This window comes from Nocardiopsis sp. N85, assembly GCF_028882275.1.
In the GTDB taxonomy this organism is placed as follows: Bacteria; Actinomycetota; Actinomycetes; order Streptosporangiales; family Streptosporangiaceae; genus Nocardiopsis; species Nocardiopsis lambiniae.
In genome coordinates, this window is the sequence record NZ_JARBUT010000001.1 from 860,554 (window position 1) to 918,224 (window position 57,671).

The following is a 57,671-nucleotide window of genomic DNA, read 5'->3' on the forward strand; positions in this document are numbered from 1 at the left end:
CCAGGAGCGTTCGATCATCAGCTCCGTCGCCGACACCCGCACGCCGGTGAAGTCGCGCAACCGCTTGGCGGTCTGCACCTCCCCGCCGTGCAGGTCCTCATAGCGCAACGTCAACAGCCGGTCGGTGTCGATGCCGCGCCGCAGCGTCGCCGACATGCGCACCGCGCCCCGCCACCGCATCGCGCACTTGGCCTCGATCGACCCGTCCCGGAACTCCTCCAGGTCCGAGCCGTCCTCCAACCCGAAGAAGTGGTTGGGGAACTCGTGGTCCACGTTCATGAAGCTGGGGCGCGCCCACGCCAACGACCGCTCATCGTCCACCATCTCCGCGACGACGTCCCGCCCGTCCCGGATGACCTGCACGAACAGGGCGTCGGGGAAGGCGAGCCCGAGGGCCTTGGCGCTGAACAGCAGATCGGGGCTGGCGTCCCCGTACCGGCGCACGTCGGCGCTGTGCTCGCACGGTTCGGCGGAGTCCTTCGCGGGCACCCGCACCCACGGTCCGGGACAGCGCGGGCAGGTGAGCGGCGTCAACTGCCAGGCCTCGGCGTAGGCCTCGCGCAACAGGCTGGCCGTGCCCGCGGCCTTCTCCAACGCCAGGGAGGGCTTGCGGGCGACGGCGTACACGGCGTTGAGCACGCCCGAGGAACCCGCGCTCAGGTGGAAGCCGGGTGCGCGCGACAGGGCGCGGGAGATCTCGGAGACACCGGAGTGCGGCGCGCCCAACAGGAACACGGGCCGCTGCACCTTGGTCCCGTTGACCACGAGGATGTAGGAGGGCTGCTTCATGATTGCGTTGATTTTCGCACCCTTTGCCCTTCTCGTGTGCATCGGACGGATGTCGTTCCGGCACACCTTCGTGCGTTTTCCGAGGTTAAGGTGTGTGCAGGGGCGCGCGGGGGCGCCCACGACCAAGCCGAGGGAAAGCCGGTCCCACGTCGCTGCAAGAATGGGGTATGGCCGCGATGACCACAGACTCCACGCCCTTCTCCGATCCCGAGGCGTTCGAGCGGGCAGCCCAACTCCTGGAGTCGGCCGGGCGCATCACCGTCCTGACCGGTGCGGGCGTGTCCACCGACTCCGGGATCCCCGACTTCCGCGGCCCCAACGGGGTGTGGACCACCGACCCCGACGCCCAGGCGCGGTCCGACATCGGCATCTACATGGGAGACGTGAACGTCCGCCGGCAGGTGTGGTCACAGCGCCGCGCCCACCAGGTGTGGGAGGCCGGGCCCAACGCCGCCCACCGGGCCCTGGCCGCACTCGACCGCACCGGTCGGTTGCGCGCGCTCATCACCCAGAACATCGACGGCCTGCACCAGCTCGGCGGGGTGCCCGACGAGCGGATGATCGAGGTGCACGGGACGATGCTGTGGGTCCGGTGCACGGCGTGCGGGCTGCGCACCCCGACCCCCGAGGTGCTGGCCCGCCTGGACGAGGAGTCCGACCCCCGGTGCGTGGAGTGCGGCGGGATCCAGAAGTCGGACACGATCTCGTTCGGCCAGAACCTGGACCCCGACGTCATCCTGGCGGCCACGCACGCCACCCGCGACTGCGACGTGTTCCTGGCGGTCGGCACGTCGCTGACGGTGCACCCGGTGGCGGGGCTGTGCGACATGGCGATGATGGCGGGCGCGGCGCTGGTCATCGTCAACGGCGAGCCCACGCCCTACGACGACTTCGCGTCGGCGGTCGTGCACGACCCCATCGGCGCGACGCTCCCCGCCCTGGTGGAACGGGTCGGCGCGAGCGCCGCCCACTGATCCGCCCGACCCCGCTCCTCCGCCCACCGAGGAGAACCCGGAGGGGCGTGCCGCCGCCCCCGCTCTCCTCCGAGGGGCGGCGCTCGGCCGCCCTCGACCACGCGGTCGTGGAGTGGGCGCGCACGTTCGGCCCGGTGTCCGTGGGGCCCGAGGACACCGGGGCCGTCCGCGCACGAGGGCACCACCGCCCGGGGTCGGCCCGGACGGTGACGCACGGCGACGTGTGAGCGGGGTCCCGGTCTCCTCGCGCACCCAACCTCTCAGGGCAGTACGCCTAGCGCAGGCGGGCGTGTACGCGCTCGCGCCTCCCGCGCCTGGGGTTCTCCTGGTCGACGACGGCGATGATCCGGTCCACCATCTCGTCCGGGAGGAAACCCGGGGGGAACATGTCCAGCACGGGGGCGACGTTCTCCTTCGACAGGCTGTTGCCCGAGACGACGGACCGGATCCCGGACAGGTACTCCCAGATCATGCGCCGCAACGGGGAGACGCCCGTGTCCGCTTCGTCCCTCGGCCAGCGCAGGTCCTCCGCCGCCTGCCGCAGCACCAGCAGTTCCATACGGCCCAGCTGGGTCGACGTGAGCAGCCTGCGGTAGGAGTTCATGCGCCCCTCGGGATCGCGGTGCGGCGGTTCCATGCGCAACCGCATCACCTCGTGCGGTTCCAACCAGGCGCTCTCGCCATTCGGATCCAGGAACCAGGCGCCCAGATCGCCGGAGACCTGCCTCAGGTAGGGGAGGAAGCCCAGGATCACCCGGGCTCCGCTGCCGTTGACGCGCATGGAGATGGAGCGCAGCATGCGGGAGATCGCCCGGTCGAACGGGACCGTCACCCCGTAGGGGTCCACCACGTCGGGGCGCACCTCGACGTCCGTGTGCAGCTCGAACCCGATGCACTCACCGACGTCGACCGGATCGCCGGTCTCCCGGGAGAGCCTGCTGTGGCTGTCCTTCCGCGTCCACGACTCCAGGTGTCTCAGACGCACCGTGTTCAGCACGCTGAACCACTCCGGGCTGTCCAGAGAACGCCACACCCCCACCAGGTTGCGCCATTCCTGGAGCGACTCGGCCGGGGGCGGGAACAGCTCACCCAGATCCACCTCGTCCTCGCGCACCAGGATCAGCAGCACGACGAGGTTGGCCGTGTAGTTGCCCTGCCGGAGCGTGACCGGCAGGCGCGCGGGCTCGAACTCCCCGTAGGACCGGTTGGCCGCCGGGAACGGCGCCTCCCGGAAGAGCTCGACGAGCAGGTCCGCGTAGTCCTCGCGCAGCCCCGGGTCCTCGGCGAAGCGCCGCTCCAGGGCCTCCTCCAGGAAGTCCACGACCTTCTCCCGGCCGGGCAGGCACGCGAACGACAACAGCGCGTACAGTTCACCGTCGTCGATGCGCTGGGCCCGCCCGCGCCGCCGCGAGACCCGGGACCGGGAGGCGTCCAGCTCCTCCAGGGCGGCCACCACCGTCCGCGCCACCAGGTACTCGCCGAAGGTCGCGTGCAGGAACTCGAAGACGCTCGCCGTCCCGGTCCCCGTCCGCGCTCGCGCCTCGTGGACGAAGAAGAACCGGCCCAGCACCTGGTGGGCCGGGGCGATCCGGCCGTGCAGGTCGGTGTCGGCCGGGTCGAGGGCCGCGTCGGGCATCAGCACGCCGAGGTCGCGCTCCAGCTCCTCGGCGCTCACGTTCTGCTTACGCCGGGTGAACATCGCCAGCGCCGCCACCTCCAGCCGGCGCAGCTCGCCCTCCACGGCCTCCGCGACATCCTCCCGGCCCAGGCCCGAACGGTGCTTGTCCACCTCCCGCCGGGCGAACATGGTGAGCAGCCGTTCGTACAGCTCCCCGTGGGTGAGCCGCTGGTCGGCACGGCGCAGCGCGCCGTCCGCGGCGTCGTAGATGAGCAGCATCATCAGCAACAGCGGCTGTTCGGCCAGGTCGCGGTAGCGGAGCACGGCCTCGGTGGTCAGCGCCCCCTCCGGGCGGGCGTTCGCCCGGTTCCACACCGCCACCAGGCGGGAGATCCGTCCCTCGTCGAAGGGGTCGAGCTTGATGACGGTCGTCCCCTGCGGGAACCGGGCCCGGTCGGCGACCACGGTGCGGCTGGTGACGATGACGACGACCGGCAGCCCCATGGCCTCCTGCTGCTGCTGGAACTCCTGGATCCGCTCCAGGTAGTCGGAGCGGTCGACCCCGGTGGCCTGGAGGAGTTCGTCGAACCCGTCCAGGATGATCACCGGCAGCGCCCCGTCGGCCGAGTCCGCCAGTTCCCGCCAGGACACCCGTGTGTGCAGGGCGGCGGCCAGGCCCTCCTCGATCTGCACGTGGATGGGGGAGTTGGGGCTCACCGAACGCAGCTCCACCCGTACCGGCAGGAAGTCGGCGGCGGGCAGCCGGGCCGCGAGCACCTCCGTGAACTTGGACTTGCCCGCGCCGGGGTGTCCCAGCAGGACGGTGGGGTGATCGGTCGCGTCGGGGTGGGTCAGGTGGGCGGCGATGAACGCGGCGAGGTCGTCGACGGGCGTGTGCGTCCCCCACCATTCCTCGGAGGAGGGGACGGCGTTCGCGGTGACGATCGCGATGCGTCCGCGCGGGGGGACGTAGGCCTCCGCCAGCGACGGCAGCACCAGGCCGGTCGGGACGTCGGAGGCGCGCAGCACGGGGCGGTCCAGCACGGCCCGATGGGCGGCGAACAGTTCCTCCCGGCGCCGGTCCACCGTGCGGCCCGAACCCACCGTCGCCAACAGCCGGCGCAGTTCCCCCAGCCCCTCGTCGACGGCCGCCCTCGTACGCGCGTGCTCGCCCTCGTGCGCCCACAGCCCGAACTCGGGCACCTCGACGGCGAGCCTGCGGTGGTGCTCGGCGTACCGCTCCGTCGCCCTGACGGCCAGCTCGGTGCCCACCGTCGTCAGCAGCGGGTGATCGGGGCCCTCGATCCCGTGCTCGCGCGCCGTCGCCACCCGGGGCACGGCGTTCCGGAAGGCCTCGACCAGGCCGTGGAAGTACTCCTGCCGGGTCAGTTCCTCCGCCCGGTCGAAACGCGCGTGCGTCCACGGGGTCTCGGGCGCGTTCGTTCCGGCGGCCGGGTCCGCGGGATCGAGGGCCTGGTGGGAGGCGTCGATGTTCCAGCGGTAGGGCAGGGCGACCCGCTCGGGCTGGCCGGGCGACAGCAGCGGCTCGAACAGGACGGCCCGGTCCTCGGCCGAGAACCCCAGCTCGTCCAGGGTCAGCGGGGCGTCCGCCGCCTCCCACACCTCGTCCAGTGCCTCCAGGAAGGCGACCGCGGCCAGGATCCGCTCGGCGGCCAGGATGCGCTCGGTCCGCGTCAGCCGGCCCTCACCGTTGAGCCGATCGCGGATGCCCTCCACCGCCTCCCGGCCCTTGCTCACCAGCAGGCTCCGCAACCCGAACAGGTCCGGGACGCCCACCAGTCCGAGTCCGCCGTCCGCCAGCCGTTCGGCGAGGTCCCAGGCGTCGGAGTCCTTCTTGCCGAGGATCTTCAGGGCGTCCGCGTAGGAGAGCTTCTTCGCCACGTTCGGGGGGCCTTTCGTCGGGGGCGGGGTGTCGAGGTCCTTCACGAAGGATCCCGGACCTTCCGGTGGGATCGGACGGTGGGGTCCGCGGTTCGGGGGTGCCTCTATGTCTTTCGTCAAGGCGTCCATGTTGGTTCGGGGCGATTCGGGGGCCTGTCGCGCTCGGTGGTGAAGTGTTCAGTGGCGGGGCAGCGCCTCGGCCACGGCGGTCTGGGACGGGTCGACGGTGGTCCGCCCGTCCTCGATGTCCCACAGCGTGTTCTGTAGCAGCCGGGCCAGGGTCCAGCCGGCCGCGCGCCGGCGGTCCAGTCCGAGCGCCTCGGTCAGCAGGTCGAAGCGGCGCCGCACCACCCGGGGAGCGTCCCCGGTAGCGTGGAGCTTCTCCCAGCCGGTGTCCACCGCCGGCCACAGGTCGAAGCCCGGGTCGCCGACGAGGGGTTCGGGGTCGATGGCCAGCCACGGCTCGCGCTCGGCGGCGAGCACGTTGTCGTAGTGCAGGTCCCAGTGCAGCATCCGGTCGCCGGGCTCGACGACCAGCTCGGTGACCGCCGACGCCCAGGCGTGCAGCCGCCGCTGGTCGTCGGGGTCCGGCAGGGCGGCGACCGCCGCAGGCACGGACGCCGGCATGTCGCGCGCGACGTCACCGAGGCCGCGCAGGCCCTCGGGCGCCGGGATGGAGTGCAGCCGGGCCATAAGTCCGGCCAAGGCGCTCATGGCCACGTCGTCGTCCTCGACGGAAGCCAGGGTGCGTGAGCCGTCCAGGCGTTCCAGCAGCACGGCGCTGCTCTCCGGGTCGTGGTCGAGCAGTCGCACGATGCCGTCGCCGTTCCACGCCCGCAGCCCGATCAGCGCGGCGGTCGTCTCCTCGCGGGGCATCTGGAGTTCGAGCGCGGCGCGGGTGTCGTCCGTGCGGCGCACCGGCACCACCAGTGAGGCCTCGCCGGACCCGATGCCGCCGTCGCGCTTCAGTTCCCATCGGTCGAGCAGCTCCGCCACCAGCGCGGGCAGCCGGGTGATCCAGGTCCGTTCCGCTTCACCACCGTTCCTCGTGTACGACGCGACCAGGGCGTCAGGGACTTCGATACCCTGCGGCGAACTCATGGGGGTCGTCCTTCGGAGGAGTGGGCTTCCCACCGCGACCACAGGTAGGGCCGAGGGTCATGCGACGGCTGCTTCGGGGATGCGGGTCTCGTAGAAGGTTCCGTCGCGGAGCATGGCGAACAGGACGCTGATGCGTTGGCGGGCGAGGCGGAGGAGGGCTGCTTCGTCACGTGCGAGGGACCTTTCCGGCGTCGGGGGGCGGAACACAGGGAGGACCCGGCACCGGGGTCGGTGCCGAGTCCGCAGGTCGACAGGGGTGGGGAGCTCCGGGGGCTAGACGAGGCTCCAGTCCACCGGATCCGCGCCCTGCTCCTTCAACAGCGCGTCGGTCTTGCTGAACGGCTTGGAGCCGAAGAACCCGCTGCGCGCGGACAGGGGACTCGGGTGCGCCGACTCCACGCACGGGACGCCCGGCATCATCGGACGCAGGTTGCGGGCCTGGCGCCCCCACAGGATCGCCACCATCGGCTTGTCCCGCTCGGCCAGGGCCCGGATGGCCTGCTCGGTGACGGCCTCCCAGCCCTTGCCCTGGTGGGAACCGGACTTGCCGGGCTCCACCGTCAGCACCCTGTTGAGCAGGAGCACGCCCTGTTCCGTCCACGGGGTGAGGTCACCGGTGTCGGGGATCGGCAGGCCGAGGTCGTCCTGCATCTCCTTGTAGATGTTCTTCAGACTCGCGGGCGGCCGCACACCGGGGGCGACGGAGAAGCTCAACCCCACCGGGTTGCCGGGGGTGGGGTAGGGGTCCTGGCCCACGATGAGCACGCGCACGTCGTCGAACGGCTGCTGGAACGCGCGCAGGACATGTTCGCCGGCGGGCAGGTAGGTGCGCCCGTCGGCGACCTCCTGCCGGAGGAAGTCGCCCATCGCGGCGATCTGCGGGGCGACCGGCTCCAGGGCCTTCGCCCACCCGGCTTCCATGATTTCGTTGAGGTCCTTGGGCATGGCCAGAACATTAGCGTCCGGCGGCGACACCCACGGCCGTTCCGGTCGATCGGCCCTCGAACGGACACCCGCCATCCCAGCGCGCGGCTCCGCGTCGACCTCCGGGCCGTCTTCGCGGAGCGCCCTCGACACGGCTTCGACGTCGAGGGGGCGTCGGAGCGTGAGCACTTCGACGCCGACCGGGCGCCCGTCGAAGGCACGGTAGACGAGGAAACCGCCGTGGTCCGTGGTCCTCTCCACCGGTGCGTCGTCGAGGAGCGGGTATCCGGCGTCGGCCTCCCGGTCGATGGTGATGTTCCGGGCCGTGCCCTCCGCCTCGGGGGTCACGATGACGTCACCCCCGAGGAGCGGCACGAGAACCGATGCCGGGGCGGGGGCGGTCGTGTCACGTTCCATGTGAGACGACGATGGGGAGGCGGAGCGTCGCTCGGGGGCGGAACGGCGTGATCGCCGGGCGACCGTCGCGGCCGGTTCACGCCTTGGGACGGTCCTTTTTCGCCAGGCCGTGCCAGCGGCGCAGGTGGGCGGCGGCGCGGACGGTCTCCGGCGCCTCCTCTCCGTACAGCCGCACGTGCCGGGCGACCAGGTCCCGGTAGCGGCGGGCCGCCTCGGACGGATCGCCCGCGTGTCCCAGGTAGGCGGCCTGGTAGTGGCGGGCCCGCAGCGTCGTCGGGTGGTCGTCGCCCAGCGCCCGCTCCAGGTCCGGGATCAGCTCGTCGAGGATCCCGACCGCCTTGCCCGGATCCCCCGCCTCCCCGGTCTCGAAGGCCAGGTACAGGTGGGTGGTGAGCACCCGTTCGGTGTCCGGTCCGTACACGGCCGCCAGATCGGGCAGCAGTTCGGCGTGCACCCGGGCCGCCCTGGCGTGCTCCCCCGCCCGGCCCGCGTTGGTCGCCAGGTAGTAGCGCACCGTCAGGGTCTCCGGGTGACGGGGGCCGTGAACCCGCAGCATGTCCGGCAGCAGTGCCTCCATCGACTCCGCCGCCCGCGCGTGGGCGCCGCTCTTACCGGTCAGGTACGCCTCCCGGCGGCGGGCCCGCAGCGTCTCGGGGTCGTCGGGGCCGAACGCGGCGCGCAGCCGGGGCAGCAGCGGACGCAACCGCTCCGCCGCCTCGGCGTAGCGTCCCTCGCCCGCCAGTTCCTGGGCCGCCTCCACCATGGACCGCAGCCGGAACCGGTCCTCGCTCTCGGCGCCGGGCGTGCGCGTCGTGGCGACCTGCGTGTACGGGCGGGTGCGGGGGACCGGCGGGGAGGCCCCGGTGTCCGACGCCGACACCGGGCGGGAGGGCCGCGCCACCGTGAACGGGGCCAGGCGTTCGCGCACCTCCTCGGCCGAGGCGGGCCGCTCCTGCGCCCGTTTGGCGAGCAGCGAGTCGACCAGTTCGGCCAGCGGCTCCGGCAGTTCCGGGCGCAGCGACGCCACCGGGCGGGGCTTCTCCCGCAGGTGTCCGCGCAGGATCGCCAGCGGTTCGTCGCCGGGGAACGGGGGTTCGCCGGTGAGCATCTGGTACAGGATCGCGCCCACGGAGTACAGGTCGCCGGCCTGCCCCACCCGCTCTCCGCGCACCTGCTCGGGCGCCATGTACAGGGGCGTGCCCAGCACCCGGCCGGTCTGGGTGAGCCGACGGCTCTGGGCGGCCGCGGTGAACGCCGCGATCCCGAAGTCGAGGACCTTCAGGGTGCCGCCGTGGGGTTCGGAGCCCTCCGCGAGCACCATCAGGTTCCCGGGCTTGACGTCGCGGTGCACGATCCCCGCCGTGTGCGCCGCACCCAGCCCGGCGGCGGCCTGGGACATCAGGTCGGTGGCGCGGGCGACCGGCATCGGGTCGGCGTTGCGCAGCACGTCCGAGAGCGGGCGGCCGGCGACCAGCTCCATCACCGCGTACACCGAACCGTCGGCCTCCTGGCCGAAGTCGTGCAGGATGACGATGTTGGGGTGACCGGCCAACCGCGCGGTCACCCGGGCCTCGCGACGGAACCGCGTCACGGCCTCATCGGAGTCGCCCCGTTCGGCGCGCACCAGCTTGACCGCGACGGGGCGGTCCAGAAGCCCGTCGACCGCTCGCCACACCTCGCCCATGCCGCCGCGACCCAGGCGGGAGAGCAGGCGGTAGCGGCCGCCCAGCACCCGTTCGTCGGCCATCCCCGTCCCCCACCGTCTCCCGTGCCTCGCCCACGGCCCCACGGTCCCACGGCCGTTCCCGGCCATTGGGGCCGTACAGGGCGTAAGGGTACAGTCGTCCGCGTTAATGTGGTCCCCTGTGCCCACAGCCCGAACCCCCGACCTCGTGGGCGATGCCCGAGCCCCCACCGTGAAATCGAGTGCCACAGCCGTGAGCCTGAGTCTCTACGTCGGTCCGGACTCCCAACCGGACAAGTACCGTCTGGTCCGTTCCGTGGGACGCGGCGGCGAGGCCACCCTCTACCTGGCCGAGGTGACCCTGGCCGGGCAGACCGAACCGGTCGTGGTCAAGGCCCTGGACGCCGACGTCACCACCGATCCGGCCCAATTCGCCGAGTTGAGCTCGCGCTGGGCCGAGCAGGCGGAGCTGTTGCGCTTCATCAACCGGCTGGGCGTGGTGGGTGTCCGCGAACACTTCGAGGGTGCCCCCGAACACCCCGAGGGGCGGTCCGGGGAGTACACCGAACGCTGCCTGTACCTGGTGATGAACCACATCGACGGCCTGGACCTGCGCGACTGGCGGGCCGAGCACGCCGAGGAGGGCCCGCGCGGACAGCGCGAGGCGCTGCGCCACCTGGAGCAGGTCGCGCAGGTGCTGGACATGCTGCACTCGGGTCGGGCCACCCCCTCCCGGCGCCCGGTGGTGCACGGTGACCTCTCCCCGGGCAACGTCATGATCGACGCGGACGGTCAGGCCACCCTGGTGGACTTCGGGCTCAGCCGCATCGCGGCCCGGCACATGACGGCCCGCCCGTGGTTCACCCCGGGGTACGCGGCTCCGGAGATCTTCGGCGGCGAGTACTCCCCGGCCACCGACCGCTACGCCTTCGGCGCCGTGGCGTTCTACGCCCTGACCGGTGAGGACCCGCCGCCCGCCCCCGAGCAGCTGCGCGAACGCTTCGCGGCCCTGCCGCTGGTCGCCGACGCCGGGGAGCGCACGCGCGCCCTGATCGTGTCGATGTTCTCGGCCGAACCCGGCGAGCGCCCGGGGGCCTCGGACTGGGTCCGGGCGCTGCGGACCCTGGCCACCTCGGTGCCGTGGACCGGCCCGGGGCACGAACCCGGCGGCCCGGTGGCCGACGGTGACCCCGGTGCCTCCGCCGTGTTCGCGGCGTCGCTGTTCAGCGCCGTCGCGGACGGGGCGGACGTCCCGGACGAGCCGGGCGGGTCCGACGAGGACACCCTGGCGACCGCGAAGATCGACCCCTCCGCGCTGCCGGGCGGCGCTCCGAAGGGCTCGGCGCCGCCCCAGGGCGCGCCGTTCGCCGGTCCTCCACCCGCCAGCCCGCCCGTCCCCGGCGCCCCGCCCGCCCCGGGCACCCCGTCCGACACCGCCGACACGGTGATCATCCCCGGTGGCCGGGGCCCGGACGCCCCCCGGGCCCCTGCCGACCCTCGGACCCCGCCGTCCGGCACGGACGCGACCGTCGTCCTGTCGTCGAACCCGACGCCCGCCCCCGGTGGAGGTCCGGCGGCCTCCGATTCCGAGGCGACCGTCGTCCCGCCCTCCGGGACGGGGGATTCCCGGATCGAGGAGATGCCGCACCGCCCGGTCGGCGGGATGCGCGGACGCCCCGTCCAGCAGCGTCCCGGCCCCGGTCCCTCGCCCGCGCCGCGCGCCCCCGCCGGGCCGCCGCCGGGGAGAGCCGGCGGCCCCACCCCGCCGGGCGGCACGGCACGCCCGCCGATGCCCCCGCCCCGCTCCGGTCCGACACGTTCGGGCCCGATGAACCCCGGTCCCGCCTACGGTCCCCCGCCCGCGTACTCCCGGCCCGCCTGGGGACCGCCCGCCGGGGCGGCCACCGGGGCCTTCCCGGCCCACGGCGCTCCGCCCGCGCCGGAAGCCCCCGGGAAGAAGTCGCGCAAGCCCCTGATCATCGGCCTCGCGGTCGTCACCGTGCTCGGCATGTTCGGCGGTGCCGCCCTGACCTACGTGGTCATGGACCGGGGCCTGCCCTTCCTGGGGGGCGACTCCCGGCAGGTCGCCGCCGACGCCCCCGGCGAACCGTCCGCCTCCGAGGAGGCCCCGTCCGCGGCGGACCTTCCCACGGAGGAGGAATCGGCGTCCGCGGCCGACACGGACGGCTCCGCCGGCGACCCGGCGCCGGGCGACAGCACCCTGCTCACCCAGTTGGAGATCGTCGACGACGACGGCTACTGGCGCCCGGAGACCGGTAGGGCGGAGGTCGACGGGCAGGCCTACACCCGGGCGATCGTCCCTGGTTTCTGCATGCAGCACAGCTCGTCCTGCGACGGGTGGGCCGACTACAACCTGGGCCGCAAGTGGTCGACCTTCACGGCCACCATCGGTGTCGACGACAACTCCAGCGCCTCGGCGACCACCACGTTCACCGTCTACACCGACGGTGAGCCCGAAGTGACCGAGACCCTGAAGCTGGGGGAGACCCTGGACATCGAGGTCGACGTGCGCGACGCCCTGCGTCTGCGCATCGAGGTGGACAGCGATCAGAACGGCGTCTACCCGGTCTGGGCCGACCCCACCCTCACCTCCTGAGGGCGAGCGGCCGGGACGTGGACGCCCGGTGCCGTGACCACCGGAGGACGGGACCGTCCATCACCCGGTGCGCGCGACGCTTTCGATCTCGTCGAGCAGGGCAAGGACATGCTCGCGCTTTTCCGCGAACGACACGGTGGTCGCAACCTCCCCGAACACGGGGTGTTGCGACCACCGCTGGAACCCACGGGTCGGCCACCGGGCACCGTCGGCGGCCGGGGCCGCGCTCCTCCCGTGCTACTCGGCGCGCCACCCGCCCTGCCGGTCGGCCAGGTTGAGCGCCGTCGTCACCAGCGGCACGTGGCTGAACGCCTGCGGGAAGTTGCCCACCTGGCGGCCGATCCGCGGGTCCCACTCCTCGGCGAGCAGTCCCACGTCGTTGCGCAGGGCCAGCAGCCGCTCGAACAGCTCCTTGGCCTCCTCCTGCCGTCCGATGGACAGCAGCGCGTTGGCCATCCAGAAGCTGCACGCCAGGAACGCGCCCTCGTCGCCGGGCAGCTGGTCGGCGGAGTTCTCCAGGTCGGTCCGGTAACGCAGCACGAACCCGTCCACCATCAGGTCCTTGCGCACCGCCTCGATGGTCCCGATGACCCGCGGGTCGTCGTAGGGCAGGAACCCCACCTCGGGGATGAGCAGCAGCGCGGCGTCCAGTTCCTTGCTGCCGTAGTACTGGGTGAACGTGTTGCGTTGCGGGTCGTACCCGTACTCGCACACCTCGGAGTGGATGGTGTCGCGCAGGGCCCGCCACCGTTCGATGGGTCCCTCCTTGCCGAACTCCTCGATGCTGCGCACCGCCCGGTCGGCCGCCACCCAGGCCATCACCTTGGAGTGCACGAAGTGCTGCCGGGGTCCGCGCACCTCCCACAGGCCCTCGTCGGGTTCGTCCCAGCACCATTCCAGGTAGTTGACCAGGGAGCGCTGCAACCCCCACAGGTAGTCGCCGCCCCGGATGCCCGAGCGCCGGGCCAGGTGCAGGACGTCCATGACCTCGCCGTACACGTCCAGCTGGTACTGGCCCACGGCGGCGTTGCCGATGCGCACCGGCCGGGACGCCTCGTACCCGGGCAGCCAGTCGGCCTCCCACTCGGTGAGCCGTCGTTCGCCCCGGATGCCGTACATGATCTGCATCAGCTGGGGTTCGCCGGCCACGGCCCGGACCAGCCATTCGCGCCAGGCCAGCGCCTCGTCCTTGTACCCGGAGCGGATGAGCGCCTCCAGGGTGATGGTGGCGTCGCGCAGCCAGCAGTAGCGGTAGTCCCAGTTGCGGACGCCGCCGATCTCCTCGGGCAGCGAGGTGGTGGGGGCGGCGACGATCCCGCCGGTGGGCCGGTAGGTGAGCGCCTTCAACACGATGAGGGAGCGGATGACGGCCTCGCGGTAGGGGCCCTCGTAGGTGCACTGGGACACCCACTTCTCCCAGAACCGCTCGGTGCGCGACAGCGCCTTCTCGGCGTCGAGGTGGTCGGACTCCTCCACCTGGGAGGGGTGCCAGGTCATGACGAAGGACACCCGTTGGCCCGCGGTGACGGTGAAGGTGGCGTCGTGGGTGAAGTTGTGCCCTTGGAGGTGGACGGGGGTGCTGAGCCAGACGGCGTCGGGTCCGGCGACCGCCACCAGTTCGGTGCCGGCCCGATGCACCCACGGCACCACGTGGCCGTAGTCGAAGCGCAGGCGCAACACGGTCTCCATGGTGACGCTGCCGCTGAGCCCCTCCACGAGGCGGACGATGTGCGGGGCCCCGCCGCGCGGGGGCATGAAGTCGATGACCCGGACCGAGCCGGTGTCGGTGTCCCACTCCGATTCCAGGATGAGGGTGTTTCCCCGGTAGCGCCGCCGGGCGGCGCGGGGATCGCCGTCGGCGGGGCGCAGGGTCCAGCAGCCGTTCTGTTCGTCGCCGAGCAGGGCCGCGAAGCAGGCCGAGGAGTCGAAGTCGGGCAGACAGGCCCAGTCGATGGAACCGTCGCGACCGACCAGAGCGGCGGTCTGCATGTCGCCGATCATTGCGTAGTCTTCAATCCAGCCGGGCACGCGGCTCACCCCCATCACATCGTTGAGTCCTTGCGGTCGGCGCGGCACTCTCGCCTCCGGACGGGATCGCGGCGCTCCATTGCGGACCACATCGCGCACGCCCGTGTGCACGCCCCGTCGGGGTGCTTCTCCCGGCCCGTTCCGGCGGAGCGGCGTCCGCCGCGGACCGGGGCGCCGCTCGGATCACGGCCTCTCCCCTCGGACCACCTGCCGCATGCCCCTGTACCCGGTTATGTTCCCAGGTGAGGGCAGGCGAAAAGGTCGGTCCCCGGGAGCCGCTCCAAGACGGTCCTTCCGTTCACCGCGATTCCCCATCTTCCCCCCTGCGCCGGGCACGCGCCACCCGCAATTGCACGTGCATTGGAGAGTGCAGCCGGATATGTGGTCGATTGGGGTTTTTGTCGGTTCAGAAGTTACGTCGTGGTGATCAACAAACGATGACGAGGTCACCGATGGCCCGATCTGATCGGGGTTTCGGGGAGGTTCTCGGACATCCGGAACAAGGGGAGGAAGATCTGGGCGAGCGGGCCGATCGTCACGGCGAACAACAGGGTGCCCACCCCCACCGTGCCGCCCAGCAGGAACCCGGTGACGACCACGAGCGCCTCGATCCCGGTGCGGGCCAGCCGCACCGAGATCCCCAGGGCCGCCAGTCCCGTCATGAGCCCGTCGCGCGGGCCCGGGCCCAGACCGGCCCCGATGTAGCAACCGGTGGCCATCGCGCACGCCAGGATCCCGACGAGTAGTTCGCCGACGCGGATCCACGGCACCCCGGTCTCCGGCAGCAGCCACAGGAACAGGTCCGCGGTCACGCCCACCACGATCACGTTGCTCAGCGTGCCCAGGCCCGGCTTCTGCCTCAGGGGGATCCACAGCAGCATCAGGAGCGCCCCGACGATGACGGTCCAGGTGCCGACGGACAGCCCGGTGCGCAGGGCCAGGCCCTGGTCCAGCACGGCCCAGGGCATCGCTCCCAGGCCGGACTCGATCAGCAGGGCGACGCTGAGCCCGTACAGGGTCAGGCCGACGTACAGCCGGACCAGGCGGCGCAGTCGCGGCCGGGGGAGCACGGGGGTGATCATCACCCGGCTCAGGAGGGAGGGGCGGGGGCCGCGCCGTTCGTTCACGGGACGTCCTTTCAAGGAAAAGAGGGGATCATCGGATGAGATGCGGGCGCGGGCTCCGGGCGTCTTCGGGCACCCGCGATGATCCCCCGTTCCGCAGAGGTGCCACTTCGGTATCCTGGCCGATGTGGCACCACGTTCACAGTGCCAATTCCAACAAGTGGCCCTGGGCGGGCGCGGAAAGGCGCGGTGTCATGGCGCGACAGGGCGGCGGGGTCCGCACATCGGAGCGCTCCACCGCGGGCGGCGGGTCCCGGCGGATCAACGGCCGCCTGCTGGCCCGCCTCATCGGCGAGGCCCCCGTGGAACGCCCCTACTACCTGGCCATCGCCCGCGCCGTCAGCGGCCTGGTGCTGGACGGGCGGGTCCCCACCAACACCCGCCTGCCCGCCGAGCGCGACCTGGCCACCGCACTGGGGGTCAGCCGCAACACCGTCACCGCCGCCTACGCCTGGCTGCGCGACAACCGGTTCCTGGACAGCCGCCAGGGGGCCGGCAGCTGGACCGTCCTGCCCGACGCCGGCGCCGGGGAGTCCTCCCCGTCACCGTTCCTGTCCGGTGCCGAGCAGATCGACCTGGGAGTGGCCGGCCCTCCGGCCGTGGAGGGGTTGCGCGACGCCGGGTTCCGGGCCGCCGAACAGCTGGCCGCGCACGTCGGCGGGCTCGGCTACCACCCCTACGGCCTGCCCGAACTGCGCCACGCCATCGCCCGCCGCTACGTCGAGCGCGGCCTGCCCACCACCCCCGGACAGATCTTCGTCACCAACGGCGCCCAGCAGGGGGTGGCCCTGGTCCTGGACCTGCTCGTGCAGGCCGGGGACGAGGTCCTGGTGGAGTCGCCCACCTATCCGCACGCCGTGGACGCGGTCCGCCGCACCGGCGCCCGGGTGCGCACCGTCGGGGTGACCCCGCAGGGCTGGGACATGGAGTACCTGGTGGACGCGTTCCGCCAGTGGAAACCGGAGCTGGCCTACCTCATCCCCGACTTCCAGAACCCCACCGGCGCCCTCATGGACGACGACGAACGCCGGGTCCTGGTGCGCGAGGCGCGCCGGGCCGGCACCCAGCTGGTCATCGACGAGTCCGTGGCCGAGCTGGCCATCGACTCCGGCGACCTGCCCACCCCGGTGGCCGCCCACGACACCGACGGCCGGGTCATCTCGATCGGCTCGGTGGGCAAACTGCTGTGGGGCGGGCTGCGGGTGGGCTGGGTGCGCACCACACCGCCGATGGTGGCCCGGCTCATGGCGGTCCGCCAGCGCTTCGACCTGGCGGGGTCGGTCCTGGACCAGCTCACCACCACCCACCTGCTCGCCGACGTCATGCGCATCCGCGCCGAGCGCAGCCGCTGGCTCCGCCGCAACCGGGACGCCCTGCTGACGGCGCTGCGCGACCGGCTGCCCGACTGGCGGCCCAACGTGCCGGGCGGCGGCCTGGTGCTGTGGGCGGCGCTGCCGCACCCGGTGGCGAGCGCCCTGTCCGCGGCCGCGGTCCGCCACGGCGTCCACCCGGCGGCGGGGCCGGTGTTCGGCACGGACGGGACGCTGGAGCGTTATCTGCGCCTGTCCTACACCCGGCCGCCGGACGTGCTCGCCGACGCCGTGGACCGCCTCTCCGCCGCCTACGCCGAGACGCTGGCCCACCCGGCCCAGCCCCACGGGCGGCTCTACGTCTGAGTCCGCGCGGGGCCGGGCACCGGGCCGGGGGTGAGCGGGCTCAGGAGACGAACCGGTGGGCGAAGCGCACGACCTCGCCGATCACCTCGTCCCGGTTCGTCTCGTTGAACACCTCGTGGCGGGCGCCGGGGAAGATCCGCGCCGTGAAGTCCTCGCCCCTGATCGCCTCGATGCCCCTCGCGGTGCCGGAGATCGGCACCAGCCGGTCGTCGGAGCCGTGCACCCACAGCAGGGGCGGCCCGACCAGGGGTCCGGCCTCCACGCCCCGCTCGACCTCCGTCAGCATCGCGTTCACCGTCGTGCGCTTGAACGGGCCGTGCCAGACCAGTTCGTCGGCCACGTAGGCCTCGCCCACCGCCGGGTCGCGGGACAGGGTGGCGGGGTCGATGGGCACGTCGGGGATCTCCTCGGCGGCGGCCAGCGCCTCCAGGGCCTCCCACCGGCCCAGGACCGGTCCGGACAGCACCAGGGCGGTGGGCGCCTCGGGGTGGGTCTGGGCGTAACGGGAGGCGATGAGTCCGCCCATGGAGTGACCGATGAGGATCAGGGGCAGGGTGCGGTAGGCGGTGCGGGCCTGCGTGACGACCCGGTGCACGTCCTCCACGACACCCGCGAAGTCGTCGATGAGGACGCGCTCGCCGGAGGAGCCCCCGTGCCCCCGGTGGTCGGCGCCGTAGACCACCGCGCCGGCGGCCACCAGGTCGGCGGCGACCTGCTCGTAGCGTCCGAGGTGTTCGCCGTAGCCGTGTACCAGCACGGCCAGCCAGGTCGGTTCGCCCCCGGTGGGGGCCCACGCCCGGGCCGCCAGCCTCCCGGACCCGTTCGGACCGCCCGCCAGTCCCCAAGCGCGTGTGGTGATCACCGTGTCCTGCCTCCTCGTCGGGTGCGCCCCTGCGGCGGTCGCGGAGACGATCGCCCGTGGCGAGGGACACCTTAGGGCATGCCCCGTGGGCGCTCACCCCGCCGCCCGCCGCCCCGGACGTCGCCGGGGCGGCGGGCGGCACGGGGTCCGGATGATGCTCCGGAAACACGGGGGTTCTCTCGTGTGCGCCGACGAAATCCGTCAAACGGGTTGATAAGGGCTACTCATTCCGAAAGTTGATCTTCTACGCTGATGGGTGGGTATCCCGCAAGTGGGTACGAGTGGCGTTCTGCTCGACGATTTCAACTGGAGAGGGTGACGCCCGTGCTGGCCGACTCTTACGGGCGCGTGTCCACGGACCTGCGCGTCTCGCTCACCGACCGCTGCAACCTCCGGTGCACCTACTGCATGCCTCCCGAAGGCCTGGAGTGGCTGCCCAAGCCCGAGCTCCTCACCGACGACGAACTCCTGCGCCTCATCGACATCGGGGTCACCCGCCTGGGCATCACCGAGGTGCGCTTCACCGGCGGCGAACCCCTGCTCCGTCGCGGCCTGCCCGGCATCATCGCCGGCACCACCGCCCTGGGCCCCCGCCCCCACACCGCCCTCACCACCAACGGCATCGGCCTGGCCCGCATGGCCCCCGCCCTGGCCGAGGCCGGCCTGGACCGCGTCAACGTCTCCCTCGACACCCTGCGCCACGACGTGTTCGAGACCCTCGCCCGCCGCCGCCGACTCGACGACGTCCTCGAAGGCCTGACCGGCGCCACCCGCGCCGGGCTCACCCCCGTGAAGGTCAACACGGTCCTCATGCGCGGCGTCAACGACGGCGAGGCCGCCGACCTGCTGCGCTTCTGCATCGAGCACGGCTACGAGCTGCGCTTCATCGAGCAGATGCCGCTCGACGCCCAGCACGGGTGGCGCCGCGACGACATGATCACCGCCGACGAGATCCTGGCCCGCCTGGAGGCCGTCTTCGACCTCGCCGACGCCGACCCGGCCGCGCGCGGCAGCGCGCCCGCCGAACTCTTCCGGGTCCTCGGGCACACCTTCCCGAACGGGCACGAGGCCACCGTCGGCGTCATCGGCTCGGTCACCCGGCCCTTCTGCGGCACCTGCGACCGGGTGCGGCTCACCGCCGACGGACAGATCCGCAACTGCCTGTTCGCCCGCGAGGAGTCCGACCTGCGCACCCCGTTGCGCGAGGGCGCCTCCGACGCGGAGATCGCCGAACGCTGGACGGCGGCGGTCGCCCGCAAGCTCCCCGGCCACGGCATCGACGACCCGGGCTTCCTCCAGCCGGCCCGGCCGATGTCCGCGATCGGAGGGTGATCGCAGGTCCCGCGGCGGAAAATCGGTGGACGAAAAGTACCTTTTGCGGCTGAATGTCTCGGGGTGCGCTCGCGTCCGTCCCGAAGCACAGGCCGTTCGCGGAAAGGGAGGTGGCCTGTCATGACCTATACCGAGATCCCCGGCGACCGGGTCCCGATCCGCATGTGGGCCCGCCCGGACGAGGTCGAGGACGCCGCCATGCGGCAGCTCCACAACGTCACCGCCATGCCCTGGATCCACGGCCTGGCCGTGATGCCCGACGTCCACTACGGCAAGGGCGCCACCGTGGGCTCCGTGATCGCCATGCGCGACGCGGTCAGCCCCGCCGCCGTGGGCGTCGACATCGGCTGCGGCATGACGGCGGTGCGCACCGACCTGACCGCCGAACGGCTCCCGGACGACCTGGGCCGACTGCGCTCGGCGCTGGAGGCGGCGATCCCGGTCGGGTTCCACTTCCACGACGAGGCCGTCGATCCCGCCACGATCCCGGGACTGCGCAGCCGGGCGTGGGACGCGTTCTGGAAGGGGTTCGACGACCTCGCCGACGCCGTCCACCCGCGCCGCGAGCGGGCCCTGCGCCAGCTGGGCACCCTCGGCGGGGGCAACCACTTCCTGGAGGTGTGCCTGGACGACGAGGGCGCGGTGTGGCTGGTGCTGCACTCGGGGTCGCGCAACATCGGCAAGGAACTGGCCGACCACCACATCGGCGAGGCCCGCGACCTGCCGCACAACCAGGACCTGCCCGACCGCGACCTGGCGGTGTTCCTCACCGGGACCCCGGAGATGGACGCCTACCGCCGGGACCTGTTCTGGGCGCAGGACTACGCCCGCCGCAACCGCGACGTCATGATGGGGCTGGCCTGCGAGGTCCTGGCCCGGCAGGTGCCGGGCACCGGGTTCGGGCAGTGGATCTCCTGCCACCACAACTACGTGGCGGAGGAGACCTACGACGGGGTGGACGTCCTGGTGACCCGCAAGGGCGCGATCCGCGCAGGTGCGGGGGAGTACGGGATCATCCCCGGCAGCATGGCGACGGGGACGTACATCGTCAAGGGCCTGGGCAACGAGGACTCGTTCAACTCGGCGTCGCACGGGGCCGGACGCCGGATGAGCCGGACCAAGGCCCGTAAGACGTTCACCGCCGCCGACCTGGTCGAGCAGACCAGGGGCGTGGAATGCCGCAAGGACGCCGGTGTGGTCGATGAGATCCCGGCGGCGTACAAGGACCTGGAGTCGGTCATCGAGGCCCAGACCGACCTGGTGCGCGTGGTCGCGCGCCTGCGTCAGGTGATCTGCGTCAAGGGGTGAGGGTGCGGGCGGCCCGGCCGGTTCCGGCCGGGCCGCCTTCCGTGCCGCTCGCCATCGCCGGGAGCGGCCCTGTGACGGGTTCGGCCAGGGGGCCCGTCGGTGGGTTCCGCCCTTCCCCCGGTGCCCGTGTCCGGCTCCCGCGGAAGGCGGTGCCCCGGTGGCCCTCGTGTGCCCCGGAACACCGCGTCGGGGAGTCCCCCGGGAGAGGCGTCGCCGCGTTCCGGCGACGACCGTGGAAGAGCCCCTCGCGCGGTGCGGGCGCGAGGGGCCGTGTTCCTCGGGTGCGTCGTCAGTAGACCAGCGGGGTGAACTGCGGGGAGGCGAAGGTCCCACCGGTGTGGAAGTCGATGCTGCGACCGGCGGGGATGCTGTACAGGTGGGTCCTCTTGGAGGCCGCGTTGGCCCACGTCCCGCGGATCGTCACGTAGTAGGAGGGGGTGCTGGAGGAGATGCCGACCGACGTGCACTGGCCGGGGCCGACCACCCGGGTGGAGAAACCCCCGCTGTTGGAGAAGGTGGCGTGGGCCGTGTAGTTGGAGGCCACGTTGCACAGACGGAAGGTACCGGCGGCGGCGGCGGGGGCCGCGGTGCCGATGGTGATGCCGAAGGACAGCAGCAGGCCCAAGGCCATGGCCAGGGCGATCGTCTTGCCTCGGGAGAGCGCGGCGGTCATGGGACTCCTCGTCATGGCGGTGAGTGAGGGGCCGGGGCAGGGGCCGCCCCGCATCTGGGGGCGATGCGTACTCAACCACACTCGAAGAGTGACTTCTAGGTGTTTGTGTGGTTTTTTTCTTGCTTTGTATGTGTTTCCAGGCCTTTTCTGTGGTGTTCATGGTGGGGTGTCCTCCGCGTTCACCTCGAACGTGTGAGCCCTCGCCCGGTCCGGACCCTGATCGGTCCGGGGTCCCGGGCAGGGATCACTCCCACCCCTTGAAGTGCCAGACGTTCCGGTTGCCGCCGGGAAGGGGCTCGTACACGGCCCGCACCTCGTGCGCGCCCTTCGCCTGCGGCGGCCGTGGTGCGGACGGAGCCCTCAGCAGGGCGCCGAGATCCCCCACGGGCACCTCGTAGATCTCCTCGTGGTCGTACACCCCCTCGATCGCGAGCCCGTCCCAGCACGGCGGGCCTCCGACGAGGTGTACGGTCACGTGGTCGTCCAACGATGTCTCTCTCACCCTTCCATGATGTGACGGAGCGGGACGGGGGACGCCGCGACGCGCCCAAGCGAAGGAGGGCTTCTCCCGTGGACGGGGGAACCCCGAGACCCCTCACCCCTCTCTGACCGCCCTGCGCGGCACGGGGAGGGTGCATGCTGGGGGAGTGAGCACTCTGGACGCGGTGATCCTCGCGGGCGGGGCGGGCACCCGCATGGGCGGCGTCGACAAGCCGGGACTGGCGGTCGCCGGACACACCCTCGTGGAGCGCGTCGCGGCGGCGGTCCGCGCCCACGCGCCCGACGGCCGGATCATCGTGGTGGGCCCCGAGAGGGATTCGCCGCCCGCCCTGTACGTGCGCGAGGACCCGCCGGGCTCGGGGCCGGTCCCCGCCCTGCGCGCGGGGCTGCCGCACGTCACCGCCGAGCGGTTCGCCCTGCTCGCCGCCGACCTGCCCCACCTGACCGGAGGGCACCTGGCGACCCTGGAGGGTGCCGTCGAGGACGTCGGCGCGGTGTTCGTCGACGGCGGAGGACGGGAGCAGTGGCTCACCGGTGTCTGGGACACCGGTGCCGTTCGCGCGGCCCTGGCGGCGTACACCGGTCGGTCCCTGTACGGGCTCCTCGGTCCGCTGGGGCCCCGGTTCGTCCAAGCCCCCGATCCGGACGCCGTCGCCGACTGCGACACCCCCGAGGACCTCGCCCGCGCCGCCCGGCGCCTCGACGGCTGACGCCGGGGAGCCTCCCCGCGGTGACTCCACGGCCGGTGCCCCGGTGCCGTGCGCCGTGGACGTGCCGGTCGGGCGTGCGTCCCGCGTCGCCCGTGCGGGAGCCCGACCGGCCTGCGGTGACCACCCGGATCCCGGGTCAGCGGCGGGCGTCGCGCCAGGGGTGGGGGAGGGCGCCGCCTGCGCGGAGGTGGCGGTGGAGGGAGTCGAAGGCCCTGTCGGCCCGGCGCAGGACGGCGGCCGGGTCGACGGTGGGGTCCGACGCCTCGCGGAGGAGCGAGGAGAGGCGGTCGAAGAGCGCGTCGGCGCGTTCCCGTTGGCCGGGCGTGGCGGGCCGGTCGCGCCGGTCGGCGGCGGTCTTCCGGTCGGGCATGGTGGTTTCCTTTCTCGCGGTCGGTGCGGTCGGTGCGGTCGGTGCGGTCGGTGCGGACGCGCGGGTTCCGGGGTTTCGTCGGGGCAGAGGCCCGGCCGGGTGGTGCGCGATCGTGGCGGGCCGGGCTCGGGGCCGGATGAGTCGGGCGAACTCGTCGAAGGTCAGGGGTTTCACAGCCGCCCCAGGAGTTCGGAGACCAGGTCGCGGGCGAGGTGGTCTTCGCCGCCTTCGTGCGCGACCGGGACGGTGACGTGGGGTTCGCCCCACATCGGTCGCCACCACCGGTGGTCGACGTAGCGGACGGTCACGTGGCGTCCGGCGTACTCGGCGCGCACCGATCCAGGGAGGTCGCCGTCCCTCGCGGCGATCCCCCGACGGCGCAACGCGGAGTGCAGAGCGAGGACCGCCGCCTCGGCTTCAGGAGCGAACGGGGTTCGTGGAGCATCGTTCATGGCACCCATGGTGAGCGATCACCTCCGGCTTTCCGTAGTGATCAGAAGACACTGAGAAAACCGGTGCGTTCCCGGAAAATTATTGGCATGCTTTGAGCATGCCTTTGAACCCCTTCGCTGAGGCTCTCACTGAGTTCCGGGAACTCGCAGGGCTTACGCAAACCCAGCTAGCCCAAAGGGCACAGGTTTCCGTGTCTTCCGTGAACAGGTGGGAGCATGGGCACTCGCCACCAAAGCGCGATAATGCGGAAAAGTTGGACACGGCATGCGAAGCCGATGGAAAACTGTTAGTCGTGTGGCACGCGCAGACTTCGCGTTCAGGGCTGCCGGAATGGGCGAGGGACCTTGCTGCGATTGAGCCCGCCGCTCGACACGCGACCCTGATCACGTCATCAGGGGTGCCAGGGATGTTGCAGGCCCCCGAGTACGCCCGCGCCGTATTTCTCGCGGGCAGCCCCACGTCCAGTGAGGACGACCTCGCACGTCTGGTCGCCCTACGGTGCGACCGCCTTGCGGAACTGCCCGACTTGCGAATCGCCGCTACATTTCCCGCGACGGCCGTCGGAGGACTGTCCGCAGACCTCCGAGGGGCACAGGCGAAGCACTTGCTCTCATGGGCGGAAACCGGACGGGTCACACTCACTCTGGCCCCACCCGGAGCTGCGATGCCACTGCCTGTCGCTCCACTCATGGTCTACCGGTTGCGATCCGGCGAGAGGATCATCGCTAGTGATCACGCAGACGGTACCGTAGTACTAAACGCCGATTCGACGGAGCGCGTAGACGCCGTGGTCACGGCAGCCTTGACCAACGCAATGCCCGTCGCGTCCTCCCTGGAATACCTGGAGAGCCTCACATGAGCACCCCCACCGAGTGGCACAAGTCCAGCTACAGCGCCAACGGGAACAACTGCGTGGAAGCGCGTGAGGGTGTCCACGGTGCGGATGTCCGCGACACCCAGAACCGGGAGGCCGGGCACCTGGCCTTCGACCGCGTCGAGTGGTCCGCGCTGCTCGCCGGGGTGCGCGCCGGCCGCTGACCCCGAAGCGCGGTGAGAACCCCCGGACCGGACCGCCCGGGGGTTCTCACATGTCGCGAACCCGGTGTACTCTCGCGCCATGACGATCAGGAAGGGCGGTCTCCGCCCGGGCCGTTGAGCCCCACCGAGCCGACGCAGGCGTCGGCCCCCTCACTTCTCTCCACCGTCGAACCCCTCTCCGCGACCGCGCGGACGCGCGCCCTGTCGGACTTCGCCCGCCGCCGCGCGGGAACCCCGGAACTCACCGCGATCATCCGCGACCTTGAGGCCCACACTCGGGGAACCGGGTTCGCCCCGCACGCCCAACGTGCGTTCGCCTCCCAGCTGGCCCTGGTCTCCCGCGACCTCGACGCGGTCGTCCGCCACCTCGCCTCGCCCCACCACGATCTGCGCCGGGCCGCCCTGCGCGCGGTCCGCGCGCTCCCCGTCCCCGACGAGGCCGTGATCCCCGCCCTGCGCGACGCCCCCACCGAGCTGCGCCGCGCCCTCTACCGCACCCTGCTCCACGCCCGCCGCACGGCCCTCGCGGACCGACTCCTGTCCCGCGTCCACCACGATCACGGCGCACCCGAGGCCGCCGCCCTCCTGCCCGCCTGCTCCTCGCGGGTCGTCGCCGCGCGCCTGCCCGACCTCGCCCACGCGGTCCTGTCCTGGCGGCGGCTCGCCCGCCGCCACCCGGACACCCTCGTCGCCTACCTGCACGCCCTGCGCGAGGCGGGCCGCGACGACGAACCCGCCGACCGCACCCGCCTCCTGCGCGCCCTGGACCCGCTCCGCCCCGAGGCGGTCGCCGACCTGGCGACCGGGCACCCGGGGCGGCGGTACCACGCCTACCCGCACGCCGCCCGCGTCCACGACCGAACGCACGGAGACGACGAGCGCTTCTACCCGACCCGCTACCCGGCGACGGTCTACGGGGACCGCAGCGTCCGCTCCCTGATGCGCGCCATGCGCGGTTCCCCCGAAGCGGCCCGCCCCGTACTCCGCGCCATGGAACCCGAGGTCCGCGCCCGCTACCTGGAGGCCTTTCTGGAGCGCCGCGACACCCTGCGGATCCCGTCGCTCACGGCCAACCTCGACCTCCTCGCCCCACGACGGGCCGAACAGGAGGCACGGTCCGCTCTGGAACGCCTCCGCCGTTCACGGCGCAACGGACGCCGCGACGACCCGAACCTCGACCTGGACGTCCTCGCGTTCCTGCCCCACGCCGAGGTGGCCGGGACGCTCACCGAAGCCGCCGGCTCAGGTGACGTCGACCGACGCGCCCGCGGCCTGGCCGCCCTGCTCAAGGCGACCGTGCGCACGGGTGATCCGGCGCTGATCGCCGACGTCCTCCTCACCCGTGCCGAACGGGCCCGCGCCGAACGCGACCCGGTGCGCCGCGTCCTGCTGAGCGCCGTCGCCGACACACCCCCGCCCCTGCTCGAAGCGTCGCTCCCGGCCCTGGAACGGTTGCTCGCCGACACCGTCCAGGCCCGCGACACGAGTGCCGACACCCGCCGGGCCCTGCGCGACATCGCCGCCCGCCTGCTCCGCCACCCCGGCACCGGCACCGCGCTCACCGCGTGGGCGCTGGAGGTCTACACGCGCCTGGTGGAGCGCTTCGGCGGCGAGGGCCTGGGGGAGCCCGGCCGCCCTCGCGCGAACCCTCCCTGGTGGACGTCGCGGAGGCGGGGGCGCGGCGTCGACCTGGAACCCCACCTGGACCAGGTACTGCCCCGAGGAACGGAACACGAGCTGTACCGGCGCCTGACCCCCGTGCTGGCCGCCGCCCGCGAACGCGGCGATCACCTGCCCACCGTCCTGGTGGTCCGCGAACTGGGCCGCCGGGCCCGGAACCTCCCGGAACTGCGCGCGCACCTGCGTGCGGCCGTATCGGAGACCGGGGATCCGGCCGTGGCCGGCCCGGCGGCCCGGCTCCACCTGTCCGGACCGGACGCGGCGCGGGAGGCGCTCCGCCTGACCGGGACCGACCCCGACACCGTGCGGATCCCCCGGGTCTGGCGTCTCCTCGCCCGAGAGCACGGCACCGACGCCGTCCTCACGGCCGTGACGACGGCGACCCGGGTCCGTGACGGGCGCGCCTGGATTCCGGACGTCGACCGGCGGGCGGCCCGGCTCTGGCCGCTCCGCCTGACCAGTGCCGTCGCCGAACACCTGAGCGTCATCGCCGCCGATCCCGCGCTGAGCGTCGACGACCGGGAACGGGCCCTGCTCCGCCTGGGCGACCTGCCCCGGACGACGCACCGGTTGTGGCCCTACCGGACCACCGAGGACATCGTGCTGCGGGAGGCCGCCCTGCGCGCCCTCGGCCGGAACCACGACCGCGACCTGGAATCCCTCCTGGACGCCATGGACGGTCCCCAGTCCCGGGCCGCCGCGCCGGCGCTGTCCCTCAGGGCCCTGGCCACACCGCCTTCGGAGCTGGGTCCGGCCCTGGCCCGGGCCCTGGACGGCCCGGCCAAGGTCACCGTCCGCAAGACCGCCGCCCGCCTCCTGGCACACCATCGCCCGCCCGGCGCCGTGGAACACCTGGCCCGGATCCTGGCCGCCGACGGGCCGCACCGCGACGTGCGCGCCGCCGTGATCGGTGCCCTCGCCCGGTGCCTGGACGACCCTGCGGCGCTGCCCGCACTGGCCGAGCACGCCCCGGGGTTCGCGGACACCGAGACCCGGCTCGCCCTCCTGGGCCCCGGGCCCCTGCGCTGCCCGCCGGAGCACCGGGCGGCGATGGCCGCGCTGGTGGCCTCGTTGCCCGAGGCGGAGGAGACCCACTGGCGGTTCGGGTACTGGACCTCCCGCTGGGCCTCCTGGGGTGGTGCGCCCGACGTCGACGCCCTCAACGACGCCGCGTGCGACATGGGACGGCCCTTCGGCCGGACCCGTGTCGGGCTCCACGCCCTGTGGCGTGGGGGGATCGCCCTCGACCGGGCGCACGAGGTGGTGGACCGCCTGCTCGATCTCGTTCCGGGACCGTCGGCGGGGCCACTCGTCCGCGTTCGGGAGGGAGCGGACACACCGCATCGCCGGCTGACCGTGCTGCTGGGGGAATTCGCTTCGGCGGTGTACACGGGGGAGCGGGACGACCCCGGCCGGTTCGACGGTCGTGTGCGGTCGGTCGTGCGCTCCCTGGAACGCCGGGACGAGTATCTGCCCGAGGCGATGGACCTCGTCATCGGACGCGTGGAGTCGCGGATCGGCCGCGACGGGGGTCGGGTACGGCCCGCGGAGATCACGGGACTCCTCCTGTGGTACCTGCGCCTGGGCTCGCGCACGGCCCACTTCGGCGACGACGTCCCCCTCCGTCCGGTGAAGGCGCTGTGCGACCGCTGGGGGCGCGACGAGATCCCCTGGGACGTCCGGGCCGAGATCGTCCGGGGCCTCCTGCGGGCCGCGACGGAGGAGGAGCGGATCCGCCCTGCGGCGGGAGTGCTCGCCCTGGCGCTCGTCCGACGCGCCCTGACCGAGTGCGGACCGGCCGACCCCTGGCCCGAGCTGCTCACCCGCATCGCGGATCCGGGCGACCCCGCCCTGCGCGCCGCCGCCTGGCGGGTGGCCGCCGACTGATCCGCCCGGCACGGGACGTTCCGGGACCGTCGCGTACGGCGGCCCGTACACCGCCGTCGGCCCGGAGCGCCACCCGTCCGGCCGCCACCCGTCCGGCCCGCCCCGGGGCGGGCCGGACGGGCGAGGACCCCTGGCACGGGCGTCGTCCACAGGCGGGGAAAACGGGTGGCGGACCGTGGCGGCGGGGACGGAGAATGGATTCAGGGGCTCCGCACCGATGGCGGAGCACGACGCCCCGAATCGACGCCGTCCCGCCCCGCTCCCCCCGCCACCCTGCCTCCACGCTCCGTGGACGACGCCCGCCGCCCCGGCCTCCGCCTCCGCACAGAGAGTGCTTCGTGACCGACCTCCCCTCCGTCGAGGACCTGCTCGCCGCCACCGCCGACCTGTCCCACCGCGACCGGATGGCTCGCACCGCCGCCCTGGCCCGGGAGCACGCGGGCACCCCGGAACTGTCCGACCTCCTGGAACGGCTGCGCACCGGCCGCCACGGCCCCCTCGCACTGCACATGGCGATCGCCGCCCGCGACACCGCCGCCTTCGCCGCCGTCCTGTCCGGCCCCGACCAGGAGTCGCGCCGCCGCGCCCTGCTCCGGACCTGGCCCGGGGTCGGCGACGACGCCCTCGCCGCCGCTGTGGACGACGCCGCCTCGGCGGTGCGCCGCGAGCTCTACCTCACCCTGTTCCACACCCGGCGCGAAGCCCTCGCCGACCGGCTGCTGCCCGCCGTCCGTCGCGACCACGGCGACTTCGAGGCCGCCGCCCTGCTCCCCGCCTGTTCCGCGCGCACCGTCGCCGCCCGCCTGCCCGACCTCGCCTACGCCGTGCGCGCCCGGGGGCGGCTGGCCCGACGTCATCCCGGCATCCTCCTCGACCACATGCGCGCCTTCCGCGACGCCCCGCCCCCGGGCCTGGTCTGGCCCCGCGACGTGCTCCCGCTCCTGGCCGCCCTGGACCCGATCGCCCCCGGCGCGCTCCTGGACCTCCTCGGTCCCCTCCGGGATCCGGAACTCCTCGCGGAACTGCCTCGGGTCCGCGACCTGGGGGAGGAGTCCTCGGCGGTGCCCCGCTACCCCGAGGCCTTCCCCCGCCTTTTCGACCACACCCGCGCCGAGAGGGAACTCTTGGACGCGATCGCCCACGACCCGACCGAGGCGCTGCGGGTGCTCACCGCCATGCCCCGCCCCCTGGCCGCGACCTACCTGAAGCGTCTCACCGGACACGGCACCGCGCTCCTGCCGTTCCTGGACCTGCTGCCCCCCGCCCGTGCCGAGGCCGAGGCCGAGCGGATCCTCGCCGTCCTGGCCGACCGACGCGAGCGGGGGACCACGGCCGGCGACCCCCACGCCGACCTCGACGCCGCCGCCTTCCTGCCCCGGGCACGGGCCCGGGAGATCTTGGACCGGGCGGCCGACGCCGGCGATCCCGAGCGCCGTGCCCGGGCGCTGACCCGCCTCATGGAGGCCGCCGCCCGCACCGGGGATCCGGCCCTGCTCGCGGAGGTCGCCTCCGCCCGGACGAACCGGGCCCGCGCGGAACGGGATCAGGTCCGCGCCGCCCTCCTGGCCGGGCTGACCCGTGTTCCGGTCCCCCTCCTGGCCGCGGCCGCCGGGTTCGACGCCGTCGGCCCCGACGCCGGAACCTCGTTCCCGCACGCCCTGCTCGACGACACCGCCACCACACCCGACACCTCCACGGCGACCCGGGTGGCGTTGCGGGTCCTCGCCGCACGCCTCCTCACCCACCCGGACACCCGCGACCTCCCCCGGGCGCGGGCCTGGGCGGTGGAGGTGCAGGCCCGCCTCATCGAGGTCTTCGGGGAACGCGGCCTCCAAGTGCATGTCCACAAGGAACTCCGGGGGCTGGCCGCCGGTCGGCTCCGCGAACCCGACACCCTCCTGCCTCCTCTGGAGCGGATCCTCCCCCCGGGGCTCGAACACGCCCTGTACGCCCGGATCGCCCCGCACACGGCCGCCGCCGGGGCCCGCCGCGATACCGCGCCCGCCCTGCTCCTGGCCCGGCAACTCGGTGCCCGGGCCCACGACCTCCCCCGCCTCCAGGACGCCCTGCGCGCGATCATCCTCGCCGACCCCCGCTCCTCCGACGCCGGACGCGCGGCCCGTCTGCACCTCAACGGCGTCCCCGCCCGACGGACCCCCTCCGGGCCCGGGGACGAGGGCACCGCAGCCGATCCCACCGACGGACGAGACGAGGTCCTGCGCCGCGCCCTGGCGTTGTTCGCCGCGGACCCCGCCACCGTCCTGACCGAACCGGTGTGGGCGGTCCTGGCGGACCGTGCCGCCCCCGGCGTGGTGAGCGGCGCCCTGGACGTCATCGTTCGGGCGGCGGCCGAGGACGGGCACCGGTGGGCGGAGTTCCCTCGGTGGACCACCCGCACCTGGCCCGGACACCTGGTGGACCGCCTCGCCGACCGGCTGACGGTTCTGGCCTCCGACCCCGACCGGCCGGTCTACGAGCGCGCCGACCTCGTCCACCGACTCGCCCGCCTCCCCGGTACGGCCGACCGCCTGGCCGCCCTCTCGGAACGCGAGACCTCGACCGAACTCCGCCCGTACCTCGTGGGCGCTCTGGGCCGCGTGGACACGCCCGAGCGCGCCGTGACCGCCCTGGAGGGCCTCCTCCACGGGCCCCACGCCCACCTCGCCGTCCGGGCGCTGACCCGGCACGCCGCGTACCTGCCCCCGTCCCGGTCGCGTCCGCTGATCGCACGTCTGCTGACCGGACCCGGCGCGATCATCGCCCGTAAGGAGGCGGCCCGGCTGGCGGTGGCGCACCGGCCACCGGGCGTCGTCGACGACCTTCTCCGCGCACTCGCCGACACCGACCTCCACCGTGACGCCAGGGCGGCCGTGGTCGGCGCACTGACCCGCTTGACGGACGGCGCGCCCGACGTCGTGGAACGCTTGGCCGCACGGGTCCCCGAGTTCGACGCCCCCGAGATCCGACGCGAGGCGCTCGCCGTGGAGCCCCTCGACCTGCCGCCCGCCCATCGCACCGCCTTCGCGCGTTTCGTGATCGCGCTGCCCGACCTCGCCGACGCCGATCCGGCGCTCATGACGGCACGCGCCCGCTGGTACCCGTGGTGCCCGGACCTCGTCGACGACACGGTGGCGGCGGTGACCGATCTCGCCCGGCCCTTCGGCCGGACCCTGCCGGTGCTGTCGGCCCTGCTGGACTCCGGCTCGATCGACGGCCGTCTCCCGGCCCTCCTCATCGCCCTGGCGGACGCCGACGCGGCCGACGCCACCAGCCGCCCGATCCCGGTGCGGCCGCGGGTCCGTGAACCCCACGAGACGTTCCAGAGAAGGATCTCCACCCTCGCCTGGAGCGTCCACCGGCGTCTGGAGCGGTCCACCGGTGCGCGCCGGTCGTCCCTGGCCAGGGGGATCGCGCCGGTGATCGACCGTCTGGGCGATCGTCCCGAACACCTGGAGCACGTCGTCCGGCTCACCGAGGCCTCCCTCGTGGAGGACGATCCGGATGGCGCCCTCGCGTCCGCCGAGGCCCTCATCGGGATCCTGGCCCGGCACCCCCTGTACACGATGGTCCACCTGGACCCGGTGACCCGGACGGTACTGCGGGCCTGGGCCCCGGAACCGGCGTCCGCGCCGATCGAGGCGCGGGTACGCGACCTCGTGGCGCGCTCCCGGCAACGGGGCGACCACCGGGGAGTCCTCGACGGGCTGGTCGCGGTCGGGGCCGTCGGTATGCGCGGCTGGCTGGAAGGATGGGTCGAGCCCTGGCCGGGCCTGTTGGTGGAGGCGGGGGAGTCACCGCACGCGGCGGTACGGGAGCGGGCACGGCTGACGGCGGTCTCCTGAGGGGCCGGACCGGCCCTACCGCTCCTTCAGCTCGTCCACGGAGACGGTCTCGCGCAGGAAGCCCCGCAGCTCCAGGAAGTTCGTCAGGTAGGCGCGGTGCTCGTCGCAGGCCGTCCACACCTTGCGCCGGTCCGGGGTGTGCACCTTCGGGTTGTTCCAGACCAGGGCCCACACCGCCGCCTCGCGGCAGTCGCGCCGCGAGCAGATCGCGGTCTCGGCCCGTTCCTCATCGCCCAATGCCGACCCCCTCGGAGAAAAACCTCCCGCCCGGTCAAAGGGCGGTAACGGCAGGGTAGGGGGCCCGGCCCCGAAAAGACAAAGGCGACGCCGGGTGGTTACGGGGGCAAACCACCCGGCGTCGCACACGATGTTCCGACGGGGGCTCGAAACATCGTTCCGCGCTTCGACGGGGGACCGAAGCGCCAAGACCCAATGTACACCGACCCCCCCGGGGGTACGTCAAGAGTCGGTTACGAGGTTGTCTCGGGAGAGTCCCGCCCTCTCTGGGGCTTTAGTCCCAGGTCAGTACGTATACCGCCATTCCAGGGGCCTTTCGGGGACGTGACGGAAGAGACGTCCATGCCCTCGTGGTCATCGGAATCCCAAGAGGGTCCAAAGTCCTTATCCATGCCCGGTCACGTGTCTCCTCCGCTCCCTTTCCCGGTCGGAGCGGCCGGGACGTCGCCTTCGTGCGACGGAACGTGTGACGGAGGGGGATAACGGGGAGGCAGATGAGCGGAGGTCGGCCCGTCGGGCCGCGCGCAACCGATCAGCAGGGGGTACACATGTCCCACCACACCTATCGGGTCACGGAGATCGTCGGTACCTCGCCGGAGGGCATCACCCAGGCGATCCACAACGGCATCGACCGGGCGTCGAGCACGCTTCGCGGGCTCGACTGGTTCGAGGTCACCGAGGTCCGCGGGCACATCGAGGACGGCCGCGTCGCGCACTTCCAGGTGGGTCTCAAGGTCGGCTTCCGCCTGGACGAGTAGCCGGGGGCACGGGAGGGGCCGGTGGGGCGTCGACGGCCCCCACCGGCCCCCGCGCCCTCGGTCAGCGCTCCTCGGAGGCGTCCCGGCCGCGTTGCACGTCCACGTGCACGTGGTCCAGGTGGCGCAGGATCTCGTTGTCCGGGTCGGCATCGTAGTCGCGCCACCCCAGGGACGGGTAGTAGGTGCTCCAGATGCGGTCGTCGAAGATGATGACGTCGATGTCGTAATCGGGCGCGTGCGCGATCAGCCAGTGCGCCATGATCCAGCCCTCGCGCCGGTTCCCCTCGTTGACCGGCCGGTAGAAGATGTCCAGCGCGCGCCCGTCGTAGTGCGCCGAACCCTCACCGTGCCCGGTGTTGTAACCGCCCGGAACGTATCCGCCCAGGCTCGGCTCGGAGAAGTGCTCCTCCACCCCGTCCTTGAGCCTCTGCGCCCGAGGGGTCAGCCCGGAGGGCTCCAGGTCCGGCTCGACGGCCAGGTCGCGGTCCTTCACGGAGCGGCAGGTCAACGACGGTCCGGCGTCGTCCTCCGGGCCGTTCTCCAGGACCTCCATCACCTCGTCGGGGATGTCCTCGACGTCGGGCGCCTCGACCGGCGCGGCGTCCCCCTGTGTCGCGACCGCGGCCGCGGTGGTGGCCCGCCGGGCCTGGTCCCGTTCGAGGCGGACGCTCTCCTCGCCGGTCCACACCGAGCACTCGGGGCCCCACGGCGTGGAGGTCGGGAAGGCGGTGTCGCCGCGCTGGGCGACCAGGCGGGTGCCCAGGACCGCGATGAGGCCCAGGACCAGGATGAGGCCGACGGCCAGGAGGCCCCGGTTCCAGCGGCGCTCCGGTCGTGCGGGTCGGTGTGCCATGCCCTTTGTGCCCTTCGCTCGTGCCGGGCGGCGACGCCCCCCGACGCGGGTTCCAGAGTGGTCAACTCCGGAAGACATGCTCAGATTTCCGGCACAAAGGACATTTTTCCCACATTGGTCCGCGGGCACTCCTGCGGTGGCCTCGCCGAAGGGCCGCTCAGAGCACCGACCACAGCACCAGCACACCGCCCGACAGCAGGGTCACCGCCCAGATCCGGTCCATGGTGACCCCCTTCCAGCGCAGGGCGTGCACCCCCAGGAAGTCGTGGGCCACCAACGCGGCGACCGCGCACGCCGCGAGCATCGCCGCCGTGTGCACCCCGGCGGCCAGCAGCCCGGTCAGGGTCGCGTCCCACAGGCCCCACGCCCCGGGTTCGGCCTCCGGGGCGGCCCCGGCCACGGTGGCCGATCCGTCGGTGGCCGCGACCCCGTGCCCGCCGTGTCCGCCGCCGGCGTCCATGTCGTGCGACGTGTTCCCGGCCAGCACCGGCATGAGCATCAGCCCCGCCCCGTGCGCCGAGGCCATGACGAACGACCAGGCCGCCAGCTGCCACGGCGGCAGTCGCAGTTCCATCCGGTGCGCGTGCCGACGCCACAACAGCATCACCAGCCCGACCACCACGATCAGGCCCCCGCCGACCACGGGGAAGAGCACCGAGGCGGTCACCGAACCGGTGACGGTGATCGCCACCGCGGCCACCGCCACGCTCCCGGCGTGGCCGACGGCGATCGGCGGCAGCGCGCGCAGCACCGCGCCGCGACCGCCCTCCTGGAGGCCCCGCGCCACGGCCAGCAGCCAGCCCATGCCCGGATGCAGACCGTGGAAGGCGCCCAACGCGACAAGGGCCAGAAGCTGAGCGGAGGTCACCGCGTCAGATTCACACGGGCCCGGGGAGCGGGCAACGGATCACCGGCACCTGACCGGGACCGGTCACCTGACGTGCCCGCGGTTTCACCGACGGCTCCGACGGGCAGTCACGCGTTCTCCCGGAGGTCGCCGACCGCACCGCCGCGCCCACCGGGCCCGGACACGGGGATCGCGGGGCCGGGGGAGCGCCCCTCCGCGCCGAACGGCCCGGATCCGCCGATCGCCTCGTCGCCGACACCGGGCCCGCACACGGGAGGGGGCGCCGACCCTTCGGTCGGCGCCCCCTCGGGCCGTGCTTCACGGTGTCACGGGCACAGCGTGCTCAGATCGGTGGCCTGCTCGCCCACCTGGCGGCCCGGGTCGGCCGGGGCCTCCTCGTCCAGCCCCGTGTACTCCTGCCACTCGGTGCGCTCGTTCTCCTCCACGGCCTCCTCGCCCGGCGCGGCCGGGTCCGTCGGGGAGGGGGTGCCGGTGGGCAGCTCGTCGCCGTCCGACTCCTGGGCCGCGATCGCCTCGTCGACCAACCGCTTGACCTCGTCCCAGTCCGGGTTGGCCGTGTTGACCTGCGGCGGAGACAGCTGCAACGTGCTCATCCCGCCGGTGTCGCCGACCAGGTCGGCCAGCTCCACGAACGCGGGCACCTTCGACTGGGGGATGTCGGTGCTCAGGGTCCGCTCGGTGGCGCCGGCCAGTCGCCGGTAGCTGGTGAGGACGGTGGTCGGCTCCACCTGCTCGGCCACGTACTTGATGAGGCAGCCCTGGCGGCCCATGCGCCCGTAGTCGTCGCTGTTGACACGCGAACGCCCGTACCAGAGCGCCTCGTGGCCGTCCAGCAGCTGGATGCCCGGCTCCAGGACCCCGCCGTGCACGCCGTAGGGGATGGGCTCCTCGATGTTCACCCGGATACCGCCGATGGCGTCGATGAGGTCCCGGAACCCCATCATGTCGACCATCGCGTAGTAGGAGACGTCCAGACCGACGTTGTGCCCGATGACCGCCTTGAGGGTGTCGGCCGCCGGGTCGGAGACGTGGGGGTTGATCGCCAGCTCCTCCGGGTCCTCGGCCACCGTCTGGTAGACGTCGTTGAGCAGCAGGTCGAACCCGTAGGGCTCGGGATAGCGCTCGGCGAGCGCGGTGTCCTCGGGGAAGCGCGCGTCCTCCAGGTTGCGGGGCAGGCCCACCAGGACCGCCTCGCCGGTGCGCGTGTCGACGCTGGCCACGATCATCGTGTCCGTGCGCACGCCGTACCGGTTGTCCGCCGAGTCCGAACCGATCAGCAGGACGTTGACCCGCTCGGCCCCGTTCCACGGGTCGGCGGCGTCGTGCGGCATGTCCTCGCGATCGGGCCCGCCGAAGATGTTGTTGAGCGCCGCGTAGGTCGTGTACCCGCCGTGCAGGGCCAGCGCGGAGGGCGCCGCGACCATCAGGCACAGCAGCACCACCACGGCCCCGCTGAGCAGCCGGACGCCCAGCGACCCCCCCGCCGGGCGGGTGATGACCCACGAGTGCACGATGACGGCCATCCACAGCACCGCCACGACGAACACCACGCCCATCGCCGTCAGCAGCCAGCTGCTGCGCAACGCCATACCGGCCACGGCCGTCAGGGTGTCCGCCCCGGCGCCGGTCAGGCTCATCGCCCACACCACCAGGGCCGCGATGGCGGCCAGGTACAGTCCCAGGATCACCGCGCCCGCCACCCAGCGGCGCATCCGCAGGTGGGCGATGCCCGGAAGCGGGACCGCGGCGGCCGTCCACAACAGGGCTCCGGCCGTGCTCGGGCGCGTCGACGCCCTGTCCCCTCGCTCGTCCTCCGCTGCCACCGACGCTTCCTCTCCAGGGGTCGGAGTTCCGGCCCCGTACTGTCCATTGTTCCCCGCCGATGGACCGCTCGCGGTCATGTGGTGCCGTTCGCGAGCACGTCCGTATCCGTCGACGGTGACGTCCGTACGGAGAGAGGAAGGCCCTCCCCCCGATGACCGGTGAGGGTCCGGGGCGTGCCGTCGGGGCCGATGCCCTCCGTCGCGCGGCGTGAAGTGCCCCGGGGGAAGTGGCGCGGGCCCGTGAGATCAGTGTGGCGCTCTGCCTGAGTTGTGTGCACGGCTACTCCCTCATTAGGGATGTTCTATACAAGTCTGTTATGTGGTTCCAACGCCTTCGATGGGGCATTGGGACACGCTTCTCGGCCGTTCAAAGGGGTGAATCAGCCGATTTCTTTCTCGATCGGTAGTGATGGCGGCGCCGTAGCTGCGATGATCTGGCCGCAGGAGGGGGCGTCGTCCGGGGGAAGGGCGGCGTCATGGGAACGAAAGGCACCATTGTGCTCGATGCGGTTGACGCGGCGCTGATGCGCGCGTTGCAGGGGGACGGCAGAGCGACGTTCCAGGCGCTGGCCGACGGGGTCGGCCTCTCTCGTACGGCGGTGCGCGCCAGAGTGCGCCAACTGGTCCAGTCGGGGGCCATCAGGATCGTCGGCGTTCTGCACGCCGGTGTGGTGGGCATGGAGGTCCTCGGCCATGTGTCGTTCCGTGTCGCCGGTCCTGTCGGCCCCTTGATGGACGCCCTGGGGGAACGCGAGGCGGTGACCTTCGCCGCGCAGTCGGCGGGCAGGTTCCCGGCCGTCGCCCATGTGCGGTTGGCCGATGACGCCGCTCTCACCAAGGAGCTCGCCGAGTTGCGCGCGCTGCCGGGGGTGGAGGGCGCGGAGGTGTTCCGCGCGGTGTCGGTGTTCAAGGACGCCCACAGCAGCGTTCGGGAACTGCGCGACGTGGAGTTGGACGCCCTGGACTGGCGGCTGGTTCGCAGACTGCTCCGGGACGGGCGCGCCTCGTACGCGGATCTGGCCCGGCAGGTGGGCCTGTCGCAGGCGGCGGCGCGCTCCCGAGTGGTGCGTCTGCTGGACTCGGGGGTGATCCACGTGACGGCGATCGTGGAGCCGACGGCGCTGGGGGCCAACGAACAGCTGGGGTTCGGGTTGCGCTGCCGCGGCGACGCCGAGGCGCTGGGGGCGGCGCTGGCGAACATGTCCCGCGTCTCGTTCCTGGCCAGCGGGTTCGGCCGTTACGACATCGTGGGGACGCTCACCGCGCCCGACCGCTGCCGGTTGGTGGAGGCGCTGGAGGCGCTCCGGGGCGCACCGGGGGTCGGTCACGTGGAGACCTGGGAGCACCTGTCGATCCGCAAGGAACGGCGGGGCGGGGACCGGACGCTGGAGTGGATCCCCGGGTAGGGGGCGTGCCGCGGAGGCACCGGTCCCACGGTCTCGCGCGCTGGGTCGCCGACAAATGTAACCATCGGTAGCATTTTTACGTGTTTCCGCCACGTATGGCTTGCGTCACGCCTAAGTTACCCGTGAGTATGGAGGAGGCCGGTTCGAATCGGCCACACCGGGCGCGGGTGTAGCGGGAGGCAGACATGGCGCTTGCGGACACACTGACGGCTGTGGGCACGGTGGCGTTGGCCAGGTGCGGTGCCCGACCCTTCGGGACCGATCTGTTCTCCGTCTGGCCCGGGGCCTCCTTCGCGGCGACCGCCTTTCCGGTGCGCTGCGCCCCCGGGGACAACCTCGCCCTGCACGTCGCCATCGCCCAGGCGCCCCCCGGGGCCGCCCTGGTCGTCGACGTCTCGGGGGAGACCGAGTACGGCTACATCGACGAGATCCTGGCGGTGGCCGCCCGTGCCCGCGGCGTGACCGGCATCGTCCTGGAGGGGTGCGTGCGCGACGTCGCCGCCATCGCCCGCTGCGAACTGCCCGTGTTCGGCGCGGGGGTGGCGGTGCGCGAGGCGCGTCCGGAAGCGGGCGGCTCGGTCGGGGAGCAGATCACCATGGCGACCGTGGGGCCGGTCCCCCTCCCGGTGCGCAGGGGCGACTGGATCGTGGCCGACGACGACGGCGTCGTGTGCCTGCCCCGGGGGCAGGTCAGCGCCATCATCGCCGAGACGATGGACAGCATCACGCGCGAGCGGGAGATCATCGACGCGGTGTGCGCCGGGGAGAGCACCCTGGACCTGCTCGGGCTGGACCCGTCGCGGGTCAGCGGCTGGGAGGGCGCGGTCGAGACCCGGAGCCGGCGCTCCGGCGCGCGCACCAGGCCCCTGGGCGGTCGCCGTGAGGGGGCGGCGCGCGGTTCCGGGGGCGACCAGTCCCGGCCGCGCCTGTCCTCGCGTCCGGCGCTCGGCGAGGCCTACGGCGGCGAGTAGCCCCGCGCGCCCCACCCGTCCCGGGTGTCACATGCGGTTCGGCTTTCGTGCCGGCCCGAGGTGTGACCGCGGCCTCGGTCCCGGGGTGCCCCGTGTGCTCGCCCCGTGTGCCACATGCGGCTCAGGAGGTGTGCCGGTTCCGAACGCGCGAACGGCCCCGACCCTGGAAAGGGGACGCCCCCAGGGGTGGGGCCGCGGCGCGGCCGGGCCGCTCACTCCTCGGTCAGGGAGAGCAGTTCGTCGATGTAGCAGGTCGCCTCGCGCACCGCGGCCGTCGGGTCGGCGGCGCGGATGGCCTCGGTGAGTTTGGAGTGGTCGATCCCGTCCCCGGTCGGCGTGGGGGCGGCGCCCTCCTCCTCGTTCTTCTCATAGGCCGTGTGCGCGATGCTCGCGTACACCACCTGCGCGATGTCGTCGTACAGGTCGATGAGCAGCGTGTTGTGGGTGGCGTTGACGACCGCGCGGTGGAACGTGAAGTCGGCCTCCACGAACGCGCTCATGTCCCGATCGCGCCAGGTGGACTCGCGCAGGGCCATGGCCCGGTCGATGTCGGCCATGTCCTCCTCGGTGTGGCGCAGCGCCGCCAGGCGGGCCGCCTCCACCTCCAGGGCGCGGCGCACCTCCAGGTTCTCGCGCACGCGCGAGCGCTCCAGGCGTCTGCGCAGGGCTCCACCGAGTTCGCTGGAGGCGCGCACGAACGTGCCCGCCCCCTGGCGGATCTCCAGCAGGCCCGCGTGCGCGAGGGCCCGTACGGCCTCGCGGACCGTGTTCCGGCCCACTTCGAGCTGCTCCGACAGTTCCGACTCGGTGGGGATGCGGTCGCCGATGCCCCACTCACCCGAGTCGATCTGGGCTCGTAACTGACTGATGACCTGGTCGACGAGACCGGTCCGGCGTGTCGAGGCGAGGGGCACGCTTTTACCTCCTAGGGGCGGGTCGCCGGATGACAGGGCCAGCGTACGGATGCGGTCGGTTAAGGCCGGAGCTTAGACCAGTCACGGACCGGAATTGGTCTCGAACGTCAATGCGTTATCCTCATGCAGTACATCGGGTCATCCTACGAATCTGTGAGTCGCCTTCCATGAGTACCCGAGTCCTTCCCCGGAACAGCGAGACGAATCGTCGCCCTCAGGACGGGAACACCCCGGACCGCCCCTCGGTCGGAGCGTTGTTCCTGATCGCCGCCGGTATCGCCCTGGCGGCCCTCAACCTGCGCACGGCCATCACCAGCGTGGGCCCCCTCCTCGGCGAGGTCACCGGAGCGCTCGGGATGACCGCCGTGGGCGCCGGCGTCCTCACCACCCTGCCCGTGCTGAGCTTCGCGCTCTTCGGGGCGCTCACGCCCTCGCTGTCCCGCCGACTCGGCTCGCATCGACTCCTGGTACTGGCCCTGGTCGCCCTCACCCTCGGCCTGGGCGGACGCGCCCTGGTCGGATCCCCGCTGCCGTTCCTCGCCCTGAGCGTGCTGGCGCTGTCGGGCGGCGCGATCGGCAACGTCATCCTCCCGGTCCTGGTCAAGCGGCACTTCCCGCACCGGGTCGGGCTGATGACCACCGTCTACACCACGGCCCTGGCCCTGGGCACCACCATCGCCGCGGCCACCACCGTGCCCCTGTACGACTCGACCGGTCAGTGGCGCGTGGCCCTGGGCTCCTACGCCCTGTTCGGCCTGATCGCCGTCGTGCCGTGGCTGCTGGTCCTGCGCCACGGGTCCACCCCCGGCGGCTCCACCCGGACGTTCGGCTTCGGCCGGGTGCTGTCCACCGGTGTGGGCCTCCAGTCGATGCTGTACTTCGGCACGCAGTCGTCGGTGGCCTACATCATGTTCGGCTGGTACGCCCAGATGCTGCGCGACCAGGGGATGAGCGCACAGAGCGCCGGGCTGGCCCTGTCCTACCTGACGCTGCTCGGCATCCCCATGTCCCTGGTGCTGCCCACCCTGCTGACCCGGGTGCGCGACCAGCGGCCCTTCGTGCTGATGTTCTCCCTGTCCTATCTGGTGGGGCTGGGCGGGCTGTGGTTCTCGCCGATGAACGGGGTGTGGGTGTGGACCACCCTCATCGGCGTCGGCATGGGCAGCTTCGTGTACGCCCTCACCTCGTTCGCGCTGCGCACCCGCACGGGGGAGGGCACGGCGGCCCTGTCGGCGACGAGCCAGAGCCTGGGCTATCTCATGGCCGGTACCGGTCCCTTCCTGTTCGGTCTGCTCCACGAGCTGAGCGGCGGCTGGCACGCCCCGCTCCTGCTGCTGCTGGCCCTGGTCCTGGTCAACGCCGTGACGGGCTGGCTGCTGGGCCGTCCCCGTCACCTGGAGGACGCCCTCGCCGCCCGCGACGGGCGGCGCGGGTCCACCGCCCGGCCCTGAGGCCGGTTCCGCGAGCCGAGACGCGAGGACCGTCCGGTGGCCGCGCGCCCGGAGCGCGCCCCGGGGCGGGTCCTAGCCGGGCAGCCAGTCCAGGTGGCCGATGAGGTACACCGAACCGACGAACGCCACGATGTCGATGATCGTGTGCGCCACCACCAGCGGCATCACCCGGCCGTACCGGTGATAGAACCAGCCGAACACCAGCCCCATGACCAGGTTGCCGAAGAACATCCCCACCCCCTGGTACAGGTGGTAGAAGGCGCGCAGCACCGAACTCGCCACCACCGCCTTCCAGGGCGACCACCCCAGCTGCCCCAGCCGGTGCAGCAGGTAGCCGACGACGATGACCTCCTCCAGGATCCCGTTCTTGGCGGCCTGGAGGATCAGCACGGGCACGTCCCACCAGTTCCCCTCCAGGGCGCTGGGGGCGATCGTCACGGTCATGCCCAGCCGCCACGAGACCACGTAGACGACGAGGCCGCCGGCCCCGATCAGGGCCGCCAGCAGCGCGCCCGAGCCCAGGTCGAACCCGGGCCTGCGCAGATCGAACCCGATGGTGCGCGTCGACTCGGCGGACCGGTGCAGCAGGTACCCCACCAGCAGCACCGGGACCAGACCCACCGCCACCCGGTACAGCTGCCAGGACAGGTCCAGCCACGGCCGCTCGTCGGCCTGGGGGCGCACCAGGCTGGCGGTGTGCTCGGCCAGGGACTCGGTCGCGGTGAGCACGCCGAGGAAGTTGATGGTCGCCGACACGGCCGCGGCGCCCAGGGACAACGCCAACAGGCACACGATCTCCCACCGCAGGGTGGTCGCCCCCGGCAGGCCGATGCCGGGGGCGGCGGGCGGCCGCGCGGAGGCGGGGCCCTCCTCGGACGGGGAAGGGTGCCGGTCGGGGCGGATCTCGTCTCTCACGAGACGCAATCTACGCGCCCCGGGCGCCCGGCGATCACCGACCTGGACGGCCGGTCCTGGTGACCGCCCTCGTCACGGCCGTCACCCTCGTCGCCGTCGTCGTCCGGACACGCCGACGGCCGCCCCCCGGGAACGGGGAGCGGCCGTCGGCACAAGCCGCCGGCCATGCGCGTGTGACACGGATCGCGCATGGCCGACGGCTAGGGGGTGGCGGCCGTCCCGCCCCGCCCCAGCCACGAAAGCGGGGAGGGACGACCGCCGAGGAAAGAAGACCAGGGTCAGTGAGCCGCTGAGAACTGGTCTTCCTCGGTGGAACCGGTGAGAGCCGTGGTGCTGGCCTCGGGGGCGATGGTCGTGCTGATGGTGTCGAAGTAGCCGGTGCCGACCTCGCGCTGGTGGCGGGTCGCGGTGTAGCCGTCGGCCTCCGCCGCGAACTCGGCCTCCTGGAGCTCGACGTACGAGGTCATCCCGTTCTGGGCGTAGCCCTTGGCCAGGTTGAACATCGAGTAGTTGAGCGAGTGGAAGCCGGCCAGGGTGATGAACTGGAACTTGTAGCCCATGTGGCCCAGCTCGCGCTGGAACTTCGCGATGGTCGCGTCGTCCAGGTGGCGCTTCCAGTTGAAGGACGGCGAGCAGTTGTAGGCCAGCATCTGGTCCGGGTACTCGGCCTTGATGCGCTCGGCGAAGTTGCGGGCGACCTCCAGGTCGGGGGTCGCGGTCTCCATCCAGAGCAGGTCGGAGTGCGGGGCGTAGGCCAGGCCGCGGGCGACGCAGGCGTCGACGCCGTTGCGGAAGCGGTAGAAGCCCTCGGCGGTGCGCTCACCGGTGACGAACGGCTGGTCGCGCTCGTCGATGTCGCTGGTGATCAGCGTGGCGGCCTGCGCGTCGGTACGGGCGATGACCAGGGAGGGGACACCGGCGACGTCGGCGGCCAGGCGCGCGGCGTTCAGCGTCTTGACGTGCTGTCCCGTGGGGATGAGCACCTTGCCGCCCAGGTGGCCGCACTTCTTCTCGGAGGCCAGCTGGTCCTCCCAGTGCACGCCCGCCGCGCCGGAGGCGATCATGCCGCGCATGAGCTCGTAGGCGTTCAGGACGCCACCGAAGCCGGCCTCGGCGTCGGCGACGATCGGGGCGAGCCAGTGCGGGGCGTTCTCGTCACCCTCGGCCCAGGTGATCTGGTCGGCGCGCATCAGGGCGTTGTTGATGCGGCGGACGACGGCCGGGACGGAGTTGGCCGGGTACAGGCTCTGGTCCGGGTAGGTGTTGCCGGAGAGGTTGGCGTCGGCCGCGACCTGCCACCCGGAGAGGTAGATGGCCTTGAGACCGGCGCGGACCTGCTGGACCGCCTGGTTGCCGGTGAGGGCGCCGAGGCTGTTGACGTAGTCCTCGGTGTGCAGGAGCTTCCAGAGACGCTCGGCACCGACGCGGGCCAGCGTGTGCTCTTCGGTGATCGAGCCGCGGAGCTTGACCACCTGGTCGGCGGAGTAGGTGCGCTCGATCCCGGCCCACCGGGGGTCGGTCTCCCACTCCCGCTGGAGTGCCGCGCTGGCTTCCTGACGTCGAGCGCTGGTGCTCATGTGCGTTCCCGCCTTACGTGTAGTCCCCAAGGTGTTCACACCGGTCGAGGGGAGGGCCTGCCCGGGGCCAGGGGGTGAGCCCCTGGGCGGTAAGTTCCCCGCCGGTAACTATGATTCTTAGGGAAGATCCAGAGCTTTTCCACTCGAAATCGGGTGAAGATTGTCGATTCTTTCCGTACGATGAACGCATGGCGTACTTTGGTGCTGAAGAAATACCGTCTTTGACAGGTGACCTAGATCTCGTCACCTTTGGCCAGCGGCTCCGTCATCTGCGTCGAGCGCGCGGCATGACCCTGTCTGACCTGGGAGAACGTGTGGGAAGGGCGCCTTCCCAGCTCTCCCTGCTGGAGAACGGCAAACGTGAACCCAAGCTTTCCCTCCTCACGTCCCTTGCCTCCTGCCTCGGCGTCTCCGTCGAGGAACTTCTCTCCAAGCAGCCCCCCAACCGGCGCGCTCAGCTGGAGATCTCCGTGGAGGAGGCCCAGCGCGACCCCGTCTACCAGACCCTCAACCTCCCGCACCTGAGGGTCGGCAAGCGGGTCCCCAACGACGTCCTCGAACACATCGTCGGCCTCTACGACGAACTCAAGCGCCGCAGCGCCAAGCCCACCGCTACCCCGGAGGAGGCCCGGCGGGCCAACGCGGACCTGCGCCGACAGATGCGCGAACGCGGCAACTACTTCGAGCACATAGAGAAGTCCGCCGCCGAGACCCTGGGCGCCGTCAACTACACCGCCGGCGCGCTCTCCCAGGGGCAGATCCTCGCGATCGCCACCCACCACGGGTTCAGCCTCCGGTACGTGCAGGACCTGCCCCGCTCGGTGCGCTCCCTCACCGACCACGTCAACCGGCGCATCTACCTCAAGCGCGAGACCACCCTGGGCATGCACAGCCCGCGCACGATCCTCCTCCAGACCCTGGGCCACGTCGTGCTCGGCCACCGCACGCCCAAGGACTTCGGCGACTTCCTGCGCCAGCGGGTGGAGGCCAACTACTTCGCGGCGGCCGTGCTCATCCCCGAGTCCACCGCCGTCACCTACCTCCAGGAGGCCAAGCAGGCCCGCGACCTGTCGGTGGAGGACCTGCGCGACGTCTACTCGGTGTCCTACGAGATGGCCGCGCACCGGTTCACCAACCTGGCCTACCGTCACCTGGACCTGGTCTGCCACTTCATCCGCAACGACGAGACCGGCATCATCTACAAGGCCTACGAGAACGACGGGCTGGTCTTCCCCACGGACGAGACCGGCGCCATCGAGGGCCAGCGCATGTGCCGCCAGTGGTCGGGCCGCCAGGTGTTCGCCTCACCCGACCGGTACTCGATCTACTACCAGTACACCGACAAGCCCAACGGCACCCACTGGTGCGTGGCGCACGTCGACCCCAGCCGGGAGCGCAACTTCGCCATCACCCTCGGCGTGCCCTACAAGGAGTCGCGCTGGTTCCGCGGTCGCGAGACCACCAACCGCACCAAGTCCAACTGCCCGAGCGGGGAGTGCTGCGTGCGTCCGCCCGCCGACCTGGCCGCGCGCTGGGAGGGCAACGTGTGGCCGTCGGCGCGGGCGCACTCGCACGTGCTGTCGGCGCTGCCGTCGGGGACCTTCCCCGGTGTGGACGAGCACGACGTGTACACGTTCCTGGAGAAGTACGCCCTCGACGACTGAGCCGGTCCGGCGGGAAGAGGGGGGTGCGGTGCGAGCCGCGACCCCCCTCTCGCGTGGGCGGACCTCCCGGCCGACGCGCCCCGGTGCGCGTGGGGGCGCGGCGCCCTCCCGCGTGGGTGGACCTCCCGGCCCGGTGCCCCGCGGCCCGGGGCCACGTCGGCGGCGGGACGACGTCCGCGCGTCGTCCCGGTCGCGGGCGGAACTCATCGGTCCTCGGGGATCAGGGCCATGGGACGGGCGGAGTGGTGGATCCACCGACCCTTGGCGCGGTACACGCGGGCACCGGACCAGCCCTCGCCGGGGCGGCGGCCCAGCCGCAGGGAGGTCCACGACCAGCGCCAGCGGAGGAACTCCCCGGTGTGGACGTTGATGCGCTCGCCGTGGTGCAGGTTGGGGCGGAAGGTCACCCAGGTGATCTCCACCCACAGGTCGCGGGGGTCGGGGTGGGGGAGGGTCGCGGAGAGGTGGAGGGGATCGGATTCGGGGGAGAACCGGTTCTTGTGGACGCGGGGTCGGCGACCCGCGACGGATTCGCCGAGAAGCGTGCACACGACGCTGTAGACGGTGGCGCGACCTTCGGAGAGGACGTGGACGTCGGCCCGTCCGGGACGCGGTGCGTCGGTGGCGGTCGCCGAGGCGGGCGGGGTGATGTGCCGACGGACCCGCCACGCGTGCTGTGGGGCCTTGAGCCATTCCAGACGCCACAGGATGATCCCGGTCATGCCCGCCACCAGGGAGAAGAGGAAGGTCAGAATCTCCACACGGTCACGGTAGCCCGGCGGTCGCCGTCGGCCCGCCCGGACACACGGGAGCACGCGACCGTTCGTGGACCCGTGGCGCCGCGCCCCGGGGGCCGCGCCCCGTGGCGGCGCCGCCTCGATGCCCCGCAGGGCCGGTGTCCTGTTCTCCACGGGGCCCGATTGTGTCCGCCCTCCCTCGGTGTTACCGTTGGTAACACGAGTTGATCTCCCCCCTCCTCCCCCGGAGGGTCCGACAAAGGATGTAGCGCATGAGTGAGGCCACCGCGCCCGCCTTCAGCCTGGAACCGAGCGAGGACGTTCGCGAGGTCCGGGACTGGACCCACGGGTTCGCCGCCGACGTCATCCGCCCCGCCGCCGCAGAGTGGGACGAGCGGGAGGAGACCCCCTGGCCGATCATCCAGGAGGCCGCCAAGATCGGCCTGTACTCCCTCGACTTCTTCGCCAACCAGTGGCTGGAGCCCAGCGGCCTGGGCATCCCCGTCGCCTTCGAGGAGCTCTACTGGGGTGACCCCGGCATCGCCCTGGCCATCACCGGCACCGGGCTGGCCGCCGTCTCCGTCGCCGCCAACGGCACCCAGGAACAGCTCTTCGAGTGGACGCCGCAGATGTTCGGCACCGCGGACGACGTCAAGCTCGCCGCGTTCTGCTCCTCCGAGCCCGACGCCGGCAGCGACGTCTCCGCCATCAGGACCCGCGCCGTCCACGACCAGGCCAAGGACGAGTGGGTCCTCAACGGCACCAAGACCTGGGCCACCAACGGCGGCATCGCCGACATCCACGTCGTCGTCGCCTCCGTCGACCCCGAGCTGGGCTCGCGCGGCCAGGCCACCTTCATCGTCCCCCCGAACACCCCCGGTCTGAGCCAGGGCCAGAAGTTCGCCAAGCACGGCATCCGCGCCTCCCACACCGCCGAGGTCGTCCTCGACGACGTGCGCGTCCCCGGTTCCTGCCTCCTCGGCGGCAAGGAGAGGCTCGACGAACGCATCGCCCGCGCCAGGGAAGGGCAGCGCTCCAAGGGCCAGGCCGCCATGAAGACCTTCGAGGCCTCCCGCCCCACCGTCGGCGCCATGGCCGTCGGCTGCGCCCGCGCCGCCTACGAGTACGCCCTGGAGTACTCCACCCAGCGCGAGCAGTTCGGCAGGCCCATCGGCGACAACCAGGGCGTCGCCTTCCTCCTCGCCGAGATGGCCACCCGCATCGACGCCGCCCGCCTGCTGGTGTGGCGCGCCGCCTGGATGGCCCGCAACGGCAAGGACTTCGACAGCGCGCAGGGCTCCATGAGCAAGCTCTACGCCAGCGAGACCGCCACCTTCGTCACCCAGAACGCCGTGCGCATCCTCGGCGGGAACGGCTACACGCGGGAGTACCCCGTGGAGCGCTGGCACCGCGACGCCACCATCTTCACCATCTTCGAGGGCGCCAGCGAGATCCAGAAGCTCATCATCGGCCGCACCATCACCGGCCTGCCGATCCGCTGACGCCACCGCGGGCCGGACGGGCCCGCGGCGGAGTCGGCCCCCGGCCCCGGGCCGGAACCCCGGGGCGGGTGGAGGAATCCGCCCGCCCCACCCCGGACCGGCCCGGCGGGGCGCTCCGACGGTGGCGGGTGTCGGTGACGACACCCGCCACCGGCCCCGACCGGGTCCTACGCCACGGGGCGGGTGCGGCGGGTTTCCCCGTCGCCGCACCCGCCCCGTGGCGTGCCCCTCCCACTTCGTTTCCACGGCCCGGATGTGCCAGGATTCCGGGTATGCCCGGCACCCCGCCCCCCGCCGATCCGCGCTCTTCGTCCCTCCTCGCCGTTCTGGGCGCCCTCCTGGACCGCTCCCTCGTCCAGATCGAGGACGCCACGGCCGACGCCCGCCTCCTCGACCGGGAGACGGCCCGCACCGCCGCCGACGTCTGGGCCGACAACACGCACCCCCTGTTCCTCTCCGCGCTGGCCCGCGGCCGGCGACGGCGCGAGGCCCGTGCCCGCGACGCCCTGCTGTGGATGGCCGACCGGGGTCCCCGCGGACGGGCCTGGACGGTGGAGCGCGCCGCCGAGGCCGGCCACGACATCGACGGACTGCTGCCGCCCGCCCCCGAACCCGTTCCCCACCGGGACCACGCCGGGAACCTCAGACCCGTGGTCGTCCCGGTCACCGAGGAGGTCGCCGCCGACCTGGCCGCCGACTACGACCTGGACACGGCCACGATCCGGGCCCTGGCGGTGGAGCGCCGAGGCACCGGGCTGGCCGCGCAGGTGACCATCGCGGCCGAGCGCCTCCACCGGGTCGCCGACCCGACCGGACCGGCCGAACTGGACGTACGCCTGCCCGAGGTCGACGAGGTCCGCTTCGATACCCGCGACGCCCCGGGGGTCCGCCTCACCTGCGGTCCCACCGGGGTCACGGTGGCCTTCGGCGACGGGCTCCTGCGCGGGGAGAACGCCACCCTGTGGAACCGCGACGACCACTGGCACCTCTCCGCCCGGGGCCGCCGCGCCGAGCGGGACGTCCCTCCCACCCTCCGCCGACGATGGGATCGCGGCCACGGGGCCGCCCCCCTCGAAGGCGTCGTCGACGGGCCCGCCGCCAGGACCGTCTCCCATCTGCTGACCTGGATCATGACGAGGATCCGCTCGACCTGCCGGCGGCCCGAGGGGGACCGGGTGCCGGTCCCCGCCCTCTGCCGTGCCCTGGCCGGCGCGGGTACGGCGATCGTGGCCGCCGGCGGACACCTGTCCCGGCGGCGCCGCGAACGGGCCTTTCGCGAACTGGCCCTGGAGTGGGTCCGCCGCGGCGGACCCGAGACGGCCCACTGGTTCGCCGCGGCCTTGGACCGGGTGTCCCGCCGTTCCGGGACGGAGGAACTGGCCGAGGCCCGTCGGCTCGCCGGCGAACTGGCCGCGCGGGCCGCGCCCCGGGCGGAGGAGACCACCGACACGCCCTCCTCGGCCGTGCTGCGCATGGTCTCCTACACCGCCTCCCACCAGGGGGCCGAAACCTCTCGGTCCGCCGAGGTGACCCTCCACCTGGCGGTCCCGGCCGATGCCGCCGACCCCGGGGCGCCCTGGATGCTGCGCGTCCTCACCGGCGGCGGCCCCGGCCGTGTGCGGGTGCTCACCCGGGCGTTCCGGGGGACGCTGCGCCCCCGGACCATCGACGACGACGGAGGCGTGTCGACCCTCCTGGCCGGTGACGGGGCCCTGGAGGCGCGCGCCCGCTGGTCCTGAACCCGTGGGGCCCGCGCCCCCCGTGAGGGCGGCTCGCGGAAGTCGGCCTGCGGCTCTTCGGGCAGGGAGCGGGCCCGTGGCCGGGATGGAACCGGATCACGGAATCGGTGCGCGGCCCCTCGGACCCCGGCCGGCCCGGGGGCGCGGACCGCCCGGCGGCGCGGCCCCGGGTGACCTCCTCAGGGCCTCGGCGCCAGCAGCCGGTACGCCGCGTCCGCGGCCGCGTCCTCCGCCTCGGCCGGGATCTCCCCACCGCCCGACAGATGCCGGCGGACCAGGGCCAGCGGCAGGTCCACCACCGCCATCCGCGTCCGCTCCAACGCGGGCCCGGCGGCCTCCTCCGGGGCGCGCAACGCCTCGGCGATCCCGACGAGCGCGGCCCCCGACCGCGCGTTGCCCCGTTCCATCCGCTCCCGCTCGGCCACGGGCCACCGCTCCACCTCGAAGTCGACGGGGGAGTACAGCAGTACGCGCGCCCGGTCCGGACGGGTCCGACTCCAGGCCACCACGTGACGGGCGGCCCCGGTGGCCGCCGCCAGCGGGTCCGCCACCGCCAGCACGGCCCGGAGCCCCTCCTGGAAATCGGCCAGCGCCTCCAACCGGACGGCGGCCAGCAACGCCGGCCGCCCGGGGAACCGGTGGTACAGCGAACCACTGGGCGCCCCGGCGGCCCGAGCCACCGCGACCATGGTCACCGCCGCCGGACCGCCCCGCGCGGCCACGGTGATGGCGGTCTCCACGAGGGCGTCGGTGTCGAAGCGCGAGGGTCTTCCCATGGGAGGGACTTTATGCTCCACTGGTTTTTAGAGACACCCCTCTAATAATGGAAGGTGCATCCGATGCGCGTCCACAACGTCCACCGGCGCCGCCTGACGGCGTCCCCCGCCGAGGTCGGCGCCCTCCTCGACGGCCTGGCCTCCGACACCGACGGCCTCTGGCCCACCGACCACTGGCCCGCCATGCGCCTGGACCGTCCCCTCGGGGTCGGCGCCGCGGGCGGCCACGGCCCCGTTCGCTACACCGTCGTCGAGTACACGCCGGGGGAGCGCGTGCGCTTCCGCTTCTCGGCCCCGCGCGGCTTCGACGGTTTCCACGAACTCACCGTCGTCCCCGAACCCGACGGCGGCGCCGTGCTCGGCCACCTGCTCCGGATGCGCGCCCGCGGGCCCGCCCTGCTCACCTGGCCCCTGCTGTTCCGGCCCTTCCACGACGCCCTCCTGGAGGACGGCCTGGACCGCGCCGAACGCACCCTCACCGGCACCGTCCGCACCCCCGCCCGCTGGGGGTGGTACGTCCGGCTGCTGCGTCGCGCGGCCCTGCGCACCTCCCGAACGCGGCATCCCCTTCCGGGCGCCGATCCGGCCCGTCCCTAGGACGGGCCCCGGCGCGCCCCCACCCCCTCAGGAGACCCGTGTCCCACCGCCCCCTGCTGTTCCTGGACGTCGACGGCCCGCTCAACCCCTTCCGGGCCAAGGCCCGACGCCGCCCCGACGGGTACACCACCCACCGTCTGCGCCCGCACGGATGGGAGGACACCCCCAGGCCCCTGCGCGTGTGGTTGCGCCCCGACCACGGCGAACGGCTGCTCGCCCTGCCCTACACCCTGGTGTGGGCCACCACCTGGGAGCACGACGCGAACACGATGATCGGGCCGGTCCTGGGCCTGCCCGAACTCCCGGTGGTGGAACTGCCGCACTGGTCCACCGCCGCCGAGGGGCTCTGCTTCAAGACCACCACCCTGGTCGAGTACGCCGACGGGCGCCCCTTCGCCTGGGTGGACGACATGATCACCGACCGGGACGTCGATCTGGTGCGCCGACGCCATCCGGGCGCGGCCCTCCTGCACCGGGTGGACCCGCGTCCGGGCCTGCTCGACGCCGACTTCCGCCGCCTGGAGGAGTGGCCGCCGGCCCGCCCGGCCGGGGCCCTCCCCGAAGACGCGTGACCCCCGACCGGGCGCCGACCGCGCACCCTTCCCCGTAGGCCGCCGCACCGCGTGGCGCGGCCGTACCGGTGCCGGACGCGCCCGGCGGCGGTGCGGCCTTCGTGCCCCGGTGCCGGTCCCCGCCCCGTCGTGCGGACCCGCGCCCTTCGCCGTACGTCCTCCGCCGCGCATCCTCCACCGGGAACGCGCGCCGTCACGCCGGACGCGCCCGGCGACCGCTCCCGGGGCCGTCGTCCGGGGCCTTCCTGGCGTCGGGAAACGTCCCGGATCTACCCTGAACCCATGCACGCCACCACGGGCAACGACGCCCCCATCACCATTCCCACCACGCACAACGGCCCTGACGGTTCCGGCAACGGCGGCTACAGCGCCGGTCTGCTCGCCGCCCGGCTCACCACCGTCGGCGGACCCGCCGTGCGGGTCACCCTGCGCACCCCGCCGCCCCTGGGTCGTCCGCTCACCGTGGAGGGGCCCGCCGACGCGCCCGCGCGGCTCATCGACCCCGAGGCCGCCGACGCCGGGGCCCGCCTCATCGCCGAGGCCGAGACCGTCGTCGTCCCCGACACCCCGGCGGTTCCCGGCGACCCCATCGACCCCGCCACCGCGAAGGACGCCGAGAGCCGCTACCCCGGCCTCACCCTCCACCCCTTCCCCCGCTGCTACAGCTGCGGTCCCGAACGCGCCGAAGGCGACGGCCTGCGCCTGTTCGCCGGCCCGGTGCGCCCCGGCCACGGCCCCGACGGCGTCGGCGGCACCGTCGCCTGCTCCTGGACCCCGCACCCGGTCCTCGACGACGGCACCGGCGCCGTCGACCTGCCCGACGTGTGGGCCGCCCTCGACTGCCCCGGAGGCTGGTCCAGCGACGTCTCCGGCCGCCCCGCCCTCCTGGGACGCATCACGGTCCAGGCCCTGCGCGCCCCCCGCGTCGGTGGGACCCACGTCGTCGCCGGACACCTGGAGTCCATCGAGGGCCGCAAGATCCGCACCGGCAGCGCCCTGTACGACGCCGAGGGCCGCCTCCTCGCCCAGGCGTGGGCCACCTGGATCGCCCTGCCGTCCTGACATCGCGTTCCCCGCCGGAGCCCCCGGCCCCGTTCACGTCCGGCCCCGCAGCGGGCCGCCTTCCGCAACCCCTAAGGTGAAGCGTTGTGGCCTACCAAGACGTGCGGCGGTAACCGATGAACGACAGCGACGACGCCTCCGGCACGGTGACCGTGTCGGAGGTCCCCACCGTCCGCCGGGGGCGCGGCGGGCGGGGCCGCGACCCCGAGCGCCGCCGCGCCATCCTCGACGCCGCCGACCGCGTCATCCAACGCGACGGCCCCGACGCCTCCATGCTCGCCATCGCCGCCGAGGCCGGGATCAGCAAACCCATCCTCTACCGGCACTTCGGCGACAAGGGCGGCCTCTACCGGGCACTGGCCGGCCGCCACGTGGACCCCCTCATCGAGCGCATCCGCGCCGAACTGCACCAGCACACCGAGTTCGAGGTGCGCGCCCGGACCACCGTCGGCGCCTATCTGTCGATGATCTCGCAGAACCTCAACCTCTACCGTTTCCTCATGGACCGGGCCACCTCCGAGGACCAGCGCACCCGCAGCGACCTGGGCATGATGGTCCGGCGCCTGGGCGAGGAACTCGCCGAGCTCATGCTCGTCGAAGGACGCGTCACCGGCCGTCTGCGCGCCCAGATCACCGCGCACGCCGTCGTCGGCATGGTCCAGGCGGCGGGGGAGTGGTGGCTGGAGCACCCCGAGGTGGGCGAAGAGGAGATCATCGACAACCTCACCGCCTCCGTGGTCGGGGCGGTCCAGGGCAACCACGACTGACGGGACACCCCTCTTCCCCTCTTCCCCTCTTCCCCCTGTTCCCTTGACCTGGAGCGCACTCCAGGTCCCATGCTTGAGCACATGAGGGACTACTACACCCCCGGTGAGATCGCCGAGCGCTTCGATCTCACCCTGGACACCCTGCGCTACTACGAGAAGGCCGGGCTGCTGCGGCGGGTGGACCGCGCCCCCAGCGGACACCGCCGCTACCGCACCGACGACGTCGAACTCCTCCACCTCATCCGCTGCCTGCGCGACACCGACATGCCCATCGCGCGGCTGCGCGAGTTCGCCGAACTCGTCCGGGACGGGGACCACACCATCCCCGAACGCCTGGAGGTGCTCCAGGAGCACAAGAACCGGCTCGACGACCGCATCGCCGAACTCGTCGACCGCCAGGGCGCCATCGAGCACAAGATCGACTACTACCTCGGCGTGCTCGCCGAACGCGCCGCCGAGACCGCCCACACCCTCAAGGACGTGAACTGATGCGCTACACCGAGATCGGCGGCCGCAAGGTCAGTGCCCTGTGCCTGGGCGCCATGAAGTTCGGCAGCCAGACCGACGACGCCACCTCCGCCGCCATCCTGGACCGTTTCATCGCCGCGGGCGGCACCTTCGTCGACACCGCCGACTGCTACCAGTACTGGGTGGAGGGCTTCGAAGGCCACGAGAGCGAGACCTTCCTGGGCCGCTGGCGGCGCGCGAACGGCATCACCGACGAGGTCGTCATCGCCACCAAGATCGGCGCCCAGCCCACCGTCCCCGGTGGCGGTCCGGAAGCCCAGGAGGGGCTGTCCGCCGAGGTCGTCGCCACCGCCGCCGAACGCAGCCGCCGACGCCTGGGCGTGGACCGCATCGACCTGCTGTACACGCACAAGGAGGACCCGCACACCCCCCTCGAAGAGACCATGGCCGCCCTGTCCCGCCTCGTCGACGAGGACACCGTCTCCCTGCTGGGCATGAGCAACCACCGCACCTGGCGGTTGGAGCGCGCCCGGGCCGCCGCCCGGGACCACGGCCACCGGCCCACCGTCCTCCAGTACCGCTACAGCTACCTCCAGCCCCGCCACGAGGTCCGGCTGGAATCACCCGCCTTCACGCACGTCACCCCCGAACTCCTCGACTACGTGCGCGCCGAGAACGCCGCGGGACGCGACCTGACCCTGGTGGCCTACACCCCGCTCCTGAGCGGCGCCTACGTCCGCCCCGAGCGCGCCGCCGCACTCGGCCCGGCCTACGACCACCCGGGCACCCGCAACCGGCTGGCCGCCCTGGACGAGGTCGCCCGGGAGACGGGGGCGACCCGCAACCAGGTGGTCTTGGCCTGGCTCATCGCCGGAGGGGTCGTCCCCCTGGTCGGTGTGAGCGGCGTCGACCAGCTCGACGAGGCGGTGGAGGCCGTCGACCTCACGCTCACCCCCGAACAGCGACGGCTCCTCGACGAGGCCCACTGACCGTGGGGGCGCGCGGTGGCCTCTCCGCGACGGTGTGACCCGCCCACCGGGCCGCGTGGCCTGGTCCGGTCGCCCGACGTCCACCGGAGCATCCACCGCGTCCGGCAGAACGGCCGAAAGCGGACACACGTATCGGTGTCCGGGTGGCTCCGACCCGCCTCCTCCGGGAATCCCGGCAGGTCGGGGCCGCCGCCCGGGGGCTTCGGAGTCCCCCGGGACGGGAGTGGCCCCTGAGAAAGCGCACGGTTTCGTCGTGCACATGTTCGCGAACACGGTTTTTACCGAGCTTTGACCGGATACCTTCCCTAGAGGCGGTGCCCCGATCGTGCCGCCCCGGCGACCCGTGGGGAGGGGCACTTGCCCGAGAGCGTGTACCACCAGATCCACTTCGCCTGGGCCGATCCCACCCTGCTGGGGCGCGTCGGCCCCGGACCCGCCGCCGCGTCCCTCACCGAGAACGCACGCCTCACCCTGCGCGCCTGGCGCGACCGGCTCCAACCCGCGCTCACCGTCGACTACCGGGCCTGTCTGCCCGACCCCGCCGACCACCCCGAGACCCTGTGGGCGCGCGCCTACCCCGACGGACAGGGCGCGCTCGTCTACCGCTGGCCCGGGGAGGTCGACACCGCGCACGCCTGGGCCATCGTCGGCCCGGCCGACGGTCTGACCCTGCCGCGGCTCCTGTCCCTGCACGAGAACCCCAACACCCGCCCCCACCCGCGCCGCCCGCCCAAGGCGGGCTGGGGCACCATGTCCGTCCTGGACGCTCCCGAGCCCTGGGAACGGTCGGCGGCGCCGGGGGCGGTGCGCACCCGGGACCGCCGCGCCGCCGACCTCACCCTCGGCGACGACGAACTCCTGGTCGCGGGGGTCGCCTCGGCGCTGGAGCACCCCGAGCGGCCGGTGCGCGTCCTCCTGGCACCGGACCGCGCCGACCTGTGGCAGGCGGTCCAGCTGCGCTTCCTGTGGGGGATGCACCGGACGCTGTACGACGTGCTCACCCCCCGGGGAACGATCCCGGCGGCGGGGTGGGACTGGTCGCTGTCCACCTACGACCCGGTGCCGGCCGACTCCACCCAGCACATCGCCTTCGGTCCGCCCACCGGCGGGTCGGGGCCGCTGCTCCGACCGCCGGGCACGGACTTCCGCACCGTCGCCGAACGCCTGGTGGGCGTCCTGCGCGACGAGGGCGGCGACGCGCTCGCCGCGCACCTCGCCGAGCGCGGCATCCCGGACGCGCCGACCTTCACGGACCGCCGTGACCTCCTCGTCGACTGGCTCGCCCCCGCCCCCGCCCCCGCACCGGCTCCGGCCCAGGCCTCGGCCGCCAGGGAGGAGGCGGACGGGTTCCCACGGACCCGGGGCTCACTGCTCACCGGCGTGTTCCCCTCGACGGCGCCGCCCGGCGACCACCCCGAGCCCGGTACGGTCCTTCCGCCGATCCCGGAGCCGGACGCGCCCCGGGCGTGGCGGGACGCGCACCCGGACGACGCCCACCGGCCCTCCGCTGCTCCTCCGGCGGACACCGGGCCGGACGCGCCCGCGTCCGCGACGGCGCCCGGGGTCGAGTCGCCCGTTCCGGGGGCGGCGGACGAGCCCTCCGACGACCTTCCGGCGTCCGTCGGCCCGGACGCACCGGCGCCCACGGACGAGGAGACGTCCACCGCTCCACGACCCGCTTTCGAGAACGCGCGCCCCGGTGCCCCCTCCCGGCCCTCCGACACCTCGACGGCGGAGCCGACCGACGCCGGGCGGACCGCCTCGCAAGCGCGTACGCGCTTCGGGGCCCGCCCCACCACCCCCGGACCCCTCGGCGGATCGTCCCGGCCCACCGACGATGCCCCGGTCACGGTGGATCCGGGTGCGCCCGCTCCCAGGGACCTCGTCCCCCCGGCCGAGGCGCTGCCTCTCCAGGATTCCGGACCCTTCGGCGACCCGCACCGGTCCGAGCCCGGTGGTCCGCCGGATGCGGTGGGTCCGGGTGCGCCGATATCCCCGGACGCCGTTCCGCGGGCCGAGGCGCTGCCCTCCGACGACCCCGGACCCGCGACGGAGACCCCTACCGGCCCCCCGCTCCGGTCCACCGACGATGCCCGGCCCCCGAGCGCCCCCGTACGGTTCGACGGGTCCGACGACCTCCCCCCGATCGGGGAACCGCCCGACGAGACCCCGACCACCCCGGGAACACCTTCCGCGAAGGACGCTCCCGTGCCCGGACCGTGGTGGACGCCGGACCGGGACGCGCCGGCGGACCTCCCCTCCCCCGACGAGGACCTGTGGCCGGGCGGGCCCGACGAACCGGACCGCACCGCCCTCCCGGAGGGAGCGTCGCGCACCCGCCGATTCGTGGCCGACACCGGAGACCCCGACGACGACCTTCCCGAGGCCGAGCCGCTCCCCGGCGAGACCCCCGCCCACGGCGGTCTCCTCTCCTCCTCCCGCCCGCCCCGCACCGGGGCGCTCCCCGACGGTGCCCCGGCCCGCGCCTGGGCGTCCCGGGAGGCGGCCGAGGCCGCCTCCGACCTGACCGAGGTCGAACCACCGGGAACCGAGGAGACCGGACCCCGGCCCCCCACCGAGTCGGAGGTCCCCACGGGGCGCGCCGCCCTGGAGGCGGCCTCGGCCCCCGCCCCGTCCCCGCCCGAGGGCGACGAGGCGCTCTGGCCCGAACCCGACGACGACGACACCCTCGAACCCCGGCGCCCCCGCATCGCCCCCGCCCACACCGAGACGTTCATCGGTCCCGACCCCGGGCCCGCCGCCACGGGCACCGCCCGGCCGGGACAGGGGCGCCCCCCGCGCATCTTCGACGCCCCCGAACCCCACGGGTCGCGCAGGCCCCGCATCGCCCCGGCGTCTGACCCCGAACCCGAGGCCGAGGTCGGGTCCGAGCCCGTGGCCGAGGAGGAACCGCCGCCCTCGGTACGGCGCTCCCCCTCTCCCATCCGCACCGGTCTCTTCCGCCGACGCCTCGCCCGCCTCGCCACCTCCGACACCGCAGGCCCCGACGACACCCCGGGGGAGGAGCCCCGCGCACCGCGCTCCGACCGGGTCCGCGCGCTCGCCGAGGGCGCCTTCGGCGGCCGCCCCGCGCGTCCCGGCGCCGAACCCCCGATCGCCGAGGAGCTCCCACCCGCCCCCGAACGGCTCCCGGACGACGCCCCGCCCCTCTTCCCCACCTCCGAACCCGACGACCACCTCTCCGCCACCCTCGACCCGGACCCGCCCGTCGCCCCCGACTACGCCACCGAGACCGCCCCCGAACCCGACGACCAGGTCGCCCCCGAGGACAACTGGCCCACCCAGTACGTCGACCTCCCCTTGGCCCGCCTGGAACGCTGGCTCACCAAGTACGGCCCGGAGGAGGCCCGCGTCGACCTCGTCGACGCCCGCGCCGCCGTGCGGGCCGAACGCGCCGAACTCCAACGGGTACGCGACGAACGCGACCACTACCACGCCGAACTCCAGGATTCGCGCCGCGAGGTCGCCCGCCTGGACCGGCCCTGGCTCGACGG

General features: G+C 73.1%; 46 protein-coding genes (2 of these 46 only partly in view). 25 read left to right on the forward strand and 21 right to left on the reverse strand.

Going from position 1 to position 57,671, the window contains the following annotated elements; all coding sequences use genetic code 11:
- A protein-coding gene (locus PWG71_RS03710) for a sulfotransferase family protein (protein ID WP_274808027.1) crosses the window boundary here: on the reverse strand, window positions 1-789 show its 5' portion. Its footprint begins 96 nt before the window's first position; 789 of the gene's 885 nt are visible here — the first part of the coding sequence; its start codon is at window positions 787-789; the stop codon falls past the left edge of the window.
- A gap of 167 nt (window positions 790-956) precedes the next feature.
- On the opposite strand from PWG71_RS03710, the gene PWG71_RS03715 reads away from it, so the two are divergent.
- Window positions 957-1,763, forward strand: a complete 807-nt coding sequence (locus PWG71_RS03715; RefSeq protein WP_274808028.1) for an SIR2 family NAD-dependent protein deacylase — start codon at window positions 957-959, stop codon at window positions 1,761-1,763.
- 47 nt (window positions 1,764-1,810) lie between these two features.
- Window positions 1,811-1,990 (forward strand): hypothetical protein, encoded by a 180-nt coding sequence (locus PWG71_RS03720; protein ID WP_274808029.1) that lies wholly within the window; start codon window positions 1,811-1,813, stop codon window positions 1,988-1,990.
- Between the two features lie 47 nt (window positions 1,991-2,037).
- On the opposite strand, the gene PWG71_RS03725 is transcribed toward PWG71_RS03720, so the two are convergent.
- The 4 genes from PWG71_RS03725 to PWG71_RS03740 form a co-directional block, all read right to left on the reverse strand.
- Entirely contained in the window at window positions 2,038-5,283 is a 3,246-nt protein-coding gene (locus tag PWG71_RS03725; protein ID WP_274808030.1) for an NACHT domain-containing protein, read from the reverse strand.
- Window positions 5,284-5,460: 177 nt separating this feature from the next.
- Window positions 5,461-6,384: an aminoglycoside phosphotransferase family protein gene (locus PWG71_RS03730; RefSeq protein WP_274808031.1), complete on the reverse strand. Its 924-nt coding sequence runs from the start codon at window positions 6,382-6,384 to the stop codon at window positions 5,461-5,463.
- 273 nt (window positions 6,385-6,657) lie between these two features.
- Entirely contained in the window at window positions 6,658-7,329 is a 672-nt protein-coding gene (locus tag PWG71_RS03735) for a uracil-DNA glycosylase (protein WP_274808136.1), read from the reverse strand.
- A gap of 472 nt (window positions 7,330-7,801) precedes the next feature.
- Complete coding sequence (locus PWG71_RS03740) at window positions 7,802-9,472, reverse strand: serine/threonine-protein kinase (protein ID WP_274808032.1); 1,671 nt, start codon at window positions 9,470-9,472, stop codon at window positions 7,802-7,804.
- A gap of 190 nt (window positions 9,473-9,662) precedes the next feature.
- On the opposite strand from PWG71_RS03740, the gene PWG71_RS03745 reads away from it, so the two are divergent.
- Complete coding sequence (locus PWG71_RS03745; RefSeq protein WP_274808033.1) at window positions 9,663-12,026, forward strand: protein kinase domain-containing protein; 2,364 nt, start codon at window positions 9,663-9,665, stop codon at window positions 12,024-12,026.
- 237 nt (window positions 12,027-12,263) lie between these two features.
- On the opposite strand, the gene PWG71_RS03750 is transcribed toward PWG71_RS03745, so the two are convergent.
- Together PWG71_RS03750 and yczE are read right to left on the reverse strand one after the other, a co-directional pair.
- Window positions 12,264-14,069 (reverse strand): glycoside hydrolase family 15 protein, encoded by a 1,806-nt coding sequence (locus PWG71_RS03750; RefSeq protein WP_274808034.1) that lies wholly within the window; start codon window positions 14,067-14,069, stop codon window positions 12,264-12,266.
- Between the two features lie 431 nt (window positions 14,070-14,500).
- Window positions 14,501-15,136, reverse strand: coding sequence for a membrane protein YczE (yczE, locus tag PWG71_RS03755; RefSeq protein ID WP_274808137.1), 636 nt, complete (start codon window positions 15,134-15,136; stop codon window positions 14,501-14,503).
- A 236-nt stretch (window positions 15,137-15,372) separates the two neighbouring features.
- On the opposite strand from yczE, the gene yczR reads away from it, so the two are divergent.
- Window positions 15,373-16,854, forward strand: coding sequence for a MocR-like transcription factor YczR (yczR, locus tag PWG71_RS03760; protein WP_274808035.1), 1,482 nt, complete (start codon window positions 15,373-15,375; stop codon window positions 16,852-16,854).
- A 40-nt stretch (window positions 16,855-16,894) separates the two neighbouring features.
- Here yczR and PWG71_RS03765 read toward each other — a convergent pair whose 3' ends face one another.
- Window positions 16,895-17,716 (reverse strand): alpha/beta hydrolase, encoded by an 822-nt coding sequence (locus tag PWG71_RS03765; protein WP_274808036.1) that lies wholly within the window; start codon window positions 17,714-17,716, stop codon window positions 16,895-16,897.
- Window positions 17,717-18,040: 324 nt separating this feature from the next.
- On the opposite strand from PWG71_RS03765, the gene moaA reads away from it, so the two are divergent.
- Both moaA and PWG71_RS03775 read left to right on the forward strand, forming a co-directional pair.
- Complete coding sequence (moaA, locus tag PWG71_RS03770; protein ID WP_274808037.1) at window positions 18,041-19,048, forward strand: GTP 3',8-cyclase MoaA; 1,008 nt, start codon at window positions 18,041-18,043, stop codon at window positions 19,046-19,048.
- A 120-nt stretch (window positions 19,049-19,168) separates the two neighbouring features.
- Window positions 19,169-20,356, forward strand: coding sequence for an RtcB family protein (locus tag PWG71_RS03775; RefSeq protein WP_274808038.1), 1,188 nt, complete (start codon window positions 19,169-19,171; stop codon window positions 20,354-20,356).
- A gap of 289 nt (window positions 20,357-20,645) precedes the next feature.
- On the opposite strand, the gene PWG71_RS03780 is transcribed toward PWG71_RS03775, so the two are convergent.
- Window positions 20,646-21,029, reverse strand: a complete 384-nt coding sequence (locus PWG71_RS03780) for a hypothetical protein (protein WP_274808039.1) — start codon at window positions 21,027-21,029, stop codon at window positions 20,646-20,648.
- 244 nt (window positions 21,030-21,273) lie between these two features.
- On the reverse strand, window positions 21,274-21,531 hold the full coding sequence (locus PWG71_RS03785; RefSeq protein ID WP_274808040.1) for a hypothetical protein: 258 nt from the start codon (window positions 21,529-21,531) through the stop codon (window positions 21,274-21,276).
- A gap of 145 nt (window positions 21,532-21,676) precedes the next feature.
- Here PWG71_RS03785 and mobA point away from each other — a divergent pair, with 145 nt between their 5' ends.
- A complete protein-coding gene (mobA, locus tag PWG71_RS03790) occupies window positions 21,677-22,240 on the forward strand; it encodes a molybdenum cofactor guanylyltransferase (protein WP_274808041.1) in 564 nt (187 codons plus the stop codon).
- Window positions 22,241-22,376: 136 nt separating this feature from the next.
- Here the strand turns inward: mobA and PWG71_RS03795 are convergent, their stop codons facing one another.
- Both PWG71_RS03795 and PWG71_RS03800 read right to left on the reverse strand, forming a co-directional pair.
- Window positions 22,377-22,610 (reverse strand): hypothetical protein, encoded by a 234-nt coding sequence (locus PWG71_RS03795; RefSeq protein WP_274808042.1) that lies wholly within the window; start codon window positions 22,608-22,610, stop codon window positions 22,377-22,379.
- A gap of 170 nt (window positions 22,611-22,780) precedes the next feature.
- Window positions 22,781-23,062, reverse strand: a complete 282-nt coding sequence (locus tag PWG71_RS03800) for a hypothetical protein (protein WP_274808043.1) — start codon at window positions 23,060-23,062, stop codon at window positions 22,781-22,783.
- A gap of 98 nt (window positions 23,063-23,160) precedes the next feature.
- On the opposite strand from PWG71_RS03800, the gene PWG71_RS03805 reads away from it, so the two are divergent.
- The 4 genes from PWG71_RS03805 to PWG71_RS03820 all read left to right on the forward strand — a co-directional run bounded on the left by PWG71_RS03805 (window position 23,161) and on the right by PWG71_RS03820 (window position 31,510).
- Window positions 23,161-23,922: a helix-turn-helix domain-containing protein gene (locus PWG71_RS03805; protein ID WP_274808044.1), complete on the forward strand. Its 762-nt coding sequence runs from the start codon at window positions 23,161-23,163 to the stop codon at window positions 23,920-23,922.
- The gene (locus PWG71_RS03810; RefSeq protein ID WP_274808045.1) at window positions 23,919-24,101 is read left to right on the forward strand and encodes a DUF397 domain-containing protein; all 183 of its coding nucleotides are present in this window, start codon (window positions 23,919-23,921) and stop codon (window positions 24,099-24,101) included. Before PWG71_RS03805 ends, PWG71_RS03810 begins: the two co-directional genes overlap by 4 nt.
- 114 nt (window positions 24,102-24,215) lie before the next feature.
- Window positions 24,216-27,668 carry a hypothetical protein gene (locus PWG71_RS03815; protein WP_274808046.1) on the forward strand — a complete coding sequence of 1,151 codons (3,453 nt, stop codon included), beginning with the start codon at window positions 24,216-24,218 and terminating at the stop codon, window positions 27,666-27,668.
- A 338-nt stretch (window positions 27,669-28,006) separates the two neighbouring features.
- The gene (locus tag PWG71_RS03820) at window positions 28,007-31,510 is read left to right on the forward strand and encodes a hypothetical protein (protein WP_274808047.1); all 3,504 of its coding nucleotides are present in this window, start codon (window positions 28,007-28,009) and stop codon (window positions 31,508-31,510) included.
- Window positions 31,511-31,525: 15 nt separating this feature from the next.
- On the opposite strand, the gene PWG71_RS03825 is transcribed toward PWG71_RS03820, so the two are convergent.
- Complete coding sequence (locus PWG71_RS03825; RefSeq protein ID WP_274808048.1) at window positions 31,526-31,747, reverse strand: hypothetical protein; 222 nt, start codon at window positions 31,745-31,747, stop codon at window positions 31,526-31,528.
- Between the two features lie 548 nt (window positions 31,748-32,295).
- On the opposite strand from PWG71_RS03825, the gene PWG71_RS03830 reads away from it, so the two are divergent.
- The gene (locus tag PWG71_RS03830; protein WP_274808049.1) at window positions 32,296-32,505 is read left to right on the forward strand and encodes a dodecin; all 210 of its coding nucleotides are present in this window, start codon (window positions 32,296-32,298) and stop codon (window positions 32,503-32,505) included.
- Between the two features lie 61 nt (window positions 32,506-32,566).
- On the opposite strand, the gene PWG71_RS03835 is transcribed toward PWG71_RS03830, so the two are convergent.
- The 3 genes from PWG71_RS03835 to PWG71_RS03845 form a co-directional block, all read right to left on the reverse strand.
- Complete coding sequence (locus PWG71_RS03835) at window positions 32,567-33,358, reverse strand: hypothetical protein (RefSeq protein WP_274808050.1); 792 nt, start codon at window positions 33,356-33,358, stop codon at window positions 32,567-32,569.
- 157 nt (window positions 33,359-33,515) lie between these two features.
- Window positions 33,516-34,226 carry a cell wall anchor protein gene (locus PWG71_RS03840; protein ID WP_274808051.1) on the reverse strand — a complete coding sequence of 237 codons (711 nt, stop codon included), beginning with the start codon at window positions 34,224-34,226 and terminating at the stop codon, window positions 33,516-33,518.
- A 305-nt stretch (window positions 34,227-34,531) separates the two neighbouring features.
- The gene (locus tag PWG71_RS03845) at window positions 34,532-36,049 is read right to left on the reverse strand and encodes an LCP family glycopolymer transferase (protein WP_274808052.1); all 1,518 of its coding nucleotides are present in this window, start codon (window positions 36,047-36,049) and stop codon (window positions 34,532-34,534) included.
- Between the two features lie 497 nt (window positions 36,050-36,546).
- Between PWG71_RS03845 and PWG71_RS03850 the strand changes: the two genes are divergently transcribed.
- Together PWG71_RS03850 and PWG71_RS03855 are read left to right on the forward strand one after the other, a co-directional pair.
- Window positions 36,547-37,455, forward strand: coding sequence for an Lrp/AsnC family transcriptional regulator (locus tag PWG71_RS03850; RefSeq protein ID WP_274808053.1), 909 nt, complete (start codon window positions 36,547-36,549; stop codon window positions 37,453-37,455).
- Window positions 37,456-37,667: 212 nt separating this feature from the next.
- Entirely contained in the window at window positions 37,668-38,426 is a 759-nt protein-coding gene (locus PWG71_RS03855; protein ID WP_274808138.1) for an RraA family protein, read from the forward strand.
- A gap of 212 nt (window positions 38,427-38,638) precedes the next feature.
- Here the strand turns inward: PWG71_RS03855 and PWG71_RS03860 are convergent, their stop codons facing one another.
- Window positions 38,639-39,340 carry a FadR/GntR family transcriptional regulator gene (locus PWG71_RS03860; protein ID WP_274808054.1) on the reverse strand — a complete coding sequence of 234 codons (702 nt, stop codon included), beginning with the start codon at window positions 39,338-39,340 and terminating at the stop codon, window positions 38,639-38,641.
- Window positions 39,341-39,507: 167 nt separating this feature from the next.
- Here PWG71_RS03860 and PWG71_RS03865 point away from each other — a divergent pair, with 167 nt between their 5' ends.
- Window positions 39,508-40,791 (forward strand): CynX/NimT family MFS transporter, encoded by a 1,284-nt coding sequence (locus PWG71_RS03865; protein WP_274808055.1) that lies wholly within the window; start codon window positions 39,508-39,510, stop codon window positions 40,789-40,791.
- Between the two features lie 72 nt (window positions 40,792-40,863).
- Here the strand turns inward: PWG71_RS03865 and PWG71_RS03870 are convergent, their stop codons facing one another.
- On the reverse strand, window positions 40,864-41,706 hold the full coding sequence (locus PWG71_RS03870) for a CPBP family intramembrane glutamic endopeptidase (RefSeq protein ID WP_274808056.1): 843 nt from the start codon (window positions 41,704-41,706) through the stop codon (window positions 40,864-40,866).
- A 278-nt stretch (window positions 41,707-41,984) separates the two neighbouring features.
- Window positions 41,985-43,283 (reverse strand): isocitrate lyase, encoded by a 1,299-nt coding sequence (aceA, locus tag PWG71_RS03875; protein WP_274808057.1) that lies wholly within the window; start codon window positions 43,281-43,283, stop codon window positions 41,985-41,987.
- 221 nt (window positions 43,284-43,504) lie between these two features.
- Between aceA and PWG71_RS03880 the strand changes: the two genes are divergently transcribed.
- Window positions 43,505-44,947 carry a helix-turn-helix domain-containing protein gene (locus tag PWG71_RS03880; RefSeq protein WP_274808058.1) on the forward strand — a complete coding sequence of 481 codons (1,443 nt, stop codon included), beginning with the start codon at window positions 43,505-43,507 and terminating at the stop codon, window positions 44,945-44,947.
- A gap of 203 nt (window positions 44,948-45,150) precedes the next feature.
- Here PWG71_RS03880 and PWG71_RS03885 read toward each other — a convergent pair whose 3' ends face one another.
- Window positions 45,151-45,708: a hypothetical protein gene (locus PWG71_RS03885; RefSeq protein WP_274808059.1), complete on the reverse strand. Its 558-nt coding sequence runs from the start codon at window positions 45,706-45,708 to the stop codon at window positions 45,151-45,153.
- 248 nt (window positions 45,709-45,956) lie between these two features.
- On the opposite strand from PWG71_RS03885, the gene PWG71_RS03890 reads away from it, so the two are divergent.
- Window positions 45,957-47,186 (forward strand): acyl-CoA dehydrogenase family protein, encoded by a 1,230-nt coding sequence (locus PWG71_RS03890; RefSeq protein WP_274808060.1) that lies wholly within the window; start codon window positions 45,957-45,959, stop codon window positions 47,184-47,186.
- A 272-nt stretch (window positions 47,187-47,458) separates the two neighbouring features.
- Window positions 47,459-48,925: a hypothetical protein gene (locus PWG71_RS03895; RefSeq protein WP_274808061.1), complete on the forward strand. Its 1,467-nt coding sequence runs from the start codon at window positions 47,459-47,461 to the stop codon at window positions 48,923-48,925.
- A 179-nt stretch (window positions 48,926-49,104) separates the two neighbouring features.
- Here the strand turns inward: PWG71_RS03895 and PWG71_RS03900 are convergent, their stop codons facing one another.
- A complete protein-coding gene (locus PWG71_RS03900; protein WP_274808062.1) occupies window positions 49,105-49,701 on the reverse strand; it encodes a TetR/AcrR family transcriptional regulator in 597 nt (198 codons plus the stop codon).
- Window positions 49,702-49,764: 63 nt separating this feature from the next.
- Between PWG71_RS03900 and PWG71_RS03905 the strand changes: the two genes are divergently transcribed.
- The 7 genes from PWG71_RS03905 to PWG71_RS03935 all read left to right on the forward strand — a co-directional run.
- Entirely contained in the window at window positions 49,765-50,298 is a 534-nt protein-coding gene (locus tag PWG71_RS03905; protein WP_274808063.1) for an SRPBCC family protein, read from the forward strand.
- Between the two features lie 38 nt (window positions 50,299-50,336).
- Entirely contained in the window at window positions 50,337-50,870 is a 534-nt protein-coding gene (locus tag PWG71_RS03910) for an HAD domain-containing protein (RefSeq protein WP_274808064.1), read from the forward strand.
- A 282-nt stretch (window positions 50,871-51,152) separates the two neighbouring features.
- Window positions 51,153-51,932 (forward strand): hypothetical protein, encoded by a 780-nt coding sequence (locus tag PWG71_RS03915; protein WP_274808065.1) that lies wholly within the window; start codon window positions 51,153-51,155, stop codon window positions 51,930-51,932.
- Between the two features lie 116 nt (window positions 51,933-52,048).
- Window positions 52,049-52,699 carry a TetR/AcrR family transcriptional regulator gene (locus PWG71_RS03920; RefSeq protein ID WP_274808066.1) on the forward strand — a complete coding sequence of 217 codons (651 nt, stop codon included), beginning with the start codon at window positions 52,049-52,051 and terminating at the stop codon, window positions 52,697-52,699.
- An 81-nt stretch (window positions 52,700-52,780) separates the two neighbouring features.
- Window positions 52,781-53,188, forward strand: a complete 408-nt coding sequence (locus PWG71_RS03925) for a MerR family transcriptional regulator (protein WP_274808067.1) — start codon at window positions 52,781-52,783, stop codon at window positions 53,186-53,188.
- On the forward strand, window positions 53,188-54,156 hold the full coding sequence (locus PWG71_RS03930; protein WP_274808068.1) for an aldo/keto reductase: 969 nt from the start codon (window positions 53,188-53,190) through the stop codon (window positions 54,154-54,156). Before PWG71_RS03925 ends, PWG71_RS03930 begins: the two co-directional genes overlap by 1 nt.
- A gap of 357 nt (window positions 54,157-54,513) precedes the next feature.
- A protein-coding gene (locus PWG71_RS03935) for a hypothetical protein (protein WP_274808069.1) crosses the window boundary here: on the forward strand, window positions 54,514-57,671 show its 5' portion. It continues 178 nt past the right edge of the window; only the first 3,158 of its 3,336 coding nucleotides appear in the window; it begins with the start codon at window positions 54,514-54,516; its stop codon lies off the right edge, out of view.

What these genes read in the sequence shown, in the direction of transcription:
- PWG71_RS03740 (WP_274808032.1), bottom strand. Translation starts at nt 9,472, where the DNA reads ATGGCCGACGAACGGGTGCTGGGCGGCCGCTACCGCCTGCTCTCCCGC.
- PWG71_RS03830 (WP_274808049.1), top strand. Translation starts at nt 32,296, where the DNA reads ATGTCCCACCACACCTATCGGGTCACGGAGATCGTCGGTACCTCGCCG.
- PWG71_RS03835 (WP_274808050.1), bottom strand. Translation starts at nt 33,358, where the DNA reads ATGGCACACCGACCCGCACGACCGGAGCGCCGCTGGAACCGGGGCCTC.
- PWG71_RS03890 (WP_274808060.1), top strand. Translation starts at nt 45,957, where the DNA reads ATGAGTGAGGCCACCGCGCCCGCCTTCAGCCTGGAACCGAGCGAGGAC.
- PWG71_RS03920 (WP_274808066.1), top strand. Translation starts at nt 52,049, where the DNA reads ATGAACGACAGCGACGACGCCTCCGGCACGGTGACCGTGTCGGAGGTC.
- PWG71_RS03915 (WP_274808065.1), top strand. Translation starts at nt 51,153, where the DNA reads ATGCACGCCACCACGGGCAACGACGCCCCCATCACCATTCCCACCACG.
- aceA (WP_274808057.1), bottom strand. Translation starts at nt 43,283, where the DNA reads ATGAGCACCAGCGCTCGACGTCAGGAAGCCAGCGCGGCACTCCAGCGG.
- PWG71_RS03800 (WP_274808043.1), bottom strand. Translation starts at nt 23,062, where the DNA reads ATGAACGATGCTCCACGAACCCCGTTCGCTCCTGAAGCCGAGGCGGCG.
- PWG71_RS03905 (WP_274808063.1), top strand. Translation starts at nt 49,765, where the DNA reads ATGCGCGTCCACAACGTCCACCGGCGCCGCCTGACGGCGTCCCCCGCC.
- PWG71_RS03780 (WP_274808039.1), bottom strand. Translation starts at nt 21,029, where the DNA reads ATGACCGCCGCGCTCTCCCGAGGCAAGACGATCGCCCTGGCCATGGCC.
- PWG71_RS03730 (WP_274808031.1), bottom strand. Translation starts at nt 6,384, where the DNA reads ATGAGTTCGCCGCAGGGTATCGAAGTCCCTGACGCCCTGGTCGCGTCG.
- PWG71_RS03865 (WP_274808055.1), top strand. Translation starts at nt 39,508, where the DNA reads ATGAGTACCCGAGTCCTTCCCCGGAACAGCGAGACGAATCGTCGCCCT.
- PWG71_RS03735 (WP_274808136.1), bottom strand. Translation starts at nt 7,329, where the DNA reads ATGCCCAAGGACCTCAACGAAATCATGGAAGCCGGGTGGGCGAAGGCC.
- PWG71_RS03775 (WP_274808038.1), top strand. Translation starts at nt 19,169, where the DNA reads ATGACCTATACCGAGATCCCCGGCGACCGGGTCCCGATCCGCATGTGG.
- yczE (WP_274808137.1), bottom strand. Translation starts at nt 15,136, where the DNA reads ATGATCACCCCCGTGCTCCCCCGGCCGCGACTGCGCCGCCTGGTCCGG.
- PWG71_RS03805 (WP_274808044.1), top strand. Translation starts at nt 23,161, where the DNA reads ATGCCTTTGAACCCCTTCGCTGAGGCTCTCACTGAGTTCCGGGAACTC.
- PWG71_RS03750 (WP_274808034.1), bottom strand. Translation starts at nt 14,069, where the DNA reads ATGGGGGTGAGCCGCGTGCCCGGCTGGATTGAAGACTACGCAATGATC.
- PWG71_RS03795 (WP_274808042.1), bottom strand. Translation starts at nt 22,610, where the DNA reads ATGCCCGACCGGAAGACCGCCGCCGACCGGCGCGACCGGCCCGCCACG.
- yczR (WP_274808035.1), top strand. Translation starts at nt 15,373, where the DNA reads ATGGCGCGACAGGGCGGCGGGGTCCGCACATCGGAGCGCTCCACCGCG.
- PWG71_RS03895 (WP_274808061.1), top strand. Translation starts at nt 47,459, where the DNA reads ATGCCCGGCACCCCGCCCCCCGCCGATCCGCGCTCTTCGTCCCTCCTC.
- PWG71_RS03715 (WP_274808028.1), top strand. Translation starts at nt 957, where the DNA reads ATGGCCGCGATGACCACAGACTCCACGCCCTTCTCCGATCCCGAGGCG.
- PWG71_RS03810 (WP_274808045.1), top strand. Translation starts at nt 23,919, where the DNA reads ATGAGCACCCCCACCGAGTGGCACAAGTCCAGCTACAGCGCCAACGGG.
- PWG71_RS03930 (WP_274808068.1), top strand. Translation starts at nt 53,188, where the DNA reads ATGCGCTACACCGAGATCGGCGGCCGCAAGGTCAGTGCCCTGTGCCTG.
- PWG71_RS03925 (WP_274808067.1), top strand. Translation starts at nt 52,781, where the DNA reads ATGAGGGACTACTACACCCCCGGTGAGATCGCCGAGCGCTTCGATCTC.
- PWG71_RS03900 (WP_274808062.1), bottom strand. Translation starts at nt 49,701, where the DNA reads ATGGGAAGACCCTCGCGCTTCGACACCGACGCCCTCGTGGAGACCGCC.